35 protein-coding genes are annotated in these 41,700 nt (G+C 45.4%); 22 read left to right on the top strand and 13 right to left on the bottom strand.

The annotated features are described in order from the left end of the window. Positions 1-204 precede the first annotated feature (204 nt). The 5 genes from NT178_04880 to NT178_04860 are packed head-to-tail and all read right to left on the bottom strand — an operon-like array spanning position 205 to position 4,737. Positions 205-945 (bottom strand): sensor histidine kinase, encoded by a 741-nt coding sequence (locus tag NT178_04880; protein MCX5811863.1) that lies wholly within the window; start codon positions 943-945, stop codon positions 205-207. A gap of 10 nt (positions 946-955) precedes the next feature. Beyond that, on the bottom strand, positions 956-1,672 hold the full coding sequence (locus tag NT178_04875; GenBank protein MCX5811862.1) for an ABC-type transport auxiliary lipoprotein family protein: 717 nt from the start codon (positions 1,670-1,672) through the stop codon (positions 956-958). 20 nt (positions 1,673-1,692) lie between these two features. Continuing rightward, the gene (locus NT178_04870; GenBank protein MCX5811861.1) at positions 1,693-2,616 is read right to left on the bottom strand and encodes an MlaD family protein; all 924 of its coding nucleotides are present in this window, start codon (positions 2,614-2,616) and stop codon (positions 1,693-1,695) included. Between the two features lie 10 nt (positions 2,617-2,626). Further along, a complete protein-coding gene (locus NT178_04865; protein ID MCX5811860.1) occupies positions 2,627-3,421 on the bottom strand; it encodes an ATP-binding cassette domain-containing protein in 795 nt (264 codons plus the stop codon). 59 nt (positions 3,422-3,480) lie between these two features. Further along, positions 3,481-4,737, bottom strand: a complete 1,257-nt coding sequence (locus tag NT178_04860) for an MlaE family lipid ABC transporter permease subunit (GenBank protein ID MCX5811859.1) — start codon at positions 4,735-4,737, stop codon at positions 3,481-3,483. Here NT178_04860 and NT178_04855 point away from each other — a divergent pair. Further along, positions 4,716-7,385 carry an adenylate/guanylate cyclase domain-containing protein gene (locus NT178_04855; protein ID MCX5811858.1) on the top strand — a complete coding sequence of 890 codons (2,670 nt, stop codon included), beginning with the start codon at positions 4,716-4,718 and terminating at the stop codon, positions 7,383-7,385. The two genes, NT178_04860 and NT178_04855, sit on opposite strands and share 22 nt — an antisense overlap. On the opposite strand, the gene NT178_04850 is transcribed toward NT178_04855, so the two are convergent. Further along, a complete protein-coding gene (locus NT178_04850; GenBank protein MCX5811857.1) occupies positions 7,369-7,842 on the bottom strand; it encodes a hypothetical protein in 474 nt (157 codons plus the stop codon). The two genes, NT178_04855 and NT178_04850, sit on opposite strands and share 17 nt — an antisense overlap. 970 nt (positions 7,843-8,812) lie before the next feature. Here NT178_04850 and NT178_04845 point away from each other — a divergent pair. The 6 genes from NT178_04845 (at position 8,813) to gltA (ending at position 17,355) form a co-directional block, all read left to right on the top strand. Next, on the top strand, positions 8,813-10,297 hold the full coding sequence (locus NT178_04845) for a B12-binding domain-containing radical SAM protein (protein ID MCX5811856.1): 1,485 nt from the start codon (positions 8,813-8,815) through the stop codon (positions 10,295-10,297). Between the two features lie 227 nt (positions 10,298-10,524). Further along, positions 10,525-10,974, top strand: a complete 450-nt coding sequence (nuoE, locus tag NT178_04840) for an NADH-quinone oxidoreductase subunit NuoE (GenBank protein ID MCX5811855.1) — start codon at positions 10,525-10,527, stop codon at positions 10,972-10,974. Further along, complete coding sequence (locus NT178_04835) at positions 10,967-12,847, top strand: NADH-quinone oxidoreductase subunit NuoF (protein MCX5811854.1); 1,881 nt, start codon at positions 10,967-10,969, stop codon at positions 12,845-12,847. The genes nuoE and NT178_04835 overlap by 8 nt, the downstream gene beginning before the upstream one ends. Then, positions 12,844-15,090, top strand: coding sequence for a molybdopterin-dependent oxidoreductase (locus NT178_04830; protein ID MCX5811853.1), 2,247 nt, complete (start codon positions 12,844-12,846; stop codon positions 15,088-15,090). Before NT178_04835 ends, NT178_04830 begins: the two co-directional genes overlap by 4 nt. Continuing rightward, positions 15,083-15,940 (top strand): sulfide/dihydroorotate dehydrogenase-like FAD/NAD-binding protein, encoded by an 858-nt coding sequence (locus NT178_04825; GenBank protein ID MCX5811852.1) that lies wholly within the window; start codon positions 15,083-15,085, stop codon positions 15,938-15,940. The genes NT178_04830 and NT178_04825 overlap by 8 nt, the downstream gene beginning before the upstream one ends. Beyond that, positions 15,937-17,355, top strand: a complete 1,419-nt coding sequence (gene gltA / locus NT178_04820) for an NADPH-dependent glutamate synthase (protein ID MCX5811851.1) — start codon at positions 15,937-15,939, stop codon at positions 17,353-17,355. The genes NT178_04825 and gltA overlap by 4 nt, the downstream gene beginning before the upstream one ends. A 68-nt stretch (positions 17,356-17,423) precedes the next feature. Here the strand turns inward: gltA and NT178_04815 are convergent, their stop codons facing one another. The 3 genes from NT178_04815 to NT178_04805 all read right to left on the bottom strand — a co-directional run bounded on the left by NT178_04815 (position 17,424) and on the right by NT178_04805 (position 20,865). Further along, positions 17,424-17,966 carry a peptidylprolyl isomerase gene (locus NT178_04815; protein ID MCX5811850.1) on the bottom strand — a complete coding sequence of 181 codons (543 nt, stop codon included), beginning with the start codon at positions 17,964-17,966 and terminating at the stop codon, positions 17,424-17,426. A gap of 402 nt (positions 17,967-18,368) precedes the next feature. Continuing rightward, positions 18,369-19,349 (bottom strand): P1 family peptidase, encoded by a 981-nt coding sequence (locus tag NT178_04810; protein ID MCX5811849.1) that lies wholly within the window; start codon positions 19,347-19,349, stop codon positions 18,369-18,371. A 319-nt stretch (positions 19,350-19,668) separates the two neighbouring features. After that, positions 19,669-20,865: an MFS transporter gene (locus NT178_04805; GenBank protein MCX5811848.1), complete on the bottom strand. Its 1,197-nt coding sequence runs from the start codon at positions 20,863-20,865 to the stop codon at positions 19,669-19,671. Between the two features lie 648 nt (positions 20,866-21,513). Here NT178_04805 and NT178_04800 point away from each other — a divergent pair. The 11 genes from NT178_04800 to NT178_04750 all read left to right on the top strand — a co-directional run bounded on the left by NT178_04800 (position 21,514) and on the right by NT178_04750 (position 35,538). After that, complete coding sequence (locus NT178_04800) at positions 21,514-22,713, top strand: CaiB/BaiF CoA-transferase family protein (GenBank protein MCX5811847.1); 1,200 nt, start codon at positions 21,514-21,516, stop codon at positions 22,711-22,713. A 60-nt stretch (positions 22,714-22,773) separates the two neighbouring features. Further along, entirely contained in the window at positions 22,774-23,484 is a 711-nt protein-coding gene (locus NT178_04795) for a GntR family transcriptional regulator (protein MCX5811846.1), read from the top strand. Beyond that, complete coding sequence (meaB, locus tag NT178_04790) at positions 23,450-24,385, top strand: methylmalonyl Co-A mutase-associated GTPase MeaB (protein ID MCX5811845.1); 936 nt, start codon at positions 23,450-23,452, stop codon at positions 24,383-24,385. The genes NT178_04795 and meaB overlap by 35 nt, the downstream gene beginning before the upstream one ends. 42 nt (positions 24,386-24,427) lie before the next feature. Continuing rightward, positions 24,428-24,829, top strand: a complete 402-nt coding sequence (locus NT178_04785) for a cobalamin B12-binding domain-containing protein (GenBank protein ID MCX5811844.1) — start codon at positions 24,428-24,430, stop codon at positions 24,827-24,829. A gap of 9 nt (positions 24,830-24,838) precedes the next feature. Continuing rightward, positions 24,839-26,467: a methylmalonyl-CoA mutase family protein gene (locus tag NT178_04780; GenBank protein MCX5811843.1), complete on the top strand. Its 1,629-nt coding sequence runs from the start codon at positions 24,839-24,841 to the stop codon at positions 26,465-26,467. A 111-nt stretch (positions 26,468-26,578) separates the two neighbouring features. Then, positions 26,579-28,675 (top strand): hydantoinase/oxoprolinase family protein, encoded by a 2,097-nt coding sequence (locus NT178_04775; protein ID MCX5811842.1) that lies wholly within the window; start codon positions 26,579-26,581, stop codon positions 28,673-28,675. After that, positions 28,672-30,417, top strand: a complete 1,746-nt coding sequence (locus NT178_04770; protein MCX5811841.1) for a hydantoinase B/oxoprolinase family protein — start codon at positions 28,672-28,674, stop codon at positions 30,415-30,417. Before NT178_04775 ends, NT178_04770 begins: the two co-directional genes overlap by 4 nt. A 64-nt stretch (positions 30,418-30,481) precedes the next feature. Beyond that, positions 30,482-31,777 (top strand): phenylacetate--CoA ligase, encoded by a 1,296-nt coding sequence (locus NT178_04765; protein ID MCX5811840.1) that lies wholly within the window; start codon positions 30,482-30,484, stop codon positions 31,775-31,777. 127 nt (positions 31,778-31,904) lie between these two features. Further along, positions 31,905-32,789 carry an FAD binding domain-containing protein gene (locus NT178_04760; protein ID MCX5811839.1) on the top strand — a complete coding sequence of 295 codons (885 nt, stop codon included), beginning with the start codon at positions 31,905-31,907 and terminating at the stop codon, positions 32,787-32,789. Continuing rightward, positions 32,786-33,253 carry a (2Fe-2S)-binding protein gene (locus NT178_04755; GenBank protein ID MCX5811838.1) on the top strand — a complete coding sequence of 156 codons (468 nt, stop codon included), beginning with the start codon at positions 32,786-32,788 and terminating at the stop codon, positions 33,251-33,253. Before NT178_04760 ends, NT178_04755 begins: the two co-directional genes overlap by 4 nt. A 2-nt stretch (positions 33,254-33,255) precedes the next feature. Further along, positions 33,256-35,538 carry a xanthine dehydrogenase family protein molybdopterin-binding subunit gene (locus NT178_04750; GenBank protein MCX5811837.1) on the top strand — a complete coding sequence of 761 codons (2,283 nt, stop codon included), beginning with the start codon at positions 33,256-33,258 and terminating at the stop codon, positions 35,536-35,538. A gap of 202 nt (positions 35,539-35,740) precedes the next feature. Here the strand turns inward: NT178_04750 and NT178_04745 are convergent, their stop codons facing one another. Further along, positions 35,741-36,403: an isochorismatase family protein gene (locus NT178_04745; protein ID MCX5811836.1), complete on the bottom strand. Its 663-nt coding sequence runs from the start codon at positions 36,401-36,403 to the stop codon at positions 35,741-35,743. Between the two features lie 159 nt (positions 36,404-36,562). After that, positions 36,563-36,751 (bottom strand): hypothetical protein, encoded by a 189-nt coding sequence (locus NT178_04740; protein ID MCX5811835.1) that lies wholly within the window; start codon positions 36,749-36,751, stop codon positions 36,563-36,565. Positions 36,752-36,843: 92 nt separating this feature from the next. Between NT178_04740 and NT178_04735 the strand changes: the two genes are divergently transcribed. The 4 genes from NT178_04735 (at position 36,844) to NT178_04720 (ending at position 40,020) form a co-directional block, all read left to right on the top strand. Next, entirely contained in the window at positions 36,844-37,542 is a 699-nt protein-coding gene (locus NT178_04735) for a DUF2071 domain-containing protein (protein ID MCX5811834.1), read from the top strand. 15 nt (positions 37,543-37,557) lie between these two features. Continuing rightward, positions 37,558-38,001, top strand: coding sequence for a hypothetical protein (locus tag NT178_04730; protein MCX5811833.1), 444 nt, complete (start codon positions 37,558-37,560; stop codon positions 37,999-38,001). A gap of 154 nt (positions 38,002-38,155) precedes the next feature. Next, positions 38,156-39,502, top strand: coding sequence for a deoxyribodipyrimidine photo-lyase (locus tag NT178_04725; protein MCX5811832.1), 1,347 nt, complete (start codon positions 38,156-38,158; stop codon positions 39,500-39,502). Between the two features lie 29 nt (positions 39,503-39,531). After that, a complete protein-coding gene (locus NT178_04720) occupies positions 39,532-40,020 on the top strand; it encodes a pyridoxamine 5'-phosphate oxidase family protein (GenBank protein ID MCX5811831.1) in 489 nt (162 codons plus the stop codon). 413 nt (positions 40,021-40,433) lie between these two features. On the opposite strand, the gene NT178_04715 is transcribed toward NT178_04720, so the two are convergent. Next, complete coding sequence (locus NT178_04715; protein MCX5811830.1) at positions 40,434-40,967, bottom strand: DUF6125 family protein; 534 nt, start codon at positions 40,965-40,967, stop codon at positions 40,434-40,436. A gap of 540 nt (positions 40,968-41,507) precedes the next feature. Beyond that, positions 41,508-41,700: hypothetical protein (locus NT178_04710; protein ID MCX5811829.1), on the bottom strand; the 193-nt coding region annotated here is incomplete at its 5' end.

Below are 41,700 nucleotides of genomic sequence, written 5' to 3'. Positions count from 1 at the left end.
GATTACAACGTCGTAATTATTGGATTCCAGCTTATTTGCCGCCTCTTCATATGTGGTGGCCTTATCAAAGATGCATTTTGGGCAGGCATCCATAATCTCTTCTTCGAGAACCGTCAAAACATCAGGCTCATCATCAACTGCAAGTACTCTTCTTCCATTTAAAACAGACTCAGCCATAAAGTGCTCCTCCTTTTCAATTTTTTCCTAAAGGGACGGGATTCGTATTGTAAAACACGTACCCCGTCCTTCACTACTTGACAACGTGATGTTTCCGTTCATTGTTTCTATAATTGTTTTTACACATGAAAGACCGAACCCGAGACCTTTCATATCGTTTTCTTCTTTGTCTTTTAAATGGGAGAAACGATTAAAAATAACATCCTGTTTCTCTTGTGATATCCCCGAGCCGTCATTTTCAATTGCTATAATAAGTTCCGTATCTCCGCTTATGGTTACAGCGACCTTTTTCTGTCGATACTTCAGGGCATTAGTAATAAGGTTTCGCAAGATCTGCTGGATCTTTGTTCTATCATGACAGAAAGAAGATGTGTTATATTTTCCTGTAATATCAATAGTAACCCCGTTATCCTCAAGAAGCTGACTGAATTTATCATACCCGTCTGCGCCCGATAGCTTCTCTGTAACATCCGGGTCAATCAGTTCCATGGCTTCGATAAGAGCATCCCTGAGGAGATCCTGAATTGAACAAAACTCTTTTCTGAACAGACCTTCTTCCGAACGATAAACCTCTATTATCTCATTGAGAAAAGTTCTTGCCTTGTTTATATTCCGCAAAGCCATATTCAAAGTTGTCCCCTGACGTCCTGTAACAGGGCCGTATTTATCCTGCTTTTTGATAAGGCTGTTGATGCTTGTGGATGCTATTGATAATGGTCCTGTCAGGTCATGGATTAACAAGTCTATTAAAGATTCCTTCCTGTTCATTCTTGTTTCCTTATCTTGCCCGGGAGTCCGGCTCAACACCGGGCCGACCCGTGCTTACGGGGTGAATCGCGGTCACAATTGCCTTATGGATATCTTTCACTAATTGTTCCGAGAGACGCGACATATTGATACTCATTCCTTTTGCAAACTCTTCGGGTGTATGCTCTCTGATCTGTTCTTGAAAACTGTACTGTCTTTGAAATACAACCCTTCCGGTAATCTCTTTTTTGTCCATATCGAGTAAAGAAATGCTTACGGAAAGCATTGCCTTTGTATCATTCTTGTCGGCTGCCTCCAGAAAATCCTGTAGCTGACCTTCAATAACAAAGCGGGCTTTTTCTATATCATGATGTGAAAAAACTGCCTTGAATACATTGGCTTTTCTTAAATCACGGAGAAGGTAGTCTGTTACCATATCGGCAGGATTAACCCTCCACCGGCTGTAATTATATGTCATAAACTTAAAAGGAAGCGATTTATAAACCATTGACTGGGTATTGAAGGACTGATTCACGGAAAACCGCTCAACCTTTATCGATTGGGATAATACAGCAAGATCCCCGACAACAGGCGATGCATACTCGAACATATAGTGCTCTATCATATAGGCCGGTTTCGACCTTGAAAAGCAACCGGCAATAATGAAAACAAACAATAAAAGTAAACCAATTTTCCCAAGGCTGCCAATTCCATCTTTTTTCATGGCTTGCCCCTCTTCTTTTTTCATCCTTTCACCTTCTGCCCTCTTCACTTCCCCGCCGGCGGATTGCTGAAAATTATATCTGACGGGTCGGCGTGCAATCTGTCCAGCAAGTTATCAAGGGTCTCCGAAGCACGCCTTAAGTTCTCGCTGGTAGATTGAATTTCATTTGATATCACCTGTGTTCTTCTTGTTATATTATTTATTAGCTGATTTGCTTTTCCTGTGGTTTCGGAAATTTTCATTGCTTCTATTTCTCCGTCTACCCTGGAAATTACTTTCCTTGCATCGGAAATAGCACCTCTTGCTTCAACAAGAATATCATCTATCTTGCCGCCTTTGTCCACCAGATTATCAATTGTCCTGGATGTGTTCTCCAGATTGGTGGCCACATTCGTCATGCTTGACATAATACTTTTTATTTTATTATCGCCTGTTAAGTTCTCTATAGCCTTTGAGGTAGCCTTTATCTGGTCTGAAATGCCTTTGAAATCAATCTGCTTTGCCTTTTCGACCACTGCATGTATACCGGTAAATATCTGCTGGATCTCCGAAGGCATTGAAGGTATCACAGGATAGTCAGGCTTGAAATCTATTCTCGGTGTTAACTTCACCTGTGCAGCTTTCAGTCTCTCGAGCCCGACGAAAACCATACCTGTTATGCCTGCCATTTCAAGTTTTGCAACAGAATTGTGCTCCAGATCACCCTTAAAATTAATCTTCATAATTACTTCGACAAGCTTATTGTCCGGTGCAACCCCTATCTTTGTCACCCAGCCTATATCAACGCCCTGGTATTTGACCTTTGAATCAATCTGTAGTCCTTGAACCGACTCGTCAAAGTATGTCACATAAATAGTGCCTTTCTGAAAATATTTGGAAGCGCCTACCCACACTACCGTGCTTACACCCACAATAATGCCTACAATAATAAAAATGCCGACAGTGAAAACAGGTTTCTTACTTGCCATTTGCATCCCTTTATTTTTTCTGGTCCATCACCTGTCTGTTAAAAAACGTTTTAACCCTTGGATCTGTGGAGTGTTCCTTCAGATCCAAGGGATTGCCTTCAGCTATTATACCTTTTTTGGTTTTATCAAGCATAATAATTCTGTGTGCAATGCTAAAAATAGATTCAAGCTCGTGGGTCACAATAACCATTGTTGTGCCGATTCCTTTATTGATATTCTTTATCAGCATGTCAAGCTCGGCCGAGGTAACAGGGTCGAGGCCGGCAGAAGGTTCGTCAAAAAATAGTATGGTCGGGTCTAACGCCATAGCCCTCGCAATGCCGGCCCTTTTCTTCATGCCACCCGATAATTCCGACGGGAGGTGGTTTTCATATCCTTCAAGCCCCACCATGCCGAGCTTCATCCTGACAATAAGGTCTGTAACTTCCTGAGGAAGATGGGCAAACTCCTGCAGCGGGAGCGCTATGTTCTCATACAGCGTCATAGAACCAAAAAGTGCGCTTGATTGAAATAAAACCCCTGTTTCTCTTCTCAGTTGCATAATCTCCTTGTCTTCGGCAATGGTTATGTCAATCCCGTTGATAAGAACTCTTCCTGAAACAGGCTCGTGCAAACCGATCATGTGTTTCAGCAGCGTTGATTTCCCGCATCCGCTCCCGCCAAGAATAATGAAAATTTCTCCTCTGGAGACCTCAAAGCTTACATCTTCAAGGATAGTGTTTGTCCCGAAACTTGCCTTGAGACATTCAACGCGTATGATCGAATCCAGGGCCAGGGACGGAGATCCGGGGTTGGGGATAGTCATTCTTTAACCCTTTTACCCCCCCGCCTTTCATTTTCCATTTTCCACCTTCCACTGTTATTTCATATATAATTCAGCAATATTGCAAAGATTGAGTCAACCACAATTATGAGAAACAGGCCTGCAACAACTGCCGAGGTCGTGGCATTCCCTACATCCTGAGCCCCGCCTCTTACAGTAAACCCTCTCTGGCAGCCAATGCCGGCTATAAGTGTTGCAAGAACCATGGATTTAATAATGCTCATAACAATATTAAACATATCTATCGCTTTTATTGTTTGCTGTATATACGTGTAGACCGTAAGGTCAAGTACCACAATTCCGATGAGCAAGCCCCCTGCAATGGCAAAGATGTCTGCAAATAGTGTAAGGAAAGGGACAACCACAATAGCGGCAAAAATCTTTGGTATTGCAAGGAATCTTATAGGATTAAAACCCATTGTAATGAGGGCGTCCACTTCTTCGTTTACTTTCATGGTGCCGATCTCTGCGGCAAAAGCAGAGCCTGACCTGCCGGCTACAAGTATTGCCGTCATTATGGGTCCAAGCTCCCGTACCATTGCAATGCTCAAAAGGGCAGGTACGTATATATTGGCGCCGAACTGTTTGAGCTGAAGGGCAGACATAAAAGCAAGAATAAGACCGAGCAGAAAACTTATAAGTCCTATTATAGGGAGTCCGTCAACGCCTACCTTCTTCATATAAAGTATTACATCCCCCAATCTTACTGAGCGCGGATGAAGTATCGAATAGAGGATTTCTAAAACAAGCTCCCCGCCGAATGCTATTACCTGTATGATATCATTATAAAAATCGATACTTTCCTCACCTATCTTTTCGATGATGCCCGTTGTCCTCTTTTCAGCGATAAGCGGTGTTACCCTTAGGGCATCCCGGTTGATCAGGGCCACCATTTCCTTTGTTTTATCGGATACGTTGATAAATTCAAAAGGTATCGATTTTGCCTTAGCCTTCTCTTCCATCTCAATAAGCATAAGTGCGCCTGAGCTATCCAGATAATCGACATTTGCGAGGTCTATTGCAAGCCTTGAAGGAAGTTTTTCATTAAGGAAAGGCGTGAACTCGTGCAGTATTTTGCCGATATTATCTATGGATATGCGCCCCGATAAAGAAACAATGGCTCCACCGTCTGTTCCTCTCTGATAAGAGGGGCTAAAACCTTCCCGTGACATAAGTTTATCTATATCATACTGTACGGGAAATGGGAATATATTTGATACAGGGAGAATTTTCCTAAAGCCGAAAGAGAATGTGGCGATAATATCAATGGACAGATATGGATTTATACGCCCCTTCAAAAGAAAAAGCCTTACATGTGGATTTGCCTACATTAATAGATCTATACCCTGATGAGCCGATAAAAAGCATAGCCGTGCTATTTACAGATCTGGTTGGTTCAACAAAATATTTTAAAAGATATGGGGACAAAGCCGGCAGGACAATGCTCCAGGAACATTATGAAATTGCTACGCCGATAATCAATGAATATGGCGGGAAGCTCATCAAGGCGTTGGGCGATTCTGTGATGGCTTCTTTTATCAGCCCCTTAGAAGCATTTAAATCGGCGATAAAGATGCAGCAACAATTCTGCATATACAACAATGAAAAAAGTACGCAGGATCAGATATATGTGAGAATCGGCATACATTATGGAAATGTAATTGTAGAGGAAAAAGACATTTACGGAGATGTTGTTAATGTTGCTTCTAAGCTGACGAATATGTCTGATGGTGGTCAGATATATGTATCCCGGGAGGTGTATGAACTGACTAAACACACACCCTTGATCAACTTTGAATTGGTAAATAGTTGGAATAAAACAAATATGCCGAACGGCCTCATTGCTTACAAGGTTATCTGGAACACAGCCGTTGAGCTTAACCCAGCAATGGATACCATGCTATACTTGCGGCCTATATGGAAATTGTGTGAAAGTGATTTTAATGAGATATGGGACGGTTTGCTTGTGGCTAAAGATATATTTTGGAAACGGGAGGGGAAAAAAGAACAGGTTTTTTCAGACAAGTCCCTCCTGCTGACCATGAAAGAAAGCTCATTTGCTTTTATTGTAGCGGAAAAGATACTGAAATTCTTAAGAGAAGAGCTTTTACACAAAAACGAAGATGACTTTATTCCTGTTCAAATAATTATCGATACCAGTTCTTTTTTTACGGAAGATAAACAGATGAATCAATGTGTAGACGGCAATTGGGAAGATATTAACCCCGGGGAAATTTATATCTCATCTGATGCTTATGAATTAATTAAGAAATATATGGATATTCCGACAACTTCAATCCTGAAAGGGTTGTTGAACCGGGCTTTTTACAAAGTTCTTCCCGATGAAAAAGTTCGGAAAGACCATTCCTCTCTGTTTTTGTATAAGCAAAAAATCATAATGGGAGAGTTTTCGCCCTGTTATTACTGTGGAGCCAAAAGCCATCGGCCCACTGACTGCCCCTCGAAAACACTGCCGGAAATCACTCACGCCCTGGAAGGGCTGGGATACCTCTCTATTGAGGAAATAAACGAACTCTTTCTTAAATACCTCCTTACCGAAGGAGTTGCGCTTGATATACCCATACTCAGCGGCGATAAACATTCCAATAAATCTATTGCAACGGTACATCTTGGATTATTTGAACTAAAAAGGGTTTTTCAACTCCGGTTTTTCAGGACCATATGGGACAGCACCGCAGAAGAATGGAACAAGATAAGAGAAAGCAAAGGTGAAAGCGATGGGGGCATGGCATGGCTCGCCCAGGACTCGTTGCGTGTTTCGGATTTGAACAGAGCCGCGTCAATCCTCCATAACGCGCTGAAAGGTAATCCTGCAGATTACCGGATATATTGTGCCCTGGGATACCTTAATATGGAAAGAGATAATCTTCTGCAGGCGGAACACTATTTTAATGAAGCACTTCTATACGTATCCTCTAATGCACAAAAAATATTTTTACTCCTTTTGCTGTCCCGTCTCTACATGCTGAATAATGACTATAGCAATGCCCAGAAAAGGATTAAAAATATATTGCTGCTGAATCCCGGCTGTATCGATGCCGTATACCAGGATATTGTATTAAAGTTTTATGAAGAGAAAGACAAGTCGGCTGTTCAGAGACTGATAAAACTTATTAAGGACAACAGGGTATACTTTATCTATGTTTTACTTGACCCAGACCTGGCGCCTTATAGTGATATAATAAACCCTCAGTTGTTGATGCTTTACAACACAGCAAAAGCAAATGCAAAATCGATTTTCCGCGAAGCCGAGGAAGAGATCAATAATTCAAAAAAAATACTTGATATGTATGGGATTACGGAAACCCAATCGCTTTTGTTGAAAACAAGAAATATGTTTGAGTCAGATAGCTATTTCAGCTATCTGGACATTATCTTTTATTGTAATTCCATCATCTCGATTTGCAAAAACCGCATAAAAGAGCGAAAAAAAACCCTTTCCGAACGTCTTCATCAACTTAACGGCCAGATTGAAAAGTATATGAATTTTGTCAAACGTTACCATTACCCACGACTTACAAATCCTTACCGGAAGCAGTTAGTGCATGCCAGGGGAAAAATAGATCAGGCTCAAGACGATATCAAATTAGCCCCGGGGGAACAGATTGGCACATTTGAAACATTCTGTGAAGTGCTTTCTGCAGAGTTAAACGATTTAGAAATTAATCTAAAAAAGCTCGATATCTTTCAGCAATTTTTAATTAATTTCTCCAGGTTCCTGAAGAAAAGCGCCATCCTTCTCTCAATGGTACTTTTAATAGGCATATTTGCTATTCCGGCTATTATACCAGCCATACCAAGGATTGACATTACCGGGGCTAACAGCATATGGTTTTATCAAAAAAGCTTTCTGATCGTAGGCAGCATCACAAGTATAGGCATATCGCTTTTACTCACAATCAAGAAAATCATACACGATGATTAGTGTATACAAATTTAAAGAGTGCGTGTATAGCCTTATGAGTTTTTCTCGGCCGTATGGGTGACCAGTCGCCTTTCATGCCTTTAAGCAGGTCCTGGCCTTCAATGTCTAACGCTGTTGATTGGCCCAGCTCGTTGCTTTTGTCATCATAGTCTATAGCCGGAATTACTCTGTACAACATTTTTTCCGAATCTATCTCGACAAGACAAAGAACATTATTGAAATCCTGATAGCCCTTTATTGGAAGACCTGCCTTTTCCCTTTGCTCGATGTAATACCTGATTGTTTCTTTGTTTTTAATGAAAAAAGACATCCACGCTGCAACTCTATTCGGTATCACCTGATAGCACTCTATTGACCTATAATAACCGTTTTCGTCCTCTACCGGATCGTTTATACTGTCTATATCGCAATAACAAATAACCTCTTCGTCTTCATGCATCAGTTTCCAGTTCCACATGGTATCGTCTCCTCCTTACTTTAGATCAAAGACTTTTTCTTATATATTCAGAGTGTTGCGTCCGGGATTGACCTACCACAAGTTCACCGGGCTCGTTAAGTTTCATATCAACCGTTTGCTTATCAATAGATATCCGGGCATAAACAACCGCGGTTTTATTTTGTGTTTCCATGGATGAGCAGAAAACCCGTCAAATATTAATAATAATAAGTCAATAAAATTGACTATTTACATAGTAACAAAAAGGCGAGCAGAAAACAAATGATTTATGCTAAGCGATTTACTTTGCACCCACAATATGTGAGCTTAGCGGTTTCCTAAAAGCGAGGATTATCAGAAGAAATGCGTACTTTCCGTTCTCCACAAGATGACTACTTTTAGCACCTGCAAATCGAGTATATGGCATTTTGACCTTGATCATAGATTACGAGAAGAAATGTTGTCATTACAAACAGGAGGAAGTCTAACCCTGAAAGTGGTACAATGAGTGGGGGCAGGTCAGCGAAAAATCCAGCCCTTAAAAGAGACAGGGAAGCCCTCAAAAAATACATAAAGCCCTAATAAGCAGGTTTAGATGCAGCGCAGTATTTGAGAAACATATAATTAAGAGTAAGAGCCTCCTTTGAGATATTTAAAAATAACACAGGTAATTTTTAGTATATCTGTTATAATTAGAGGGAGATGCTTACCTGTTCTGTCCAGAGGTCAGTATGAAACAAAAAAACTCATACTGAGAAAGAATTTTGAAAATATGAAATAAAGTTGAGAAATCGGTAAAAGCGGACACGCCAATTGCCTGAGTGGAATAGGTTTCTTAAGAATAAAATGGATAAGAGCAATTGCATGAGAGAAGAATTGAAGAAATTCAAGGAAAGAGTGTATTATTGCAGTATCTATTCGTTAGAAGATCAGAGAACAGCAAAAATCACTATTTAACAATTGACCGGAAAAGGGGCGGTCCTGACAAGCAATGAAAGCACTTCTTGTATACCCGAAATACCCGGATACCTTCTGGAGTTTTAAATATGCATTAAAATATATCTCCAAGAAAGCTGCCTTCCCACCGCTGGGATTGTTGACTGTAGCCGCTTTTTTTCCTGAAGAATGGGAAATTCGTCTGGTGGATCTCAACATTCACAAACTTATGGAAAAAGATCTCCAATGGGCTGATTATGTTTTTGTAAGCGCCATGCTGGTTCAAAAAGAATCTGTATCTGAAATTCTGCAGGAATGCCTTCGTCTGGGGAAAAAAGTTGTTGCCGGAGGTCCTCTTTTTAGCGCGACAACTGAAGAATATCTGCCGCTTATAGATCATATCATCCTGAATGAGGCTGAAATGACCTTGCCGGAATTTTTCAGAGATCTCAAAGAAGGCAATCCCGAAAAGATTTACAGGTCTTCCGGCTTTCCTCCTTTGTCCATGACGCCTATTCCCCGCTGGGAATTGATAAACATAAAGGACTATGCCTCTATTATGATTCAGTTTTCAAGAGGATGTCCCTTTGATTGCGATTTTTGCGACATTACCTCCATGTATGGCCACAAACCGAGATTAAAGGGTATAAAACAGTTTCTGAATGAGCTTCAGGCCCTCTATGACAGGGGATGGCGCGGCAGCATCTTTATTGTTGATGATAACTTTATCGGCAACAAAAATGGCATTAAGGAGCTGCTGCCCCATGTAATTGAATGGTTGAAAAAACATGATTATCCCTTTGATTTCCTTACCGAAACTTCAATAAATATTGCCGACGATGAAGTACTGGTACGTCTCATGGTTGAAGCCGGATTCAGGCAGGTTTTTATCGGATTAGAGACACCGAACGAGGAAAGTCTAAGAGAATGCTCAAAGAATCAGAACTGCAAGCGTGATATGACGGCAGCTATCAAAAAACTTCAGGCATCAGGCATTGAAGTCCTTGGCGGCTACATAGTCGGATTCGATAGTGACGATGAAAATATTTTTTCAAGACAGATCAAATTTATTCAGGAGAGCGGCGTAGTAACAGCTATGGTAGGATTATTGAATGCTTTGCCGAATACAAGATTATGGCATAGATTGAAAGAGGAAAATCGTCTTGATCTGATTGCCTCAGGCGATAATACGGATGGAAGTATAAACTTTATTTCCAGAATGGACAGAGCAAAACTGATTGAAGGTTATCAAAGAATCATTAAAACCATATACAGCCCCGGACCTTATTATCAGAGAATATGTGAATTTCTGAAATATCATACCCCTTACGGGAAACGGAAGATAGGGAAGGGTCGGATCAAGGCTCTTCTGAAATCCATGCTGTATATCGGGATTCTTGGAAACGGTATAACCCAGGTGTATTACTGGAGACTTTTCATAAAAGCTCTGATATTTTATAGAAAATCTTTTTCCGAGGCCATAACGTTAATGATTTACGGGCAGCATTTCCGTAAAGTAGCGAAAAAAGTCTGCTCATAAATAAAAAATCTTTTTTGAAAAAAATTAAATATTCCTTGACATAATTTTTGCGATTTATTAAGTTTTGAAAAATAAAAGGGGGTTTATTATGATAAAAGGTTTAAAAGCCTTTTTTTCGGTCTATCTTCCTTGTAAAGAAGCAGGTTAGTTTAATCGGATCAGTAAGCAATAATTTTATTGGTTCTAATGCTTTCACGCCAGAGCGTGATCTATAAGGGGAGATGAATATGCCTGAAAAGATTGAATCTATCTTTGAGAAGTATGAACGAAAGCCCGATCAGCTTATACCGGTTTTACAGGATGTCCAGAAACATTATGGTTACGTGGACCCTGAATCGGTGAAAATGATTTCCAGACACCTCCGTATTACCGAAAATCAGATTTTTGGTGTATCCTCTTTCTATGCACAGTTTCGATTCAATCCGCCCGGTAGACACTCTATAAAGGTCTGTCTCGGGACTGCCTGCCACGTAAGAGGGGGCGCCACTTTGCTTGACATGCTGGAGCGTGAACTGGGCATAGGCTGCGGCGAGACTACCCTGGATAAACGTTTTGACCTGGAGCGGGTTGCCTGTTTAGGATGCTGCGCATTATCTCCTGTGGTTCAGGTTGATGCTGATATTTACAGCAGAATGACCGTAAACAAATTATCGGAGCTATTAAAACAATATGAATAAATTAAAAGTGAAAATTAAAACGGCAAAAAAGAAATGGGAAGAACTACGGAACAATAAAGTACCGATTATATATGTCGGTGCTGCATCATGTGGAAGGGCTGCCGGGGCCCTTGAACTGATCTCGGAAATTGAGAAGTTCCTGAAGGATAGCAATTTGAAGGCAAGGATTATACAGGTTGGATGCATAGGCCCCTGTTACCTTGAACCCCTTGTCGATATCAAGATGCCGGAACAGCCACGGGTAAGTTATTCTAATGTGACCCCCAAGCTGCTTGCCAACATATTAAAATCACACCTTGTTGAAGGGGTGCCCTTTTCTAAAGCTGCAATCGGGCATTTTGGAAACAACACCTTCCACGACATACCTCCTTTTTATGAGCTGCCCATGTTAAAGCCGCAGGTAAGGATAGTTCTCAGAAACTGTGGCCTCATTGATCCTGAAGATATTGATCAGTACCTTGCATCTGACGGATATCAGGGTATTATGAAAGCCCTCCAGATGACACCGGAGGACGTCATAGGTGTTGTACGGCAGGCAGGTATGCGCGGCAGAGGGGGGGCAGGTTTTCCAACTTTCAGGAAATGGACCGTGTGCAGGGGTGCGCCGGGGGAGCAGAAATACCTGATTTGCAATGCAGACGAGGGAGACCCCGGGGCTTTTATGAACAGATCGCTCATCGAATCAGACCCGCATGCGGTACTTGAAGGAATGCTCATTGCCGGGTATGCCATAGGTGCGAGTAAGGGCATCGTCTACATAAGGGCTGAGTATCCTCTTGCGATTGAGCGCCTGAAAACTGCCATAAAACAGATGAAAGAAAGTAATTTACTGGGCAGTAATATACTCGGTTCTAAATTCAGTTTTGATATTAAGATCAAGGAAGGGGCGGGGGCCTTTGTGTGTGGCGAAGAAACAGCATTGATTGCATCCATTGAAGGCAAACGCGGAATGCCGCGGTCACGCCCCCCGTTTCCTGCCATAGCAGGACTCTTTGGATGTCCAACTATCATTAATAATGTTGAAACTATGGGAACACTCCCGAATATCCTCCGAAACGGGGCAGAATGGTATAACAGGTTCGGTAAGGAAGGAAACAGGGGAACCAAGACATTTTCTCTTGTGGGCAAGGTGCGCAGACCGGGTCTTATTGAGGTGCAGCTCGGTACAACGCTCAGGGAGATCATCTTCGACATTGGCGGCGGGGTGCAAAAATCCTTCAAGGCAATCCAGACAGGCGGGCCATCCGGAGGATGTCTTTCGGAAGAGTTTCTCGACCTCCCTGTAGATTATGAATCGCTGGCCTCTGCCGGCTCTATCATGGGCTCAGGCGGTCTTATTATCATGGATGATGACACCTGTATCGTTGACGTGGCAAAATATTTCCTTGATTTTACCCAGAAAGAGTCATGCGGCAAATGCGTCCCCTGCCGTGTGGGAACCCGCCACATGGTGGAGATACTACAGCGTATAACGCATGGCGAAGGTACACCGGAAGACCTGATGACGCTTCGGACACTGGGCGACACGATAAAAAAAGGTTCGCTTTGCGGTTTGGGTCAGACTGCCCCGAATCCTGTGCTTACCACGCTTCGTTATTTTAGAAATGAATATCTCGAACACATAAAGGACGGACGTTGCAGGGCAGTTGTCTGCAAAAACCTTATTGAATACAGGGTTATCAAGGAGAAATGCACAGGTTGCCAGTCCTGTGTAAAAGCTTGCCCGACAGGTGCAATATCAGGACCAAGATCTGAGCCTCATAACCTCGATGCAACGAAATGTATTAAATGCCGCTCATGCTATGAAGTATGCAGATTTGAGGCAATCGCCGGTGATGCAATCGTTATCAGGACTGCGGAGAAAAAATCATGACAAAGGAAAAGACCATTCAAATTACAATTGATAACAAAAAGATAGCAGTTCAACCGAACTTTACCATACTTCAGGCAGCCAGGATGAACAACATCTATATCCCGTCGCTGTGCACGCTGGAGCATTTGCCGTCCTACGGCGCCTGCCGGCTGTGCATTGTTGAGGTTGACGGTTTAAGGGGTTTTCCAACCTCATGTACAACGCCTGTTGAAGACGGCATGATTATCCGGACAGATACTGCGGAAATTAGAAGTTTAAGACAGGAGGTGCTCAAGCTCCTCCTGAGCGAACATCCTGCAAGCTGCCTCTTCTGCACAGAGCAGGATGAGTGCAAAGAGTTTCAAGGTACAATCCGTAAAGTCGGTGTAACTACGGGTTGCCGTTATTGTCCTAATGACAACCGCTGTGAGCTACAACAGATTACCGAAAGCATAGGTTTGACGGAAACCTCTTACCCTGTTTACTACAGGGGTTTTACTGTTGAGAAAAACGATCCTTTTTATGATCGTGATTACAATCTCTGCATACTCTGTGGTCGTTGCGTGCGGGTCTGCAATAACGTCCGCATGAACGGGACATTGAGCTTCAAGCAGCGCGGCAGACTTACTACGATCGGGCCTGCCTTTGACCGGACACACCTTGAAGCAGGGTGTGAATTCTGCGGGGCCTGCGTAAGTGCATGCCCGACCGGTGCATTGAGTGTTAAGGTAAGTAAATGGTATGGAAAGCCCGATGCACAGGTTGCTACTACGTGCAATTACTGTGCTGTCGGATGCAAGCTCCAACTCCAGGTAAAAAATAATGAGGTGATCGATGTACTTCCCGATTATGATTCATTGATAGATCATGGCCTTATATGCGTAAAAGGGCGGTTCGCTGTCCCGGAATATGTTCAAAGTCCGCTTCGGTATGGAATTCCTAAGGAGATGACCCCCATGGGGTATAACGATATTTCATGGGATCAGGCAATCGCTGTGGCGGCCGGGAAGTTGACAGGGGTTAAGCCTGACGATTGTTTGTTTCTTGTTTCGCCTCAATTGTCAAACGAAGACCTCTTTGCAGCACAGAAGCTCATCCGTAGCCTCAATGGTTCTGAAAACATTGCATCCTCACTGATGATCGAACTCGGTGATGACCTTTCTGACTTTCTGGATCTTGCCCTTGGGTCCAAATCTATTGATATTATTGAAGCTGCTCAGGGCATCCTTGCTGTGGGATTCGATGCCATTTACGGGTATTCACCTATTGGCGTAAACATTAAAAAGGCTGCACAGGGAGGCGCCTGTCTTGCTGTTATAAGCGACACCGATACGAACCTCGACCTGCTCAGCGAAGCTACCTTCCAGACGGATGATGCAAAATGGGCAGCCATACTGGAATCTATTATTAACGGTATTCCAAAGAGCAAGCAGGCAAAAAGCATCTCGGGTCTGAATAAGGAATGGGTCAGCAACATAGAGAAGGTATCCAGGCGTTTTTCCGCCTCATCCGAAAAAGTTGTTGTTGTGGGGGAAGAGGCTATCCATGCTCCCGGACGGAGCACGTTTTTTAAGACCCTCATCAGTATGAGAAACAAATATGGATGGAAAATAATTGTGGCGCATCCTTATACAAATCTCAAGGGGATGCTTGCCATGGGCGTTTTCCCCGGAGTCAAACCCGGCGAGGTGTTGAGTAATACAGCCCAAGGCAAATCCATGGAGGTTAAAGCTGATCTTACGCAAGTTGATTTAAAGAAGCGGAAGAAGGTGATCTACCTTATTGGAGAAACACCTTTTGATGGATTGCCGGCCTGTGATTTTCTTATCTACCAGAATGCGTTGCCCCTACAGTCTTCCCGCTTGCCGGATCTGATTCTCCCGGCAAGCCTGTTCCCCGAATCGGATGGAACACTAATCAATGGAGCAGGTATGGTTTTATCAGTTAAAAAGGCAATCGAGCCGTATATGGAATCAAGGCCGGACTGGTGGATATTTAAAAGCATCGCAGAGAAGATGGGCAAAGGCGTTTTGAAGTACAAAGATGTGGCATTGATTCAGAATGAGATCAAAAGATATGTAAAAGGTTTCCCTAACATAAAAAAGGGTCTTGAATTTGTCAAAATCACCATCAAAGGGTCAATGGCCCCTTCCGGAAAGGGCAAACGTATTAATTCTGCTCCGGTTCGAAGCAGCTACAGGGGTATATTGCTGGCAGATGTTGTAGGTGGTATGAAGGTGATAGAAGGGGGACAAAATGAATAAAGTTATAGAGCGTAAGATGATAGTTCCGAATATGCACCTCCTTGTTATCGAGACGCCTGAAATAGCATCAAAAGTAAGACCGGGTCAGTTTGTTATTGTACGCGCAAACGATGAGGGCGAACGCATTCCACTCTCTGTTGCCGACTGGGATGCTCAAAAAGGCACTATTACCATTGTCTTCATGGAAGTAGGCGCATCAACGGGAGCGCTTGCCTGCCTGAAAGACGGGGATAGCGTTGCCACATGTGTCGGTCCTCTGGGCAACGAAACAGAAATCAGCAACTTCGGCACAGTCATGTGCATCGGCGGCTGCTATGGTATCGGAAGCATGTACCCTGTCGTGAAAGAGTTAAAAGAAGCGGGAAATAAAATCATTACCGTCTTTGAGGCAAGGAGCAATTATCTGATATACTGGACTGACAGGTTTATCCCTTTATCAAAAAGAATTTTCAATATAACCCGTGATGGCAGTCAGGGGTTTAAGGGCCATGTCAGCCGATTACCGGATATCATCAACGGTCTCCTAACCCCGCCTGACAGGATTATTGTAAACGGCTGCACATTTTTAATGGCAAATGTATCAGAGCTTACGAAGAGCTTGGGGATTAAAACGGTTGTGAATCTGAATCCCATCATGATTGACGGAACCGGCATGTGCGGTGTTTGCCGTGTAACAGTTAACGGTAAGAGGAAATTTGCCTGTGTTGACGGCCCTGAATTTGACGGGCATGAAGTAGATTGGAAGGAATTTCTCGCACGCAGAAAGGCATATCTTGAGGAAGAGGTGTTATTTTTCAGACGAAGTGAACCCAAACCGATAGTCCACGAGGGGGGTAAGTGCCAGGTATGAACGAAGAAAAGATAGAAAAAACATCAAAAATAGATCTAAACCGGAACGATATGCCGAGGCAGTCTCCTGAAATCCGGCGTCATAATTTCAATGAGGTGGCGCTGGGCTATACAGAGGAACTTGCCGTTACAGAGGCAAAGCGTTGCCTGCAATGTAAAAAACCGCGATGCAAGACAGGCTGTCCTGTAGAGATCGATATTCCTGATTTTATCTCCTGTATTGTAAAAAGAGATTTTACGGCAGGAATAAAGAAATTAAAGGAAAAGAACTGTCTCCCTGCAGTGTGCGGAAGGGTATGCCCACAGGAAAGCCAGTGCGAATCCCAGTGCATCCTGGTGAATAAGAAAGGTGAAATCGCCATAGGAAGACTGGAGCGGTTCCTTGCAGATTGGGAGGCCAAACAGGGTGTTGTGGATATACCGCCCAAAGCAAAGCCTACCGGCAAAAAGATTGCCATAGTCGGTTCCGGTCCGGCAGGGATTACCGTAGCCGGCGATCTGATCCTCCTTGGCCATGAGGTAACGATTTTCGAGGCACTCCATAAGGCCGGAGGGGTATTAATATACGGGATTCCTGAATTCCGTCTCCCCAAGGCAATTGTTGCCAGGGAAGTTGACTATGTGAAAAAGCTGGGCGTGAAGGTTTTTACAGACTATGTTGTAGGAAAAACACGCTCTATAGATGAATTATTGAAAGAATTCGATGCCGTTTTTGTAGGAACAGGCGCAGGGCTCCCCTGGTTTATGGATATTCCGGGAGAAAATTTAAACGGGGTTTATTCAGCAAATGAATATCTTACCCGTATGAATCTCATGCAGGGATACCGTTATCCCATGTCTTCCACACCTGTAAAAAAACATATAAAAATAGCAGTTGTCGGTGGGGGGAATGTTGCCATGGATTCTGCAAGGACAGCGCTCCGCATGGGGGCTGCTGAATCCAGGATCATTTACAGGCGCTCTCATGCAGAATTGCCTGCACGTCTCGAAGAGAGTGAAAATGCCGAGGAGGAAGGCGTTATCTTTAACGTGCTGACCCTGCCTGTCCGATATATCGGGGATGAGAACGGCTGGCTGAAAGAGATCGAATGTCTGAGGATGGAACTTGGTGAACCGGATGCCTCAGGGAGAAGAGCCCCCATAGAGATACCTAACTCAAACTTCCGTATGCAGATGGATGCTGTAGTCTGTGCTATCGGCAACAGCCCTAACCCGCTGGTGCCGTCAACTACTCCGGGGCTTGAAACAACGCGTCGCGGGACGCTCGTTGCCGATCCTGAGACAGGAAAGACAACAAAGGACCGTGTCTGGGCAGGAGGGGATATTGTAACCGGCGCTGCAACGGTTATCCTCGCTATGGGCGCAGGCCGAAAAGCAGCCCGCTCAATTCATGAATACCTGACGACAGGAAAATAAAAAAATGTCCCGCCCAAAAACTATCCTGTTGCGGGCGGGACATTTTGCTGATATATCCTTTTTGAAATCTATTGTTTCCCGGTATTTCCCAGTGTCTTGTCCCAGCTATCAAGCTGATCTTTGTACTGTTCTACCAGTGCCTCGTAATCGCCGTCTATGGTAATGGAAATAATCTTATCCCCACCGGCAATACTATTTACAACCTTCTGATCTTCTTCATCTACAACCTGCCCGAAAATGGCGTGCTTATCGTCCAGCCAGGCTGTCGGCACATGGGTAATAAAAAACTGGCTTCCGTTTGTACCAGGGCCTGCATTTGCCATAGAAAGCATACCCGGTTTGCTGTGCCTTAAATCTTTTGAAAACTCATCTTTAAAGCGGTATCCCGGTCCGCCTGTACCGTTGCCTATAGGACATCCTCCCTGGATCATGAAATCCGGTATTACCCTGTGGAAAGAAAGACCGTCATAAAAACCCCTTTTGGATAAATTTACAAAGTTGAGAACTGTTAAGGGGGTCTTGTCCGGGAAAAGGGTCAGCCTGATATTGCCTTTTGCCGTATTAATTGTTGCCGTTAACTGGGGATTTGCCATTTTCTTATCACCTTTCATTGAATTTTATTTAGCAGCATCTGCATTAAAGAGGAAACATCCGATCAATAATATTGAAAAAAACAAATATATTTTTCTTCAATTTAATCCTACTGAATATGTTACCTCTGAGGTCTCCGTTTCTTTTTCCTGCACCCAGTGTCTTTTAATTTTGTGTGTGATGGTGATCCTCTTTCCTCACGGTATCTATCCATCCCGGGAGAACACTATACACCATATCAGTAATGAAATGCAAAACATAGATGCCGCTTATTTGTGTTTGTGGCACTGTTTACCCTACGGACAAGCACTGGAAATAGAAGGTTTTCCTGTCAAGTTTTTTGTGTAATAATACAAAAAACCATAGCCAGGGGTATGAAGTAGTCCATACTATTTCCGGGGCAACAGAATATTCAGTACAATTTACTTAAAGCTCGTTCGGGATTTAAGGTCGGCATAACACCTGAAACCGCAGAGGGATTCGGCGTTTTTTACTGCTGCAACAACAGCTCTTTCCATTGCTCTTGCCGCCAGAAAACCCACGACGGTGAGATCGGCTTCAACGAAGCCGGTTGCCATGGCAAATATTGTGTCGCCGTCGAACATGGAGTGGGCAGGCCTCATTGTTCTGGCATACCCGTTTTGCGCCATGGAGGCCAGCTTGGCTGCCTGTGCTTTGGTAAAGGCGGCGTTTGTTACTATAATACCGATGGTTGTATTGCCGCTGAAAAGATCCTTTTTCTCAGCATAGGATTTGATCATGATTTCTTCGGTATCAGTCACAATGAGCATATCTTCATCAAGAGGTCCTGCAAGGTTTTCTCCTGTAACCGGATCAATGACATTGCCCAGACAGTTCACGGCAACAAGGGCGCCGACTTTCAAATCTCCTGCCTGAAGTGCATAACTCCCCAGGCCGCTCTTCATTGCCCGCTCCATGCCCATAATTTTACCCACTGTAGCTCCGGTGCCTGCGCCCACATTTCCTTGCCCGACATCTTTGCTGTCGGCATTCACACATGCCTGATACCCCATCTTTTTGTCAGGCCTGATGCTGTAATCACCGATTGTGAGGTCAAATAGGGCGGCACCGCAAACAATGGGAACTTTCGTTACTTTGACATCAAAGCCGATTTTCCTTTCTTCAAGATACTGCATGATACCGGCAGCAGCATCCAGCCCGAAAGCGCTGCCTCCTGCCAGCATGACGGCATGAATTTTTTGCACCAGGTTGACAGGATTCAGGAGGTCAGTTTCTCTGGTTCCGGGAGCGCCGCCTCTTACATCCACCCCTGTTGTAGCGCCTTGCTCACTTATGATAACAGTGACACCCGTTGCCGCTTCCAGGTCATTTGCATGACCGACCATAATGCCTTCGATTTCATTAAAACCTATTTCTTTTATCATTATGCACCTCCTGGATGAATAATTGAGTGCTATATGTCAAAAGACCTTTTAACATATCCTCTCGCCCACTCCCCTGCGGTCGTTCGAGAACGCAGAGGGCGCAGAGAAAAGCTTTTCTTTCCGGCCGGATTCCGGAGAAAAAACGTAATCAGGCCGGATTGTATGCAGCCCATTGAAGCAGTCTCATCAATGGGCTGCGGAATAGAAGCACACCGCCTTTCTCTGCGATCTCTGCGGCCTCTGTGAGAGATAATCTTTTTGTCTTTTCTCAATGTCCATTTAACTTATCATAATTGTTCATATCTAAATGATAGTATTAATCCTTTTTCAGCAAGGCAATCTCTCCCTGCAGCCACCAGAGCAACACCAGTCCGGGAAGGGCGGTAAGGGTTGTAAGGAAAAAAAAGGTTGCCCAGCCGGTGTATTCTACCACATAGCCCGCCGAAGGCGAGATGAAAACTCTTCCGAGAGCGGCAATGGATGAAAGCAGGGCAAACTGGGTAGCGCTGTAGCTCTTGTTGCACAGGGCCATGATAAGCGCAACAAAGGCTGTCGAGCCCATGCCGCCTGCCAGGTTTTCAAAGGCTATGGCAAAGATCATCATAAAATAATTTTTCCCTGTCCAGGCAAGAACCATGAATGACAGGTTGGACACCATCTGGAGGAGGCCGAAGGCCATGAGTGAGCGATAGAGCCCGAGTTTTATCATGAGGGCACCGCCGAAAAGGGCGCCGATGATTGTTGCAATAAGCCCCATGCCCTTGTTGATCGTGCCGACCTCAGTTGGAGTAAAGCCGACTCCCCTCAACAAAAAGGCGGTTGTCAGAGTTCCTGCATAGGCATCCCCCAGCTTGTAGAGGATAATCAGCAGCATAAAGACTAAGGCTAAACGGCGGGAAAAAAAGTCTTTCAGCGGTCCCCATATTGCCTCTTCAAGGCTTTTGGGCGGCGCTATGTTTGAATCAGGTTCCTGCCCTGCAAACGTTCCGAGCATGCCGATTATCATCAATCCTGCCATAAGAAGGTAGGTTCTCTGCCAGCCGATATGTTCCGACAATATAAGCGCCAGTGCCCCGGCAACAAGCATGGCAATGCGGTAACCGGTTAAGAAAACGGCAACACCAATGCCGCGCTCAACAACAGGGAGCACATCGGTTCTGTATGCATCAACAACAATATCCTGAGAAGCAGAGGTAAAGGCAACAATGAAGGCAAGCGTTGCAAGCATGAGCGGGGCATGGCGGGGCGAAATAACACCCATGATCCCTATGCCGATCATTAAAACAAGTTGCGTAAGGATTATCCAGCCGCGTCTACGTCCCAGCCATGGCGGCACAAAACGATCCATTAGCGGCGACCACAGGAATTTTATTGTATAGGGGATACCTACCAGAGAAAAGATGCCTATAGTGCGGAGGTCTGTCCCGGCAATGGTCAGCCACGCCTGCAATGTTCCGCTTGTGAGAGGAAGGGGCAGCCCTGAGGCAAAGCCCAGCAGAACCATCACTGCCATGTGACGGCTGGTAAAAATCGTGAGGTAAGGGGAAAGTTTTGTAGATGTTGGATGTTGGATGTTGGATGTTGGATTTTTATTGTTTTTTGCCATTCGTCCTACGTAAGTCCTTTGTGTCCCGACCCAGGATTCTTAATTCTTAGTTGCCTTTATTTATAAACGTGGACAGTTTAACAGATTGCCTTTCGTTAAGACAACTGTTCTTTTACCGGGAGTTCTCTGATATTGTTGATGTAAAGCCGGAAGGCCGTTTTTAGACTAATATTACTGCTGTTTCCTTCTTTTCTCCGCATACATCTGTGCATCTGACCTTGCCATAAGCTCATTAAGCGAAGAAGGGTTTTTGGGGTCATAATGTATTGTGCCTGTACTCAAAAATAGTATGTCGAGAAGTGTGTGGAAGAGTCAACAAAGATTGGTAAATGAAGGCAGCATGGTATTAGAGGTAGTAAGGATTCCGCTTTTTATAGGAGCACCGGCTAAAATAGAATTTTATCACAGCCTTTGAGGAATTACCGGTTCACTGAAATAATGGGGAAACCCCGGATATAGATATACTTGATTTATTTTGCATACAAATTGCTTGACAATATTTTACAACAATAATATATTTACTGTATACAGTATACAATATTTAAGGGGGAATTTGTGGAAGATTACGAAATATTTAAGAATGTTACCATACTTTCTCTTGAACAGGCAACGGTCTTGCCATTTCTGACTTACAGATTATCACTGGAAGGAACAAGGGTAATCAGGATGGAACACCCTGTTTATGGAGACCCCAACAGGCGGGTCGGGGAAAACAGACTCAACGAAGACAGGATGTATACTTATTTTCTTGCCATCAACTGTAATAAAAAGGCAATAACTTTAGACCTCGCAGTGCCTGAAGCACAGGATATTTTTAGAAAAATACTTATTGATCTGAATGTTGATATATTTGCCACAAATCAGCTTCCAAAAAATTATAAAAAACTTGGCATTGATTATGAAACAATAAGTGCCATAAAAAGTAACATTATATGGGTGGGGCTTACAGGCTTCGGCCCCGAGAGCAACGAGGCTGCATACGATCCCATTCTGCAGGCAAGAAGCGGGCTCATGGATATTACCGGCGATAGAAACGGTCCTCCTTATGTGCTTGGAGTTCCTCTTCCCGATATGGGCACGAGTGAGCACGCCTATGGGTTAATTATGAAGGCATTATACAAAAGAGCAATAACAGGGGAAGGCTCAAGGATAGATGTCTCAATGTTTCAGAGCACTGTTTCCTGGCTGACCGTGCCTATTACCCAGACCAAATCCTTTAACAAAAAGATCAAAAGAAGGGGGAATACCCACGAGTTCTTTGCGCCTGTAAGTGTATATAAAACAAAGGACGGTTATGTATATATCGCTGTAGGGAACGACATGCAATGGGAGAGGATGCTGAAGATGGGCGGCTTTGAAGCCCTTGAGAAACCCGAATATGCAAGAAACGAGGGAAGGATAAAAGATGTTGATAATCTTAACAGGGCCATAGAAGAAGCTACGGTGAGATTCGGGACAAATGAGCTAATCGGTCTTTTTACCAACGCTACCATTCCTATTTCAAAAGTGAATACAATCGAGGAAGTGCTGGAGGACCCGTACATAAAAGATGAGATCCTTTCTTCAACAGACGAAAGATCGGGCACAACAATCTACCTTGCTCCACAGCCACTTACAACAAGCTACGTGAAATCCCTTAACAGGATATTGCCCTTCCCGCCAAGGTTCGGAGAACATAACGAGGAAATCTATTGCAAAAAGCTTGGTATTTCTGTAGAACATTTAGAACAATTGAAGGCTAAGGGGGTCGTCTGAAGCAAGGAGCGATGTAAGGGGAAGGATTGATTCTGAATAGATTTATTAATAGGAGGAGAAATGGTTGACGAAGAACAAACATTAAGAAAAGGAAGATTTTTACGTGAACAGGTACACAAAAAACTGAAAGAGAGCATAATAAACGGGATTCTTCCGCCGAACAAACGACTGATTGAGGAAAAGATTGCGGCAGAAGCGGAAATGAGCAGAACTCCTGTAAGGGAAGCCATTCAAAAACTTGAAAAAGAGGGTCTTATCCATAAGCTCCCCAGAGGCGGCTATGCCGTAAACGTTGTGACGGTAGAGGACGTAGATGATGTCTTCGGCCTTCGTAGCGTTATTGAAGGGTATGCAGCGTATCTTGCAACGCTGAGGGCAACCGGCGAGGACATAGCGGTTCTTGAAGAAATAGTAAAGAAGGAAGAAAAAAACCTGAAGGAAAAGCGTTACGATGAGATTATAGAGCTGAACACAACTTTTCATGAAAAACTCTACAAGATAGCCAGAAGCTCAAAGTTGTATGCTATGATATATGACCTGCGAGATTATATTCATCGTTTCAGGGTCATAATCCTTAGTTACCAGGACTTTGTGGAGATATCTATTAATGACCATAAGGATATGATTGCCCTGATGAAGGTAAAGGACGCAACACGCGTCGAGAAGCTTGTCCGTAAGCATATCACAAGGGGCAAGAACCTGTTGAAGAAGAGGATTAAACGGGGCAATGTAAAACATGGATCTGGCAAAAAAGGTGCTGCAGGGGGATGAGAAAAGCGCAGCGCGTCTGATCTCCATGATAGAAGAGGGTGGTGATGAAGGACACAGGGCAATCTCGCTTCTATTTCCCCACACAGGAAAAGCACATATAATAGGGGTAACAGGCACGCCCGGTGCAGGGAAGAGCACCCTCATTAACAAGCTTGCCGTAAACTTTGCCGGTAAGGGGAAAAAGGTAGGGATCATTGCCGTTGACCCTACAAGCTCGAAAGATAACGGGGCTCTTCTTGGAGATCGTTTAAGGATGAGGGACGCCGAGAAGACGGAGGGTATTTTTATACGATCCATGGCAAACAGGGGCTACCCCGGAGGGATTTCACAGGCGACAGCGGGCGCGGTATATGTCCTCGAAGCCCTCGGTAAAGAGATTATTATGGTGGAAACGGTCGGTGCCGGTCAGACCGATATGCAAATATATTTCCTGTGCAATACGATAATTACCATTTTAACACCGGACTACGGCGACGAAATCCAGTTGATGAAGGCAGGGCTTCTTGAAACAGGCGATATTGTCGCAATCAATAAGACCGACAATATCCGCGCCGAAGATATTTCAACAGATATTGCAGCATATATCTGTCAGACTAAAACAAAGGGCTGGCAAACCCCTGTTTTAACAGTACAGGCAAAGGAAGGCAGCGGCATAGAAAGCCTTATTGATGCCATTAACGCACATTTTGTTTACCTAAATAAAAATACCCACGGCAAAGACCTTAAAAAAGAAAAATTAAAGATACTCATGTTTGCCCTTCTAAAAGAAGAAATATGGAAAAATGCCCTCAATGCATGGGCTGGAGATAAGCGCTTCGAGGGTATAGTAAAAAAACTGCAAAAAAGAGAAATTGATCCATATGCTGCTGCCCGGAAGGCGTTAAAGATAACCGGGCTTTAGTTTTACAAACAAAAAGGTGTTTTTCAGTTGGAGGAATATGCAATGCATGAAAAAAGTATAAAAGTTTTGATTGCGAAGCCGGGGCTGGATGGCCACGATAGAGGGGCAAAGGTAGTTTCTCACGCGCTCAAAGAAGCCGGCATGGAGGTTATCTATTCGGGACTCCACAAGACAATTGACCAGATTGTTCGTATTGCACTTCAGGAGGATGTTGACATCATCGGGCTTTCTATTATGACCGGCGCGCACATCCCGATTGTCGAGAAACTGATGAAGAAGATGCGCGAAGAAGACATTATTGGTAAAACAGTCTTTGTGGGTGGCGTGATCCCCGCGAAAGATGTTTCCAAACTGAAAGGGCTCGGTGTTGCAGGCGTTTTTCCCGGTGGGACCCCTCTTTCCGAAACGATAGAGTTTATAAAAACTCACATGAAAAAGGCATAGGAGGCGCACATGGCAGTTGCTCGCTATATAAAAGATGAAAAAGACCGGATCCTCGATGTAATTCTGGAATCCGGCATCCATGTAAAGCCTTCATATACACCGGAAGATTTGAACCGAACAGGTTTTGATTATGATAAAGACGTTGCAGACCCGGGGCAGTATCCTTACACCAGAGGTATTCATCCGCTCGGATACAGATCCCGGGCGTGGACAACAAGACAATATACAGGGTTCGGCTCCCCCGAAGAAACAAACCAGCGTTTCAAACTCATGATTTCCCATGGCCAGACAGGACTCAATGTCGCCTTTGACCTTCCCACCCAGATGGGCTATGACTCCGACGACCCCATGTCAGAGGGGGAGGTAGGCAGGGTCGGTATGGCTGTTGATACGCTCCGTGATTTCGAAATCGCCTTTAAAGACATAAAGCTGGACAAAATCGGTGCCGGCCTTACCATAAACGCCGTTGCTTCCATAATGCTCGCCATGTATCAGGCTGTAGGTGAAAAATACGGGTATGATGCGAAGGTCATATCGGCTACGCCCCAGAATGATATTTTAAAAGAGATGGTAGGCAGGGGGGCATGGATATTTCCCGTCGAGCCGGCAGTAAAACTCATCGGAGACACGATAGAGTACTCTATGACCGCTATGCCCCGTACAAACCCGGTGAGCGTATGCGGGTATCACATACGGGAATCGGGCGCAACACCAGCCCAGGAAATCGCTTATGCCATACTGATAGCCAATGCATACATAGACAACGTCCTTGCAAGAGGGTATGTTGTTGACGACTTTGTGGGGAGATTTTCCTTCAACCTCAATGTTTTCGGCAACATGTGGGAGCAGGTTGCAAAATTCAGGGCGGCACGTAAACTCTGGGCAAGAAACCTGAAGGAAAAATACGATGTGAAAAACCCGCAAAACCTCTTCCTGCGCGGACTCTTTGGAGGAGGCGGATATGGACTCACAAAGGCGCAACCTGAAAACAACATCATGCGGGGGGCCTACTATGCGCTTGTAGCCGCTTTATCCGGGGCACAGACTACCGCGTTGTGCAGTTATGACGAGGCATACACGATCCCTACACCCCATTCAGCCCTGCTTTCGCTCCGCACACTCCAATTGCTGATGGACGAGATGGGTCTACGTGACACCGTTGATCCTCTTGCGGGGAGCTATTTCATCGAGACCCTCACAAAGGAGATGGAACAGAAGATTGAGGAAGAGATGGAAAAGATAGAACAATATGGCGGCATGATAAAAGCAGTCTCCAAGGGCTATATCCAGAGACTTGTTGCGCGCCAGGCATACGAGGTGGAAAAAGGACTTGAATCCGGTGAACTTTTAAAGGTGGGAGTAAATATATACAAGGAAGGTGAATCAAAAGAAGTTGAACTCCACGAATATAACTATGAATCAGCAGAAAAACAGATAGAGGATCTCAGACAGGTAAAAAAACAAAGGTCGCAGAGCGATGTTCTCCACACTTTAAAGGTACTTGAGTCAGCAACAAAGGAAGGTAAAAACATCATGCCCGCTCTTGTGGAATGCTGTAAGGCATACGCAACAGTGGGTGAGATGACAAATATTTTCAGGCAGGAATTCGGAGAGTTTCAAGAGCCTGCGTTGTTTTGAATTTATGGGGGTGAGTTTCTGATATCACCCTCCCCTCAAGGGAGTGGTGAAGTGGATACCCTGCTGCTTGCAGCAGGGTCAATGATGGTTTAGCCGAGTTTGGAGGGATATATGACAGACAAGCACTACCGGCTGGGCTGCGACATTGGCGGCACATTCACCGACTTTGTCCTGTTGAATGATCGAACAGGCCGGATTCAGACCGATAAGCGTCTGACTACACCGCATGACCCTTCGGAAGCTGTTGGAAAGGGGATAAAAGCCTTGGGTGCCTCCACACCGGACTTTGTGGCAAAGCTCGACGAACTGATACACGGAACGACCCTTGTCATCAATTCCATTATCGAGAGGAAGGGTGCCAGGACAGGACTTATTACAACAAAGGGATTCAGGGATGTCCTGGAAATAGGCCGTGAACTGCGCTATGCGCCTTACGATATTTTTGCCGAATTTCCCAAGCCTCTTATACCAAGGAGATATCGCATTGAAGTGGATGAAAGGGTCCGAAGCGACGGGAGTATCCTGAAGGCCCTGGACCCGGGAGACGCGAGGCGAGCTGTGCGAACACTCCTCGATATGGGTGTTGAGTCAATTGCTGTCTGTCTCATTAATTCATTTGAAAACCCCTCCCATGAATTCATGCTCAGGGAGATCATCGCCCGTGAGGCCCCGGACGTCTCCATCTCCATTTCATACCATGTTTTGCCGCAGATAAAAGAATATGAAAGAACGAGCACAACCGTTACCAACGCTTATGTCAAGCCACTTACAGGGCGTTACTTGTCTAATCTGGCTGAGCGGCTGAAGCGCATCGGTTTTAAGGGCAAGCTTTTTATCATGCTCAGCAGTGGCGGTGTTACCTCTGTGGAAACAGCGGCCGAGTTCCCTGTAAGGATTATCGAGTCCGGGCCCACAGCGGCAGTCATTGCAGGTCAATACTACGGCAGGCACTTCAATGTCTCCGAAATGTTCTGCTTTGATATGGGAGGTACAACGGCAAAATCGTGTCTGATACAGAAAGGGGTTGCCGGTATCGTACCGACTTTTGAGGTGGGACGCGTACAAAGGTTCATGAAGGGAAGCGGTCTCACAATCCAGGTGCCCGTAGTAGACCTTATGGAGATTGGCGCCGGCGGCGGCAGTATTGCCAAAGTAAGTAAGTTGGGCACGCTTCAGGTCGGACCGGAAAGTTCCGGGGCAGTGCCCGGGCCTATCTGTTACGGAAGAAAAGGCACGGATCCCTGTGTAACCGATGCCGATCTTCTGCTGGGCTATCTTGACGAGAATTATTTTCTCGGAGGGAAGATGAAGCTCGACAAGGAAAGCGCGCGGCACGGCGTCGAAGAGAAGATAGCAGGGCCCCTCGGTGTTTCCTTTATACAGGCTGTCTGGGGGATCCACGATCTCATCAATGAAACGATGGCGGCGGCGGCCAAGACACACATTGCCGAAAAAGGCGGAAATCCCGGAGTTGTAACGATAGCAGCCTTCGGCGGGGCAGGCCCGGTTCATGCCTATGGCCTTGCAAAGAAACTGGGGGTACCCAGGATGATGGTGCCGCCGAATTCAGGCGTAGGTTCAGCAATGGGTTTTTTCACCGCCCCCCGTGCATTTGATCTGCTGCGCAGTCACAAAGTTTCTCTGAATAATGTTGGATTTGATGAAATAGAAGGTATCTTCAAAGGTCTTGAAGGAGACGCCTTTCAAATACTCAGGAAAGAGGAAGCGGATGAAGTCATCCGATATGAGCGGTCTCTTGACATGCGTTTTGTGGGTCAGGGTGCGGAAATCAATATACCCTTGCCTGTCGGGGATTTTACAAATTTCCAGGGAGCTGATATCCGACGTTACTTTGACGATGTCTATAAAAAACTCTATGGAAGGACATATCCTGAATCCGAAGTGGAATTTATCAATTTCAAGGTAAGGGCCAGTCTTCCCGAGAGGCTCCTGCAACTACCCAAAGTTGATAAAAAGAAGGGACAGACTCTTAATGCCGCAATTAAGCGACAGCGCCTTGCATACTCACCTATCGCGCGGGCATTCATTCCTTTTACTGTATACGACAGGTACAAACTCTTTCCCGGTGCCAGGTTCACCGGGCCGGCCATCATTGAAGAAAAGGAGTCAACTCTTATCGTGGGTGAGGATGGCCATATATCGACAGATGAATTCGGGTTTCTGTGGATTGATATCGGAGGGATATGAAGATGGCTGGCACCTTTGATCCGATAACGTTAGAGATTTTATGGCGAAGACTCATTTCCATTGTAGACGAGGCAGACTCAAGCGTAGCCCGCACAGCCTTTTCGAGCCTGCTCCGGGATGCCCATGATTACACATGCATGTTCACGGACAGGCTGGGTCGTGAACTGGCCCAGGGGAGCCTTGCCACTCCCGGACAATCAGGGGCCATGGCTCTGGGTATAAAAAACCTTGTCAATAGGTTTCCTTTAGATCATTACCAGCCCGGCGACGTGTTTATTACGAACGATCCCTGGGTGCTGGCCGGTCATCTGAACGATGTATGCGTCATGAGTCCTATCTTTTATAAAGAAAAATTGGTTGCGTTCACGGCCTGTGTCTTTCATCACTCCGATATTGGCGGTCGCGTTGCCTCGGACAACCATGATGTTTTTGAAGAAGGTCTTTTTATCCCTGTTGTGAAGCTCTATCACAGAGGGGTCCTTAACGAACCGGTCCTGGATATGATCCGATGGAACGTACGGACACCTGATGAGGTTATCGGAGATATCCGCTCCCAGATAGCTGCAAACCATGTGTGTGCGGAGAAGGTACGGCAGATGCTCAGGGAAAGCGGGCTTGATGACCTCGATGACCTGGCGGACCAGATTATCGGCCTTACCGAGAAGAGCATGAGGGAGGAGATCGAGAAGATCCCTGACGGCATCTACCTGGCAAAAGGCATAATCGAACAGATGAAGGGAAAGGGCGATATTACTATTCAGGCAAAGGTTGAGATAAGAGGCAATGATATCATCGTTGATCTCGAGGGTTCTTCCGGCCAGGTAGACTGGGGCGGCAATGTTGTCTTTAATTTTACCTTTGCCTATGTGTTTATGGCAATAAAGAGTATGTTTGCCCCGGATATCCCCAATAATGACGGCTGCGCAAAACCTATAAAACTCTTTGCTCCTGAAGGCAGTGTTGTGAACTGCAGGTTTCCTGCAGCCGTGGCTGCGCGGATGGGGGTGGGCCATTTCCTTACCGAGGTGATCTACCGGGCATTGTCGCATGTACTGCCTGACAGGGTGATTGCGGCCTCCGGCGGCACCCCTGCTGCAATGAACGTTTTTTACGGAAGGAAAAAGGACGGGAAACCATGGCATTCGGTGATCATCAGGGGAGGAGGCATGGGGGCAGGCATTGCCAACGACGGCAATTACGTCTACATCTTCCCTGCAAACGGCGCGAATACGCCTGTTGAGATATTTGAAAGCGATACCCCGCTTATTGTAGAAAAGAGGGAACTCCTTGCCGATTCAGGCGGCCCCGGCAGGATGAAGGGGGGTCTCGGGAAAAGGGAGACCTTCAGGATACCTGACGACCAGTATGCCCCGATTCCGCCCGTCAACCTGGGGATACAGGCAGGGAGGTATTCCTACCCTGCGGAAGGACTCTTCGACGGCAAACCCGGCACAAGGGCCAAACTCCTCATCAATGGAATACCGGGAAACGCCTATGGATTGACCCAATTGAAGCCGGGCGACACAGTAACCATTGATGCCCCCGGCGGTGGCGGTTACGGCAATCCCCTTGAACGCGAGCCTGATATGGTATTAAACGACGTAATCGAAGGATATGTAAGTATAGAACGTGCTGAAACCGACTACGGCGTTGCCATTGATCCCGAAACACATGTTATAAATGTGGAAGAGACAGGACGACTACGCCGCCTGTTAAAGTTAAAATTGAAAAAAAGACGATAAACGACCCTGTTTTCTTGCATCAGGGCATCGTTGAGTTGATTTTTGATAGGGAGGATAAAAATTTATGGAAAAACGATTTGATGCACAGATGAAGACGGAAGCCGAACTCGCGGCCTTTCAACTGAAGGGGCTGAAATGGACGGTAAATCATACATATAACGGCTCAAAACACTATAAACAAAAGTTTGATGAAGCGGGCGTAAAGCCCGGCGATATTAAAACATTGGAGGATATCAGAAAATTACCCTTCACAACCAGCAAAGACCTCCAGGAGGGATACCCTTTTCCGCTTCAGAGCGTGCCCTTTGAAAAGATTATCCGTATTCATGCCTCAAGCGGGACAACCGGCAAGAGAAAAGTCCTGTGCTACACGGCAAAAGACGTGGATGACTGGGCGCAGATGTTTGCACGGTGCTATGAGTATGCGGCATGCACCCTGGAAGACAGGATCCAGATCGCTGTGGGCTACGGCGTGTGGACTGCCGGATGGGGCTTTCAGAACGGCTGTGAGAGGTTCGGCGCCATGTCCATCCCCATCGGTCCGGGGAACCTCGATATGCAATGTCAGTTCCTGGAAGATTTTCAGACAACGGTTGTCTGCTGTACTGCCTCTATGGGACTGCTCATGGCAGAAGAGATAGATAAACGCGGCCTTAGAGGAAAAATTGCCCTGAAAAAGATGATATTCGGCTCTGAAAGAAGCAGCGATGCCATGAGGGTAAGGATATCGGAACTGTCAGGCGTCAAAACGGAGCAGCTTTTCGACATTCCCGGGCTTACGGAGTTGTATGGTCCGGGGACCGGGCTGGATTGCATCCATCACAGGGGCATCCATTATTGGGCAGACTATTACATACTGGAAATACTCGATCCGGAGACCCTGGAGCCGGTTAAGCCGGGGGAAGCGGGAGAAATGGTGGTTACTACATTACAAAAGGAGGCAGCGCCCCTTATCCGTTACAGGACAAGAGACCTGACAAAAATTATCCCCGAAAGATGCCCCTGCGGGAGCATTATGCCCATGCACGACAGAATACTGGGCCGGTCGGACGATATGTTTATCTTCAGGGCGGTGAATATCTATCCAAGTCACATAGATCAGATACTTTCGCATGTTAAAGGGGTCGGAAGTGAATATCAGGTAATTCTTCACAGGAAAGAGGACGGCAAAGACCATATGCTGATCAGGGTAGAGAGGGCATCCGATTTCTCGCACCATGAAGATAAACACGTGAAAAAGGCCATCGAGCACGAAATAAAGAAACAGATAATGGTAAGTTGTGATATTGAACTGGTTGACCATGCAACGCTGCCGAGATCTGAGAGAAAGACGAAAAGGGTTTTTGACAACCGGGAATAAAAGAAGTGAATAGTGAACAGTTAAAAGGGTAGTGAAAGAATGAAAAGGGTCTGTCCGTTGATCATTGACAGCGCATTTCCTGTCAAAGTCAAGGGCTGACCCTGCATTTGATAGAAAGGGGGTAAGGATGAAAGCTTACGAATACTATAAGCCGCAAACCATTCAGGAAGCAATCGACTTGATGGAGGGGCTCGAGGATGCACGGTTTATCGCGGGAGGGACGGATGTGCTGGTTTTGCTCAGGCAGACGAAGATTGCACCTAAAAACCTGATTTCATTACGGAATATTAAAGACCTTACCAATATCGAAGGGGGAGATGGCCTTTGGATAGGCGGCGGCGCCACCCACAGTGATATCGTGAAGAATGTATTCATCAGGCAATACTATAGCGCCCTCTATGACGCAGCAAGCAACCTTGGCTCCCGTCAGATACGAAACGTGGCTACAATAGGCGGAAATATCTGCAATGCCGCCCCTTCAGCCGATACTGCTTGTCCGCTCCTTGTCCTTGATGCGAGAGTAACAGTTGTCGGGAAAAATGGCGAACGCATGGTTGATATTGACGCCTTTTTTCTGGGTCCCAATAAGACAGTCCTTGAGAAGGGTGAACTGGTAAAAGGATTCCGGATGCCCTTTTTCGGGGACAATACGGGTTCTGCTTATATAAAACACACGAGAAGACAGGCCATGGATCTGCCCATATTGGGGATTGCTGCACGGGTTACAATGGAAAAGACAGGAGAGGGACTCCTGTGCAAAGATGCAAGGATTGCCATGGGCGTTGTTGCGCCAAGACCGATCAGGGCAAAGGAAGCCGAGGCATTTCTGAAAGGTAAAACAATATCTGATGATGTCCTGCAAGAGGCAGGAGAGATAGCCGCGAGCGAGGCCACCCCGAGGGACAGTTTCCGGGGAGAGGCATGGTACAGGAAAGAGATGGTAAAAGTACTTACAAGACGGGCGATTATGAAGGCGATAGAAAGGGCTATGCAGCCACAGGGGGTTGAATGAAAAGGGAAATCATTTTTACTTTGAACGGCGAAGAGGCAATGTATGAGGTTCGGCCTGAATGGACACTCCTGTACTTTTTAAGAGAAGTCTGCGGACTTACCGGTACGAAGGAAGGCTGCGGCTATGGGGAGTGCGGCGCATGTACCGTCATTATCGACGGTCAGGCAGTAAATTCATGCCTTTACCCCATACTTGAAGTTGAGGGCAAAAAGGTTTTCACCATTGAGGGCCTCCTGTCTGCGGACGGTGAACTCCACCCCCTTCAAAAGACCTTCATCGAAGAGGGTGCGGTGCAGTGCGGTTTTTGTACGCCCGGCATGATCATGTCGGCCAAGGCCCTGCTGGATGAAAAGGATAAACCTACAGAAAACGACATTAAAGAGGCCATCGAAGGAAATCTTTGCAGGTGTACGGGATATGTAAAGATTATTGATGCCATAACATCCATAACAGGCAGGAGGTGAGCATGAAAGCCCTGTCAACGGTCGGACAAAGAATCCCGAAGTTAGACGCCCCATCAAAGGTAACAGGAAATGCCTTGTATATCCAGGATTTGAAAATACCTGGAATGCTCTATGGAAAGATCCTCTACAGCAAGCATCCTCATGCAAAGATTCTTAAAATTGACACATCCCGCGCGGAAAAGCTGGCCGGGGTTAAGGCTATCCTCACAGGCTCCAATATTCCTGCGTTTAAATTCGGCGTTATGAAGGACAACCCGCCCCTTAAAACGGGCAAGGTCTGTTCCATGAGGGACGAACTGGCGGCCGTAGCCGCCTCTACCCCTGAGATTGCCGAAGAGGCCCTTGCGCTCATAGACGTTGAATATGAAGAATTGCCCGGCATTTTTGATCCCATGGAGGCAATAAAGGAAGGGGCAATACTCATCCATGAAGAGATGAAGTCGAATGTATTGAAGCTCCCCTGGAAACTTATCTGCGGAGATGTTGAGGCGGCAAAAACGGAGTCCGCCTATATTGTGGAGGATACCTTCTCAACACAATGGGTAACGCACTGCTGTCTCGGTACAAGCGGGTGCATCGCCTCTTTCGATACGAACAACAATCTGACCATGTACAGCAACACCCAGATACCGTCACTGGCGCAGAAGGATTATATAGAGGCGCTGGCTTCCTTCGGTTTGAAGAACAAACGGGTAAGGATCATCCAGTGCACGATAGGCGGCGGCTTCGGGAGCAAACTCGACACCTATGCCTATGAATATCTGGCGATTCTCCTTGCAATGAAGGCGCACAAACCGGTGAAAATCGTTTTTTCCAGGGAAGAGGAGTTCTTTGCCACATCGCCCCGTCAATGCACTGTCACGAAGATATCCCAGGGCTGCGACAGGGAGGGGCATTTAACCTTCAGGGAAATGGACATGATACTTGACAACGGCGCTTATACTTCATGGGGGGCGACAACCCCTTCTGTTATGATGATGCCTATTTCTTCTCTCTACAAGGTGCCCAACATCAAATTCACTGCAAAGTGCGTCTACACAAACAACACATACAGCCAGGCCATGAGGGGTTACGGCAACCCGCAGGCAACCTTTGCCATTGAATCGTCCATTGACCAGCTTGCCGGGGCGGCAGGCATTGACCCCTGTGAATTCAGGCTGAAAAATGCCAATGAACCGGGTGAGATAACGCCTCAAAATTTCAAGATCACCTCTTGCGGTATGAAAGAATGTATCGAGACGGTGGTAAAAAAACTTGACTGGCAATCAAAACAAGGCAAGCACGACGGCAGGGGCGTAGGTATGGCATCGCTCATCCATGTAGGCGGGGGTGCGCGGGTTTACAAGTCCGACGGATGCGGCACAACAATAAAGATAGACGACTATGGCAAGATAGATGTCTTTACCGGCGCTACCGATATAGGTCAGGGCTCGGAAACGGTGATTGCACAGATTGTGGCCGAGGTCCTCGGCACGTTTGTTAATGATGTGCATGTCACTAACAACGATACGGATGCCTGCCCCTGGGATGTAGGCGCCCATGCGAGCAGGACGACTTTTGTTGCGGGAAATTCAGCCCTCGGTGCGGCAAAGAAGATAAAGGCACAGATACTGGAAATTGCGGCAAAGAGCCTTGCCGTTGACCCGGAAACGCTCGATATCAGGAAGGGCACAGTTTTTTCAACAATAGATAATGAGAAAAGCATTGCCCTGGGTAAAGTCTTGCGCAATGCCCATTATAAGAGCAACGGCCAAATGCTTATGGCAGAATATTTTTATGACCCTGCCAATGAGAATTTTGACAAGGATTTTAAAGGCAACTTGTCCGTTTCATACGCATACGGTGCCCACGGTGTGGAGGTAGAGGTAGACAAACAGACAGGACAGGTAAAAATCCTGAAATATATAGCAGCCCACGATGTGGGTAGAGCGATCAATCCCATGCTCCTTGAAGGGCAGATTTACGGCGGCGGCCTCATGGGGATCGGATATGCCATGGGCGAGAGGATGATCTTCGACAAAGGCGTACTCAAAAACGGAAGTTTTCTTGACTACAAGATGCCCACAGCAAAGGATGTCCCGCCTGTTGAGGCGGTGATTATCGAGACAGACGACAAAGACGGTCCCTTTGGCGCAAAAGGTATCGGCGAGCCCGGACTTGTCCCCACCGCACCGGCGATTGCTAATGCCATTTATGATGCTGTCGGAATACGCATCAAAGATCTGCCCATCACGCCGGAAAAGGTTTTATGGGCATTGAAGGAGAAAGAAAAAAGGTTGGAATAACCGTTCTCAACCGGAAAAGGCAACCCGCCACGGAGTGATATTTGCTTGTAAAAGATGCGGATGACCTCCGTGGGAGTAAGGCCAAGGCTCCGAATGATCTCTTCCACCCTTTCCTTTGTTTGTGGTTCAATGCGGGCATGGACGGCTTAAGTTTTCATAGCTTTGTTGTCCCACATTTGCAACACAAGTAAAAATAAGTTGTTCATTTATCGGAAATTTCCCGACGGATTTCCTCAATTATCTCGTCAAATGCGGTGATCACCCTTGCTCCCTTACGTCTCATCTCGTCGAGTGCGGTCGCAGCAGCTTCGAGGGACACACCCCGACATAGACCCTCTATAACAGTCGTTTTGTAGCTGGCCGCAAGCAGGTCCAAAGATGTTGCTCTCACGCAGTATTCTGTGGCAATCCCGTAGAGGATGACCTCCTCAATCCCGTTTACCCGCAGCATGGTATCCATTTCCGTTTTTGTACCTTTCCCATCCTGAAAGAACGAATAGCTTTCAACATCCGGGTCTTGTCCGTTCTTTACGATCGCAAGAAAGAGGCTGTTATCTATAAGTACACGGGCATTTTCCGTCCCCTGGATGCAATGAGGTGGCCAGAGAACTTGTGTTCCTCCATCAATCATTATTGTTTCGAAAGGTCTCTTCCCCGGATGGCTGGTTACAAAGGAGATGTGATCAGGGGGATGCCAATCCTGAGTACCTAAAATAGGGACGCCAAGTTCTTTGAACTGCAGGTTGGCTGTCTCGACGTTTTTAACGTAATCTTCGTCTGAACCGGGCACGGCAAGACTACCCTGCCTGAATTTCGTGAAATCGCCTTGTATATCGATAACAATGACGCCCCATTTTTTTGTCATTCTTATTCTTCCGGTCATTTTGGTCGGCAATGTCTGTCCTATACTCTTCATGCCGCACTGTCATAACCTCTATCTGCTACCACCGACCTGCGACCCGCTGTGTTATTTACTTATTTACGGTCCCCTGCGCTACTCCTTGGGAACAATTTAGAGAAAATGTTAAGCACTGGTTTTACAGTCAAGAAAGGGGTTTGGGCAACAGGCCGTAAAGGGATGATCCTTCTGCTTCAGAACTGCGCCAAGACTGCCGTTGTCGGGAATGGCAAGTATTTCTTTTATTCTTTTTGTTTCAAGCCTTGACGAGACATCCCACATGTTGACATCAATTTCAAGGGCTTTATCCGGCAAAAAACCATATGCTTTTGCAATATCATTCTATATCAATGTCCGGTATAATAAAAATATAATCCATGGGTGTTATACCTTCATTTACGGTACAGATGGACATTTACGATGTCCTTTACCTTTCCTGGCTCATACCTCAGAAAAGATTGCGGTCTTTTATTCCTGCCGATATACCTTTTGCATCAAAATATGAGGATAAAACCATCATTTCTCTTGTCATTTTTCAAAGCAAAAATGTCACTTCCTCTCTTTTTCCTTTTCTTCATTTTTCCTATAATCAGGCAAATATCCGTACATATATAGTTGACCCCGTAACCGGTATGTCTGCGGTTTATTTTCTCAAGAGCGGCATTACCTCGCAGTTTATTTCCTTTGTTACCGGACTGCTGAAAATTCCCTGGCAATCTATTTCCATGAATCTTGATGCCCGGTATGGCGATGATTATCCTTATCAATATCAAGTTGACGGCAATTGGGGAGGAAATTTCAAAATCGAATTAAAAGAAGATCGCAACCCGTCAAATCCTGTGCCTTTTCAAAGTATTAAGGAAGCAGCCCTGTTTCTCACAGGCCCTGCTGTTGGTTTCTACGGAACTCCGGGAAGATTGATCCGTTTTGAAGTAAACCATTCCCCGATCAAACCGTTAACAGGCAAACTTTCGACAATGCAGTGTTCTATACTCGTCAATTCCGGACTTATAAAAGAGAAAGAACTGATGGCGCCCCAAAGCGCCCTCATGGCTCCTTATGGCCGTTTCACCGTTTTTATGCCGCCTGGAATGATTTCAATATAACAGAAAGGAGGAGGTATGCACCAGACATTGGCAGGTTTCATATCAGGAGCAGTTTCAGGCATTATTATGGGTTTAATATCCGATATTCTTTTCCGTCTTCATATATTCAAGTCCAGTCTGTTTGCCGTCGACGGCTCCTTCCTTTTCCGGACGCTCAGATTGAAAGAGAACCCTCCATTCCTTTATGTGTCAGGTCTTTGCATTCACCTCATAACAAGCGGCATATTTGGCAGTATCTATGCTATTGCAACAACGCTTTTCGGTTTTGACAGCCTCTCTTTTCTGTTTGTCTGTCTCTATATTATAATACTCTGGCTGTCCATGCTTTTTATCGCCCTGCCCATTTCAGGCGAGGGTTTTCTCGGCAAAAAATCAGGGCCGCTGACATGGCTTGAGCAACTTTTTCTCCATGCAATATTCTGTGTTTTATATTACTTGTGTCTGAGAGTCCTTTTATAATGCCCTTCTTATTTCGCCGATGCAAGGTCCAGCTTTATCAATCTGATGTCCGGCTCCTTGCAGTTTTCATTAATCGGCCTTGGGCTTTCATTGTAGCAAAACTTGTCACTCTGTTATATAACAATAATCATGATTGAAACAAATGGTACGGGGTATGCTAAGCGAGAGAATAGTTACACTTAAGGAAGGAGTTGCTGAAGGCGGTCCTGTTGTTTACTGGATGAGCCGTGATCAAAGGGTAAATGACAACTGGGCGCTCGTATATGCGCAGGAATTGGCACTGAGAAAAAACGTGCCCCTGGCAGTAGTTTTCTGCGTCGTACCCGGTTTCCTCAACGCAGCAATCCGCCAGTATGCCTTTATGCTTGCAGGTCTTAAAGAACTCTCAAGAAAACTCGAAGGACTTTCTGTCCCCTTTTTTCTTTTAACAGGAGACCCGGGGGTTGTTGTTTCAAAGTTTGTAAATAATTACAGAGTCTCTGCCCTTGTAGTTGATTTTGATCCCCTTCGCATCAAAAGGCAATGGAAAAATGAAGTTGCGAATATTATTAATGTCCCCTTTTTTGAAGTGGACGCACACAATATAGTACCCTGCACAATAGCATCACAGAAGGCGGAATACGGAGCCTACACGATCAGAAAAAAGATTAAGAGAGCTTTGCCGTTTTTTATGGATTCCTTCCCTGCCCCGCAAAAACATCCTTTTCTATGGAAAAAAGAAGTGCAGGAAATTCAATGGAATAAAACTGTCGATTCATTGAGAATCGATAAAAGCATTAAAGAGGCTGACTGGATCACCCCCGGCGAAGAACATGCTCTTGAAGCATTGAAAGAGTTTATTGATGGAAAACTTTATGAATATGAAACAGGAAGAAACAACCCTGTGCAAAATGGTCAATCCGCTCTTTCCCCTTATCTCCACTTCGGTCAGCTTTCAGCGCAGAGGCTTGCTCTGGAGGTTGAGAAAAGCAGCGCCCCGAATCTTGCAAAAAACAGTTTCCTTGAGGAACTGATAGTCCGCAGGGAACTATCGGACAATTATTGTTTTTACAATCCGGATTATGATAGCTTTGATGGTTTCCCAAAATGGGCGCAGCAGACTTTGAATGATCACAGGCAGGACAGACGGCTCTATGTTTATTCCCTGGAGGAATTTGAAAAGGCCGAAACACATGACCAATTGTGGAATGCAGCCCAGATGGAAATGGTAAAGCTGGGAAAGATGCATGGATATATGAGGATGTACTGGGCAAAAAAGATACTTGAGTGGACTAATTCCCCGGAAGAGGCCATAGATACAGCCATATATCTCAACGACAAATACGAACTCGACGGCAGAGACCCCAATGGATATGCCGGTATTGCCTGGAGCATAGGAGGGGTCCATGACCGGGCATGGAATGAGAGAATTGTTTTTGGGAAAATACGATACATGAGTTATAATGGATGCAGATCAAAGTTCAGCATCAAAGCATATATTGAGAAAGTAGAAAAGTCATAAGAGAAAAATGAGAAAGGAGCCGTACAGATATGATTGTTCAAAAAGAACAGATTCCGGTTACTGTGCAAAAAGGGACTATGTCAGTGCCTGAGAGACTGAAGGTCTTTGATAGAGAAGAACCTTTTGCTGTACTTGCCACCGACGACAATGGAAAACCTTACACTTCGCTTGTTACTTATGCTCTGACAGCAGATTTGAAAAAGGTTATCTTTGCAACACCAAAAGACACGAGCAAATACAGAAATATTCTTAATTCAACCCATGTTGCCCTCCTAATAGATAATCGAACTCAATCTCAACAGAATCTGCTTGAAACAGAAGTAATAACTGTCATCGGCACAGCAAAACCTGTCAGGAGAGGCAAAGCATGGAATGAATTTGCAAAGGTATTTCTCGGGAAGCATCCAGAATTTGAATCATTCCTTGCTTCCTCCACTACAGCCCTCATAGCAATAGAAGTCATCCGATGTATTCATGTAAGCCGTTTTCAGACGATTTCAATATGGGAATGTGAATAATTTCAGAGTTTAATCAGAGTGAATTCGCCCGGGTAAGGCCCAAAAGCCAGTATAATTGCCAGTTGAGGAACAACCGCCGGAACCGGTGACAGATCACAAGCTCCTTTCTTTCTCAATCCCCCTTAAAACTTAATGCCATTTCCAACAAATCACTTGCTATGCGGAATACTTTGACTTCAACTGTGGACACAAAAACAGTCATGAAGTTCAAGCCATTGCCAGTATTGGGTTTACAGAGATTTCCTGTTTTACACCAACAGTTGGTGCAAAAATTCCGGATACAGTGTCCGCAGGTTCCGATAGTCGTCGATTATTGGCTGTCCACCTTCAATGATATCTCTGTTTTCAAAAAGTTATTTACTTTTTTTAGGATGTCCCCTTAGCCTCCCAAGAGCTCCTTTGTCCCTCTTATGTTAACGGTCAACCTTAAACTCCCACTGGCACCAGCCATCCAAAGGATGAGGGCCCGGAGGACAATACTTGCACGACACTTTCACTGCCGGATCAATGATGCGCGCCACATTTCCGAAACCCACTTCAAAGGTAGGTCTGCACGCAAATAAGCCAGCACCGGATTTCAAACGGGCTTCCTGAGGAGGGCAGGACGTAACGGTCAGGAGCGCCATATCAGCCATTTTCTCGACACGGTAAGCACATTTAGCGGCCCAACTCATAAAATTAAGAGTCCGCAGAACTGCGCCAAGACCACCGTTGTCGGGAATGGCAAGTATCTCCTTTATTCTTTTTGCTTCAAGCCTTGATGAGACATCCCACATATTGACATCAATTTCAAGGGCTTTATCCGTACCGTACCGTTCCTCTACCCCTGAAAACCAGAGGCCGTCGCAGGTATGCCAGTTTCTTGAATACATTTTTATGAGTTCGATAAGCGTTTCTTTCGGGAGTTGCTCCAACTCCTCATGAACCGGATTGTCAGGATTTCTCACACCTCTTTAATCTCCTCAAGACAGTATTTCATCACGCTCTTTGACGGGAGGAGCATAGGACGTCCCCCATTCCCGCATTTTTTATAAAGCTAACAAGTTATTCTAAAGTTTCTGCCTATTTCCACAAATCAATCATTCTTTCGCGACTCCGTGCAATAACATTGCTTTGTTGTCCATACAAATTATGGTCTTACCGACCTCTCAGTGACAACTTAAATTGTTGATATAATAATGTATAATCTCTTGACAAGCTTTTTGCAACAATATTATTTTATCTTTCCCTATATCACGTCAATTTTAAGATTATATAGAAATTTGAAGATTCCGGATGCTTGTAATTCCTTCTGCTTTACAGGCCAAATTTGAAGAACATTTACGGAACAGGGCTATTCAAAACAGCTTGCACGGGGTGTACAAAAGGGATAATCATCTAAAAGGCACTTCAAGCTCTTACAACGGAAAACCTTGAACAGATTTTTGTTCGTGCCAATGTCTCGCCTTCCCTGCAAACATTTTCTGCAACGTTTGCAGAGATCATTATTATTCACGTAAAGACAATATGAAAGCCGTTTTACACGATTTAACTTTTTGAGAGAAACTGACTGGGGTCAAATCTTTACGGCCTGTTGCCCGAATCCCCTTTGATCCCAACCCCGTATTTGTTCTTAACATGTCTTCATTATGAAGATTTGTGCCTTCCGGATTTTCACCTGTTTCATAAAAAAGGTGCAGG

This window comes from Pseudomonadota bacterium (genome assembly GCA_026388255.1).
In the GTDB taxonomy this organism is placed as follows: Bacteria; Desulfobacterota; Syntrophorhabdia; order Syntrophorhabdales; family Syntrophorhabdaceae; genus JAPLKB01.
Note: the sequence above shows the minus strand (reverse complement) of the source record. Positions and strands in the feature narration are given on the sequence as shown.

Coding starts and splice junctions, on each gene's coding strand:
- NT178_04825 (MCX5811852.1), top strand. CDS start 15,083: ATGAATAAAGTTATAGAGCGTAAGATGATAGTTCCGAATATGCACCTC.
- NT178_04880 (MCX5811863.1), bottom strand. CDS start 945: ATGAACAGGAAGGAATCTTTAATAGACTTGTTAATCCATGACCTGACA.
- NT178_04780 (MCX5811843.1), top strand. CDS start 24,839: ATGGCAGTTGCTCGCTATATAAAAGATGAAAAAGACCGGATCCTCGAT.
- NT178_04850 (MCX5811857.1), bottom strand. CDS start 7,842: ATGTGGAACTGGAAACTGATGCATGAAGACGAAGAGGTTATTTGTTAT.
- NT178_04805 (MCX5811848.1), bottom strand. CDS start 20,865: ATGGCAGTGATGGTTCTGCTGGGCTTTGCCTCAGGGCTGCCCCTTCCT.
- NT178_04735 (MCX5811834.1), top strand. CDS start 36,844: ATGGACATTTACGATGTCCTTTACCTTTCCTGGCTCATACCTCAGAAA.
- NT178_04835 (MCX5811854.1), top strand. CDS start 10,967: ATGAATAAATTAAAAGTGAAAATTAAAACGGCAAAAAAGAAATGGGAA.
- NT178_04785 (MCX5811844.1), top strand. CDS start 24,428: ATGCATGAAAAAAGTATAAAAGTTTTGATTGCGAAGCCGGGGCTGGAT.
- NT178_04845 (MCX5811856.1), top strand. CDS start 8,813: ATGAAAGCACTTCTTGTATACCCGAAATACCCGGATACCTTCTGGAGT.
- NT178_04730 (MCX5811833.1), top strand. CDS start 37,558: ATGCACCAGACATTGGCAGGTTTCATATCAGGAGCAGTTTCAGGCATT.
- NT178_04855 (MCX5811858.1), top strand. CDS start 4,716: ATGGATTTATACGCCCCTTCAAAAGAAAAAGCCTTACATGTGGATTTG.
- NT178_04865 (MCX5811860.1), bottom strand. CDS start 3,421: ATGACTATCCCCAACCCCGGATCTCCGTCCCTGGCCCTGGATTCGATC.
- NT178_04775 (MCX5811842.1), top strand. CDS start 26,579: ATGACAGACAAGCACTACCGGCTGGGCTGCGACATTGGCGGCACATTC.
- NT178_04795 (MCX5811846.1), top strand. CDS start 22,774: ATGGTTGACGAAGAACAAACATTAAGAAAAGGAAGATTTTTACGTGAA.
- NT178_04760 (MCX5811839.1), top strand. CDS start 31,905: ATGAAAGCTTACGAATACTATAAGCCGCAAACCATTCAGGAAGCAATC.
- NT178_04875 (MCX5811862.1), bottom strand. CDS start 1,672: ATGAAAAAAGAAGAGGGGCAAGCCATGAAAAAAGATGGAATTGGCAGC.
- NT178_04765 (MCX5811840.1), top strand. CDS start 30,482: ATGGAAAAACGATTTGATGCACAGATGAAGACGGAAGCCGAACTCGCG.
- NT178_04830 (MCX5811853.1), top strand. CDS start 12,844: ATGACAAAGGAAAAGACCATTCAAATTACAATTGATAACAAAAAGATA.
- NT178_04870 (MCX5811861.1), bottom strand. CDS start 2,616: ATGGCAAGTAAGAAACCTGTTTTCACTGTCGGCATTTTTATTATTGTA.
- NT178_04750 (MCX5811837.1), top strand. CDS start 33,256: ATGAAAGCCCTGTCAACGGTCGGACAAAGAATCCCGAAGTTAGACGCC.
- NT178_04745 (MCX5811836.1), bottom strand. CDS start 36,403: ATGACAAAAAAATGGGGCGTCATTGTTATCGATATACAAGGCGATTTC.
- NT178_04770 (MCX5811841.1), top strand. CDS start 28,672: ATGAAGATGGCTGGCACCTTTGATCCGATAACGTTAGAGATTTTATGG.
- NT178_04720 (MCX5811831.1), top strand. CDS start 39,532: ATGATTGTTCAAAAAGAACAGATTCCGGTTACTGTGCAAAAAGGGACT.
- meaB (MCX5811845.1), top strand. CDS start 23,450: ATGGATCTGGCAAAAAAGGTGCTGCAGGGGGATGAGAAAAGCGCAGCG.
- NT178_04815 (MCX5811850.1), bottom strand. CDS start 17,966: ATGAAAGGTGATAAGAAAATGGCAAATCCCCAGTTAACGGCAACAATT.
- gltA (MCX5811851.1), top strand. CDS start 15,937: ATGAACGAAGAAAAGATAGAAAAAACATCAAAAATAGATCTAAACCGG.
- NT178_04755 (MCX5811838.1), top strand. CDS start 32,786: ATGAAAAGGGAAATCATTTTTACTTTGAACGGCGAAGAGGCAATGTAT.
- nuoE (MCX5811855.1), top strand. CDS start 10,525: ATGCCTGAAAAGATTGAATCTATCTTTGAGAAGTATGAACGAAAGCCC.
- NT178_04725 (MCX5811832.1), top strand. CDS start 38,156: ATGCTAAGCGAGAGAATAGTTACACTTAAGGAAGGAGTTGCTGAAGGC.